Source organism: Simiduia aestuariiviva (assembly GCF_014192475.1).
Lineage (GTDB): Bacteria > Pseudomonadota > Gammaproteobacteria > Pseudomonadales > Cellvibrionaceae > Simiduia > Simiduia aestuariiviva.
This window is the reverse complement of record NZ_JACHXZ010000001.1, coordinates 1,194,369-1,252,039: the sequence shown is the minus strand read 5'-3', so window position 1 is coordinate 1,252,039 and position 57,671 is coordinate 1,194,369. Positions and strand designations below refer to the sequence as shown.

At 55.3% G+C, this 57,671-nt stretch carries 46 protein-coding genes and 1 tRNA gene (2 of these 47 cut by a window edge); 16 read left to right on the top strand and 31 right to left on the bottom strand.

Features of this window, described 5'->3' with window-relative positions:
* The 5 genes from FHS30_RS05535 to queA form a co-directional block, all read right to left on the bottom strand.
* A protein-coding gene (locus tag FHS30_RS05535; RefSeq protein ID WP_183909113.1) for a PAS domain-containing protein crosses the window boundary here: on the bottom strand, nucleotides 1-773 show its 5' end (the start). Its footprint begins 1,261 nt before the window's first position; the window shows 773 of its 2,034 coding nt (coding positions 1-773); it begins with the start codon at nucleotides 771-773; its stop codon lies beyond the left edge, outside the window.
* Between the two features lie 84 nt (nucleotides 774-857).
* Nucleotides 858-1,781, bottom strand: coding sequence for a protein translocase subunit SecF (gene secF / locus FHS30_RS05530; protein ID WP_183909111.1), 924 nt, complete (start codon nucleotides 1,779-1,781; stop codon nucleotides 858-860).
* A gap of 10 nt (nucleotides 1,782-1,791) precedes the next feature.
* Nucleotides 1,792-3,666, bottom strand: coding sequence for a protein translocase subunit SecD (secD, locus tag FHS30_RS05525; RefSeq protein WP_183909109.1), 1,875 nt, complete (start codon nucleotides 3,664-3,666; stop codon nucleotides 1,792-1,794).
* 147 nt (nucleotides 3,667-3,813) lie between these two features.
* On the bottom strand, nucleotides 3,814-4,953 hold the full coding sequence (gene tgt / locus FHS30_RS05520) for a tRNA guanosine(34) transglycosylase Tgt (protein WP_183909282.1): 1,140 nt from the start codon (nucleotides 4,951-4,953) through the stop codon (nucleotides 3,814-3,816).
* 11 nt (nucleotides 4,954-4,964) lie between these two features.
* The gene (queA, locus tag FHS30_RS05515) at nucleotides 4,965-6,026 is read right to left on the bottom strand and encodes a tRNA preQ1(34) S-adenosylmethionine ribosyltransferase-isomerase QueA (RefSeq protein ID WP_183909107.1); all 1,062 of its coding nucleotides are present in this window, start codon (nucleotides 6,024-6,026) and stop codon (nucleotides 4,965-4,967) included.
* Nucleotides 6,027-6,211: 185 nt separating this feature from the next.
* Here queA and FHS30_RS05510 point away from each other — a divergent pair.
* Both FHS30_RS05510 and FHS30_RS05505 read left to right on the top strand, forming a co-directional pair.
* Nucleotides 6,212-6,298: transfer RNA gene (locus FHS30_RS05510), tRNA-Leu, on the top strand.
* 229 nt (nucleotides 6,299-6,527) lie between these two features.
* Nucleotides 6,528-7,940 carry a diguanylate cyclase domain-containing protein gene (locus FHS30_RS05505; RefSeq protein ID WP_183909105.1) on the top strand — a complete coding sequence of 471 codons (1,413 nt, stop codon included), beginning with the start codon at nucleotides 6,528-6,530 and terminating at the stop codon, nucleotides 7,938-7,940.
* 25 nt (nucleotides 7,941-7,965) lie between these two features.
* Here FHS30_RS05505 and tpx read toward each other — a convergent pair whose 3' ends face one another.
* A complete protein-coding gene (gene tpx / locus FHS30_RS05500; RefSeq protein WP_183909096.1) occupies nucleotides 7,966-8,463 on the bottom strand; it encodes a thiol peroxidase in 498 nt (165 codons plus the stop codon).
* 217 nt (nucleotides 8,464-8,680) lie between these two features.
* Between tpx and FHS30_RS05495 the strand changes: the two genes are divergently transcribed.
* Nucleotides 8,681-9,574, top strand: coding sequence for an adenylate/guanylate cyclase domain-containing protein (locus tag FHS30_RS05495; protein ID WP_183909094.1), 894 nt, complete (start codon nucleotides 8,681-8,683; stop codon nucleotides 9,572-9,574).
* Nucleotides 9,571-10,014, top strand: a complete 444-nt coding sequence (locus FHS30_RS05490) for an RDD family protein (RefSeq protein ID WP_183909092.1) — start codon at nucleotides 9,571-9,573, stop codon at nucleotides 10,012-10,014. The genes FHS30_RS05495 and FHS30_RS05490 overlap by 4 nt, the downstream gene beginning before the upstream one ends.
* Before the next feature lie 105 nt (nucleotides 10,015-10,119).
* Here the strand turns inward: FHS30_RS05490 and FHS30_RS17435 are convergent, their stop codons facing one another.
* Together FHS30_RS17435 and FHS30_RS05485 are read right to left on the bottom strand one after the other, a co-directional pair.
* Nucleotides 10,120-10,305 carry a hypothetical protein gene (locus FHS30_RS17435; RefSeq protein WP_246341136.1) on the bottom strand — a complete coding sequence of 62 codons (186 nt, stop codon included), beginning with the start codon at nucleotides 10,303-10,305 and terminating at the stop codon, nucleotides 10,120-10,122.
* Nucleotides 10,306-10,340: 35 nt separating this feature from the next.
* The gene (locus FHS30_RS05485; protein ID WP_183909091.1) at nucleotides 10,341-11,399 is read right to left on the bottom strand and encodes a M15 family metallopeptidase; all 1,059 of its coding nucleotides are present in this window, start codon (nucleotides 11,397-11,399) and stop codon (nucleotides 10,341-10,343) included.
* A 423-nt stretch (nucleotides 11,400-11,822) separates the two neighbouring features.
* Here FHS30_RS05485 and ydiJ point away from each other — a divergent pair, with 423 nt between their 5' ends.
* Nucleotides 11,823-14,855, top strand: coding sequence for a D-2-hydroxyglutarate dehydrogenase YdiJ (gene ydiJ, locus FHS30_RS05480; protein WP_183909089.1), 3,033 nt, complete (start codon nucleotides 11,823-11,825; stop codon nucleotides 14,853-14,855).
* Nucleotides 14,856-14,926: 71 nt separating this feature from the next.
* On the opposite strand, the gene FHS30_RS05475 is transcribed toward ydiJ, so the two are convergent.
* Entirely contained in the window at nucleotides 14,927-16,948 is a 2,022-nt protein-coding gene (locus FHS30_RS05475) for an NADPH-dependent 2,4-dienoyl-CoA reductase (RefSeq protein WP_183909087.1), read from the bottom strand.
* A 17-nt stretch (nucleotides 16,949-16,965) separates the two neighbouring features.
* Nucleotides 16,966-17,832, bottom strand: a complete 867-nt coding sequence (locus FHS30_RS05470; protein ID WP_183909085.1) for a crotonase/enoyl-CoA hydratase family protein — start codon at nucleotides 17,830-17,832, stop codon at nucleotides 16,966-16,968.
* A gap of 135 nt (nucleotides 17,833-17,967) precedes the next feature.
* Here FHS30_RS05470 and FHS30_RS05465 point away from each other — a divergent pair, with 135 nt between their 5' ends.
* Both FHS30_RS05465 and FHS30_RS05460 read left to right on the top strand, forming a co-directional pair.
* Nucleotides 17,968-18,585, top strand: coding sequence for a TetR/AcrR family transcriptional regulator (locus FHS30_RS05465; RefSeq protein ID WP_183909083.1), 618 nt, complete (start codon nucleotides 17,968-17,970; stop codon nucleotides 18,583-18,585).
* Nucleotides 18,586-18,646: 61 nt separating this feature from the next.
* Nucleotides 18,647-20,617: a VacB/RNase II family 3'-5' exoribonuclease gene (locus tag FHS30_RS05460; protein ID WP_183909081.1), complete on the top strand. Its 1,971-nt coding sequence runs from the start codon at nucleotides 18,647-18,649 to the stop codon at nucleotides 20,615-20,617.
* Nucleotides 20,618-20,734: 117 nt separating this feature from the next.
* On the opposite strand, the gene rpoS is transcribed toward FHS30_RS05460, so the two are convergent.
* The 13 genes from rpoS to FHS30_RS05395 form a co-directional block, all read right to left on the bottom strand.
* Nucleotides 20,735-21,727: an RNA polymerase sigma factor RpoS gene (rpoS, locus tag FHS30_RS05455; RefSeq protein ID WP_183909079.1), complete on the bottom strand. Its 993-nt coding sequence runs from the start codon at nucleotides 21,725-21,727 to the stop codon at nucleotides 20,735-20,737.
* Nucleotides 21,728-21,883: 156 nt separating this feature from the next.
* A complete protein-coding gene (locus tag FHS30_RS05450; RefSeq protein WP_246341135.1) occupies nucleotides 21,884-22,675 on the bottom strand; it encodes a peptidoglycan DD-metalloendopeptidase family protein in 792 nt (263 codons plus the stop codon).
* A gap of 125 nt (nucleotides 22,676-22,800) precedes the next feature.
* Nucleotides 22,801-23,760 carry a DUF368 domain-containing protein gene (locus tag FHS30_RS05445; protein ID WP_183909077.1) on the bottom strand — a complete coding sequence of 320 codons (960 nt, stop codon included), beginning with the start codon at nucleotides 23,758-23,760 and terminating at the stop codon, nucleotides 22,801-22,803.
* An 18-nt stretch (nucleotides 23,761-23,778) separates the two neighbouring features.
* Nucleotides 23,779-24,420 (bottom strand): protein-L-isoaspartate(D-aspartate) O-methyltransferase, encoded by a 642-nt coding sequence (locus FHS30_RS05440; protein ID WP_183909075.1) that lies wholly within the window; start codon nucleotides 24,418-24,420, stop codon nucleotides 23,779-23,781.
* A gap of 135 nt (nucleotides 24,421-24,555) precedes the next feature.
* The gene (truD, locus tag FHS30_RS05435; RefSeq protein WP_183909073.1) at nucleotides 24,556-25,566 is read right to left on the bottom strand and encodes a tRNA pseudouridine(13) synthase TruD; all 1,011 of its coding nucleotides are present in this window, start codon (nucleotides 25,564-25,566) and stop codon (nucleotides 24,556-24,558) included.
* A complete protein-coding gene (gene ispF, locus FHS30_RS05430; RefSeq protein ID WP_183909071.1) occupies nucleotides 25,563-26,039 on the bottom strand; it encodes a 2-C-methyl-D-erythritol 2,4-cyclodiphosphate synthase in 477 nt (158 codons plus the stop codon). The genes truD and ispF overlap by 4 nt, the downstream gene beginning before the upstream one ends.
* Before the next feature lie 4 nt (nucleotides 26,040-26,043).
* Nucleotides 26,044-26,742, bottom strand: a complete 699-nt coding sequence (gene ispD / locus FHS30_RS05425; protein ID WP_183909069.1) for a 2-C-methyl-D-erythritol 4-phosphate cytidylyltransferase — start codon at nucleotides 26,740-26,742, stop codon at nucleotides 26,044-26,046.
* Nucleotides 26,742-27,029 (bottom strand): cell division protein FtsB, encoded by a 288-nt coding sequence (gene ftsB / locus FHS30_RS05420; protein WP_183909067.1) that lies wholly within the window; start codon nucleotides 27,027-27,029, stop codon nucleotides 26,742-26,744. The genes ispD and ftsB overlap by 1 nt, the downstream gene beginning before the upstream one ends.
* A 101-nt stretch (nucleotides 27,030-27,130) precedes the next feature.
* Nucleotides 27,131-28,420 (bottom strand): phosphopyruvate hydratase, encoded by a 1,290-nt coding sequence (eno, locus tag FHS30_RS05415; protein ID WP_183909065.1) that lies wholly within the window; start codon nucleotides 28,418-28,420, stop codon nucleotides 27,131-27,133.
* 55 nt (nucleotides 28,421-28,475) lie between these two features.
* Nucleotides 28,476-29,324 (bottom strand): 3-deoxy-8-phosphooctulonate synthase, encoded by an 849-nt coding sequence (kdsA, locus tag FHS30_RS05410; protein ID WP_183909063.1) that lies wholly within the window; start codon nucleotides 29,322-29,324, stop codon nucleotides 28,476-28,478.
* An 11-nt stretch (nucleotides 29,325-29,335) separates the two neighbouring features.
* Nucleotides 29,336-30,964, bottom strand: a complete 1,629-nt coding sequence (gene pyrG / locus FHS30_RS05405; protein ID WP_183909061.1) for a CTP synthase — start codon at nucleotides 30,962-30,964, stop codon at nucleotides 29,336-29,338.
* A gap of 247 nt (nucleotides 30,965-31,211) precedes the next feature.
* On the bottom strand, nucleotides 31,212-32,558 hold the full coding sequence (tilS, locus tag FHS30_RS05400; protein ID WP_183909059.1) for a tRNA lysidine(34) synthetase TilS: 1,347 nt from the start codon (nucleotides 32,556-32,558) through the stop codon (nucleotides 31,212-31,214).
* Between the two features lie 87 nt (nucleotides 32,559-32,645).
* Nucleotides 32,646-34,046, bottom strand: a complete 1,401-nt coding sequence (locus tag FHS30_RS05395) for a phospholipid carrier-dependent glycosyltransferase (RefSeq protein ID WP_183909057.1) — start codon at nucleotides 34,044-34,046, stop codon at nucleotides 32,646-32,648.
* A gap of 173 nt (nucleotides 34,047-34,219) precedes the next feature.
* Between FHS30_RS05395 and FHS30_RS05390 the strand changes: the two genes are divergently transcribed.
* Nucleotides 34,220-36,187, top strand: coding sequence for a dipeptidyl-peptidase 5 (locus tag FHS30_RS05390; RefSeq protein WP_183909049.1), 1,968 nt, complete (start codon nucleotides 34,220-34,222; stop codon nucleotides 36,185-36,187).
* A 92-nt stretch (nucleotides 36,188-36,279) separates the two neighbouring features.
* On the opposite strand, the gene FHS30_RS05385 is transcribed toward FHS30_RS05390, so the two are convergent.
* Nucleotides 36,280-37,065 (bottom strand): hypothetical protein, encoded by a 786-nt coding sequence (locus tag FHS30_RS05385; protein ID WP_246341134.1) that lies wholly within the window; start codon nucleotides 37,063-37,065, stop codon nucleotides 36,280-36,282.
* 24 nt (nucleotides 37,066-37,089) lie between these two features.
* The gene (locus tag FHS30_RS05380) at nucleotides 37,090-39,867 is read right to left on the bottom strand and encodes a protein kinase domain-containing protein (RefSeq protein ID WP_183909047.1); all 2,778 of its coding nucleotides are present in this window, start codon (nucleotides 39,865-39,867) and stop codon (nucleotides 37,090-37,092) included.
* 262 nt (nucleotides 39,868-40,129) lie between these two features.
* Here FHS30_RS05380 and FHS30_RS05375 point away from each other — a divergent pair, with 262 nt between their 5' ends.
* The 4 genes from FHS30_RS05375 (at nucleotide 40,130) to FHS30_RS05360 (ending at nucleotide 44,421) form a co-directional block, all read left to right on the top strand.
* On the top strand, nucleotides 40,130-41,599 hold the full coding sequence (locus tag FHS30_RS05375; RefSeq protein WP_183909045.1) for an aminoacyl-histidine dipeptidase: 1,470 nt from the start codon (nucleotides 40,130-40,132) through the stop codon (nucleotides 41,597-41,599).
* Between the two features lie 74 nt (nucleotides 41,600-41,673).
* Complete coding sequence (locus tag FHS30_RS05370) at nucleotides 41,674-42,039, top strand: glycine zipper family protein (RefSeq protein ID WP_183909043.1); 366 nt, start codon at nucleotides 41,674-41,676, stop codon at nucleotides 42,037-42,039.
* Nucleotides 42,040-42,080: 41 nt separating this feature from the next.
* Nucleotides 42,081-43,205 carry a M14 family metallopeptidase gene (locus FHS30_RS05365; RefSeq protein ID WP_183909041.1) on the top strand — a complete coding sequence of 375 codons (1,125 nt, stop codon included), beginning with the start codon at nucleotides 42,081-42,083 and terminating at the stop codon, nucleotides 43,203-43,205.
* A gap of 76 nt (nucleotides 43,206-43,281) precedes the next feature.
* Nucleotides 43,282-44,421, top strand: a complete 1,140-nt coding sequence (locus FHS30_RS05360) for a substrate-binding periplasmic protein (protein WP_183909039.1) — start codon at nucleotides 43,282-43,284, stop codon at nucleotides 44,419-44,421.
* A gap of 7 nt (nucleotides 44,422-44,428) precedes the next feature.
* On the opposite strand, the gene FHS30_RS05355 is transcribed toward FHS30_RS05360, so the two are convergent.
* The 5 genes from FHS30_RS05355 to grxD all read right to left on the bottom strand — a co-directional run bounded on the left by FHS30_RS05355 (nucleotide 44,429) and on the right by grxD (nucleotide 49,578).
* A complete protein-coding gene (locus FHS30_RS05355) occupies nucleotides 44,429-45,169 on the bottom strand; it encodes a hypothetical protein (RefSeq protein ID WP_183909037.1) in 741 nt (246 codons plus the stop codon).
* A complete protein-coding gene (locus FHS30_RS05350) occupies nucleotides 45,106-45,714 on the bottom strand; it encodes an FMN-binding protein (RefSeq protein ID WP_221197135.1) in 609 nt (202 codons plus the stop codon). The genes FHS30_RS05355 and FHS30_RS05350 overlap by 64 nt, the downstream gene beginning before the upstream one ends.
* Nucleotides 45,715-45,825: 111 nt before the next feature.
* Nucleotides 45,826-47,064 (bottom strand): porin, encoded by a 1,239-nt coding sequence (locus FHS30_RS05345; RefSeq protein ID WP_183909035.1) that lies wholly within the window; start codon nucleotides 47,062-47,064, stop codon nucleotides 45,826-45,828.
* 227 nt (nucleotides 47,065-47,291) lie between these two features.
* Nucleotides 47,292-49,094 carry an SLC13 family permease gene (locus FHS30_RS05340; protein ID WP_183909033.1) on the bottom strand — a complete coding sequence of 601 codons (1,803 nt, stop codon included), beginning with the start codon at nucleotides 49,092-49,094 and terminating at the stop codon, nucleotides 47,292-47,294.
* Between the two features lie 169 nt (nucleotides 49,095-49,263).
* Entirely contained in the window at nucleotides 49,264-49,578 is a 315-nt protein-coding gene (grxD, locus tag FHS30_RS05335) for a Grx4 family monothiol glutaredoxin (protein ID WP_183909031.1), read from the bottom strand.
* Nucleotides 49,579-49,769: 191 nt separating this feature from the next.
* Here grxD and FHS30_RS05330 point away from each other — a divergent pair, with 191 nt between their 5' ends.
* The 3 genes from FHS30_RS05330 (at nucleotide 49,770) to argF (ending at nucleotide 53,398) form a co-directional block, all read left to right on the top strand.
* Nucleotides 49,770-51,053, top strand: coding sequence for a flavohemoglobin expression-modulating QEGLA motif protein (locus FHS30_RS05330; RefSeq protein ID WP_183909029.1), 1,284 nt, complete (start codon nucleotides 49,770-49,772; stop codon nucleotides 51,051-51,053).
* A gap of 156 nt (nucleotides 51,054-51,209) precedes the next feature.
* On the top strand, nucleotides 51,210-52,388 hold the full coding sequence (locus tag FHS30_RS05325; protein ID WP_183909027.1) for an acetylornithine transaminase: 1,179 nt from the start codon (nucleotides 51,210-51,212) through the stop codon (nucleotides 52,386-52,388).
* Nucleotides 52,389-52,486: 98 nt separating this feature from the next.
* Nucleotides 52,487-53,398, top strand: coding sequence for an ornithine carbamoyltransferase (gene argF / locus FHS30_RS05320; protein WP_183909025.1), 912 nt, complete (start codon nucleotides 52,487-52,489; stop codon nucleotides 53,396-53,398).
* Between the two features lie 128 nt (nucleotides 53,399-53,526).
* On the opposite strand, the gene FHS30_RS05315 is transcribed toward argF, so the two are convergent.
* The gene (locus tag FHS30_RS05315; protein ID WP_183909023.1) at nucleotides 53,527-53,910 is read right to left on the bottom strand and encodes a diacylglycerol kinase; all 384 of its coding nucleotides are present in this window, start codon (nucleotides 53,908-53,910) and stop codon (nucleotides 53,527-53,529) included.
* 898 nt (nucleotides 53,911-54,808) lie between these two features.
* On the opposite strand from FHS30_RS05315, the gene FHS30_RS05310 reads away from it, so the two are divergent.
* A protein-coding gene (locus tag FHS30_RS05310; RefSeq protein ID WP_183909020.1) for a ribonucleoside-diphosphate reductase subunit alpha crosses the window boundary here: on the top strand, nucleotides 54,809-57,671 show its 5' portion. 26 nt of this gene lie beyond the right edge of the window; only the first 2,863 of its 2,889 coding nucleotides appear in the window; the start codon lies at nucleotides 54,809-54,811; the stop codon falls past the right edge of the window.

The window sequence follows — 57,671 nt, the reverse complement described above, 5'->3', positions numbered from 1 at the left end:
TAGCGACCATCCACCGCTCGCATCCGGTATTCAATATCAAAAGGACGATTTTTAGTGATGTGGTCCGCCAACATAGCCTTGAAGCGTGGCACATCTTCGGGGTGCATCAAGTCATACCAGACTTGCAAGCGATTACGGCCCTGGGTCATGACAGCATCATGCTCTTCATAGCCGAGCATCTGCCAACAACGATTAGAAAAATCCAGAGATTTATCTTCGCGATTCCACTCCCAGATGCCGTCGTTAGACGCTGCGATAATTCGCTCGTGGCGAGCCTCACTTTCACGCAACTTTTCTTCCACGGCCTTTAGCTCGGAGATATCAAAATTCACACCCGAGAGAAAGGCGACTTTTTCATCTGCAGCTTTAAAAGACAAACCGCGCGCCTGTGTCCAACAATAGCTGCCATCGGAGCGCCGTATTCGATAAATAACGTTGTAAGGCTCGTTATTTACGAGGTGATTTTCGATGGTTTTTTGAATGGTATCGACGTCCTCAGGGTGCACAAAGGCAAACAGGTCCTGCCCTGTATCGACCACGGCCCGAGCCTCGCGGTCATAACCGAGCTGCTCCCAGAACTCACCCTCCCAATACAGCTTATTGGACTTGAGGTTCCACTCCCAGAACCCGCATTGACTACCTTTAAAGATACGCTGATAACGCACAACGCGCTCGCGCAGCTCCTCTGGGCTGGCGCTGTCGATTTGCTCCGGCGTCAAGGATAAGTATCGGCGTTTAACTCGCTCATTTGCTGATTGGGTGGAATCGCTCATGGTTAACGTCGCTAAGAGTGGAGTGGCAAATATAGCGCAATGAATACAAAAATGGCGACCGAAGTCGCCATTTCTTAATGCAGGTTAAGGCATTTCGTCCACTTCACCGTCTTCTTTCGCCGGCGGCATTAAATCTTCTTTAGTGATCTTCAGTCCCAACAACAAATTGGATGCCACATAGATGGACGAGTAGGTACCAATCACGATACCCACGAGCAACGCCGATGAAAAGCCACTCAACAGCTCACCGCCATAGAAAAACAACACCAACAATACGATCAAGGTAGTACCGGACGTCATCAAGGTACGATCGAGCGTTTGCGTCAGCGATACGTTAACCACCTCGAGTGAATCCGTCTTACGCAAAATGGGGAAATTTTCACGAATGCGGTCAAACACCACGATGGTGTCGTTCAGCGAATAACCAACGACGGCAAGCACCGCTGCGAGCACCGACAAATCAAAACCAATTTTAAACACCGAGAACACACCCAGCGTAATAATGACATCGTGTACCAATGCCGCCACCGCCGCTAAGGCAAATTTCCACTGAAAGCGCATAGCGACGTAAGCCATTACCACCGCCAACGCGAATAGCATGCCGATGCCACCACTATCGCGCAATTCTGCACCCACTTGCGGGCCCACAAACTCCACGCGACGCAGCTCAATTTGGCCAGCTTCTTCCGCTTTCAGCAGCGACACAACCTCATCGCCCAAACTTTCTTCGAATGCTTGCTGCATGCGAATGAGCACGTCCTCATCGGATCCGAAATTTACCACCACCACATTGCTGTAGCCGGACTCGGTCAATGACCCGCGAATTTTTTCTAAATCCGCTTTATGCTCATAGCGCACTTCAATTTGCACACCGCCGGTAAAATCTAGGCCAAAGGCCAAGCCGTTAACTGCGAGCGAACCGATAGAGCCTAAAATCAGCAACCCAGAAATCACCGTGGCGATCATGCGGGCGCCCATGAAATTAATTACTTTATTTGCAATAGTCATGGTCAATTCCTCAAATCCACAGCTTCTTCACGTTGCGACCGCCGTAAATAGTGTTGATCACCATTCGCGAAACCATAATGGCCGTAAACATGGAGGTTAAAATACCGAGGCTCAACGTGACCGCAAAACCTTTTACAGGGCCCGTACCAATGGAGTAGAGAATCACGGCCACAATCAGAGTGGTGACATTGGCATCCAAAATGGTGGTAAAGGCACGCTCGTAACCCGCATTAATCGCCGACTGGGTGGGCAAACCATTTGCCACCTCCTCCTTGATGCGCGAGAAAATCAGCACGTTTGCATCCACCGCCATACCTACGGTCAGCACGATACCGGCAATACCTGGCAGCGTTAGGGTGGCTCCCAGCATCGACATACACGCCGCCAACAGCACCACGTTGGCCGCCAATGCAACATTGGCCGCAATGCCAAACACCTTGTAATACAGCAGCATAAAGATCAGCACGATACCAAAGGCAATTTGCACCGAAAGCACACCCACGCGAATATTTTCGGCACCCAGAGATGGACCAATGGTGCGCTCTTCTACGAAATACATCGGTGCAGCCAAGGCGCCAGAACGGAGCAACAACGCCAATTCAGACGCTTCGGCGACATTATCTAAACCGGTGATACGGAACTGCACGCCCAGCGCACTTTGAATGGTGGCCAGTGAAATGATCTTCTTTTCAACCAGCTGACGCGGTGTCACCACCTCTTCGCCCGCCGCGTTGATAGTGCGGTCAAGGCGCGTTTTATATTCAATAAACAGCACACCCATACGACGCCCTACATTGGAACGTGTAGAGCGATGCATTTTAGCGCCACCAGCACTGTCGAGATTGATGTTAACTTGTGGCTGATTCGTTTCAGGATCAAAGCTACTCTGCGCGCCACTGACGTGATCACCGGAAATAATCAATTGGCGCTCTAAAAACGCACCCCCTGTCCGGCGTTGATCCGCTTCACTGCGGAAATCAAATTGTTCTTTATTGGTGACCAACTCGCTGGGCTTAGCTTCTAAGCGAAATTCCAAGTTTGCGGTTTTACCGATAACGCGCTTAGCTTCCGCGGTATCTTGTACGCCGGGCAATTCCACCACAATGCGATTGCGGCCCTGGCGCTGCACGATTGGCTCAGACACGCCCAGTTCATTTACGCGATTGCGCAAGGTGGTTAAGTTTTGACTGACCGCGTAGTTTTCGATTTCGCGAATGGCTGATTCGGTATAGGTGGCGGTAACGACAAAAGTGCCATCATCGCGGTCAGAGGTTTCGCGCGCTAAGTCTGCAAAATCTTTGCGGAAGATAGCGGTGGCTGAGTCGCGATCCTCAGCTGAACGAAATACCGCAGTGATCACGCCTTCCTTACTGAGATCTACCGATACATAGCGAATGCGCTCTTCACGCAGCTTGCCCTTAAATTCAGCAATACTGGATTCCTGCCGCTTGGCAATGGCTGAGGCAGTATCCACTTCCATCAAAAAATGCACCCCACCCGAGAGATCTAAGCCCAACTTCATGGGCCCAGCACCCAAGGAGCGCAGCCAGTCTGGTGTGGTCGGTGCCATATTCAATGCCACCACAAAGCGGTCGCCAAGGGCGCGCTGAATGATGCGCTTAGCGGGCAGTTGATCCTCAACTTTACTAAGTCGAATGAGCGCGGCTTTTTCGGTCACTGTCTCACCAAAGTGGACAATGCCCTCTTCCGTCAATGCCCGAGTAGCCGTGTTAAGTACCGTCTCATCTAATTCCATGGCGCTGGATTCGCCCGAAATTTGAACAGCCGGATCTGGCGCATAGAGGTTGGGCATGGCAAAAACGAAGGCCATGGCAATGACTGCCAAGATCAGCAGGTTCTTCCACAGGGGGTAGCGATTCAACATAGTGGTTTCCGTCGCGGGCGCGGTTGGCGCCCCTGTTATTTAGATTTGTGCACTTTTTGATCAGACCGACGCTGTGCGCCTTGTTATTGTCTTAGACCGTAGATAAGGGCGCTGGCACCCAATTGCAAGGTTCGCGATTATACCCGCTTAGCCCTGCTCAACAACCTGCGTATCGGGGCCCGGTGGTACGGGCTTGCCGAGCCGGCCATAAAATTCGGCAACATATTCCTCTAACCGCCCATTGGCGATGGCGTCGCGCAGCTCTGCCATCACCCGCTGGTAGAAGCGCAAATTGTGGATGGTGTTTAGCTGAGCGCCCAACATTTCCCCACATTTATCCAAGTGGTGCAGATAGGCGCGGCTAAAATTTTGACAGGTATAGCAATCGCATTGTGCATCCAGCGGGCTGGTATCGTGGCGATGCACGGCGTTGCGAATTTTGATAACGCCAGTGGTGGTAAACAGGTGGCCATTGCGCGCATTGCGGGTTGGCATCACACAATCAAACATGTCTACACCGCGGCGCACACCCTCTACCAGATCCTCCGGCTTACCCACACCCATCAGGTAGCGCGGCTTTTCCACAGGCATTTCCGGCACGATATGGTTGAGTATGCGCACCATGTCTGCCTTGGGCTCGCCGACTGATAAACCACCAATGGCATAGCCATCAAAGCCAATATTGGTCAGGCCCTGCAAGGATTCAGAGCGCAAATCTTCATACATGCCGCCCTGCACAATGCCGAAGAGCGCCGAAGGGCTATCGGCATGGGCGTCTTTTGAGCGCTTCGCCCAACGCAAACTCAACTCCATTGAGGTGCGCGCCTGCTGCTCTGACGCGGGATAAGGCGTGCACTCGTCAAATATCATCACAATATCTGAACCCAGATCACGCTGTACTTGCATGGCAATTTCAGGGTTGAGCTCTACCGGGCTGCCGTTAATCGGCGATTTAAAGGTCACGCCCTGCTCGGTAATTTTGCGCATTTTGCCCAAGCTAAACACTTGAAAGCCACCCGAATCGGTGAGGATTGGGCCCTGCCATTGGATCATATCGTGCAGGTCGCCGTGCGCTTTCACCACCTCGGTGCCCGGACGCAACATCAAGTGGAAGGTATTGCCCAATATAATCTGGGCGCCAGTGGCTTCGATGTCTCGCGGCAGCATGCCTTTTACCGTGCCATAGGTTCCCACGGGCATAAATGCCGGGGTCTCCACCACGCCACGGGGAAATCGCAAACGACCTCGACGCGCGCGACCATCGGTGGTATCCACTTCAAACTGCATAAAAGACACGATTAGACTCCGGGTTGATCACCCACAGGCTCTTCGTGCGCCAATGGGTTTCGGGTAATGAACATGGCATCGCCATAACTAAAAAAGCGATAGCGTTCCGCTACGGCTTCTCGGTAGGCATCCATCGTAAAGCGGTAGCCCGCAAAGGCCGACACAAGCATCAACAGCGTCGATTCTGGCAAGTGGAAGTTGGTCACCAAGGCATCGACCACCTTGTATCGATAACTGGGGTAAATAAATATTTGCGTCTCCCCTTGATAAGGCGCGATTTCACCGCCTTGAGAGGCGGTCTCTAGGCAGCGCACGGAGGTTGTGCCAACGGCTATGACGCGTTTGCCGGCGGCCTTGGTGGCGCGCACCAACTCACACACCTCGGGCGTAACCTCCATGACTTCACTGTGCATTTTGTGCTCGAGCACATTATCCACGCGCACAGGTTGAAATGTACCGGCGCCCACATGCAGCGTTACAAACGCCAATTGCACGCCCTTTTCAGCCAATTGCTGCATTAGTCGCTCGTCAAAATGCAATCCCGCTGTGGGGGCGGCTACCGCGCCGGCTTTCTTGCCGTACACCGTTTGGTAGCGTTCGCGGTCTGCAGCGGCATCGGCGCGATCGATATAGGGCGGCAACGGCATGTGGCCGATCTGCTCCAGCAGCTCTAAGGCGGGCCCCTCAAAACGCAACAGAAAAAGCGCGTCGTCGCGGCCCTCCACGTGAACGGTGGAGCCATCTTCCAAAATTATCTGGCTGCCAGGCTTGGGCGATTTACTGGCCTTAACGTGGGCTTTCACATTGTGGCGATCAATGACTCGCTCCACCAACACCTCGACTTGCCCGCCCGTCGCCTTTTGGCCGAATACCCGCGCTGGTATAACCCGAGTATCGTTAAACACCATAAGATCACCGGGCTCAACGGCGTTGATGATTTCGGCAAATTGCCCGTGCGAGAGTGCACCCGTGGCACCCTCCAGGCATAAGAGCCGGCTACCGGTGCGCTCGGGCACGGGATTGCGGGCGATGAGATCATCAGGGAGCTGGTAGTAAAAGTCTTGCCTGCGCATGGCGATGGTTAATATCTGATCAGTTAAACAAAAAGGACGGCAAGGGTATAGCAAAAGGCCAGCCGCGCCAATTCCTAGCGCCCACCCTTCCCAAGCAATTTGATGATTAAAATCAGTTGACGGCGACAAAGTCGCCGCTATAATCACGCACTCTCAACGGCCCAGTGCCCTTGAAGCCGAATTAAGCCAGAGTGGTGAAATTGGTAGACACAGTGGATTCAAAATCCACCGCCCTTAAAAGCGTGCCGGTTCGAGTCCGGCCTCTGGTACCAACACAAGAGCCTCGTCACATTGACGGGGCTTTTTTGTGCCTGCCCAAATAGCGCATGACATTGCGCTGCTCAAACCTCGTACATTGCGGTCAGTTCGCGGTGCGGCACCCACTTTTTCCACTTATGGTTATAAAACCAACCACTAGTCATAGCAAATGATTAGGCAAAGCTCGCCACAGGCTAGACTATACTGAGTGGCGCCTTAGTCCTTTTGTGACCCTTCACATTTATGACCATATCTGCGCGTATTGGCGTACTTTTTTTGGCAGCCGGCCTACTTTTAAGCGCACTGATTGCAAGCATTGCACTGGCGCTCGAGGCGACCGTCGAATTAAACAAAGCGCAAACAAAACGATTTGTCTCCTACCAACTCGCCGATGAATTAAGACATAGCTCAGATGATTTGACGCGTATGGTGCGGAGCTACATCGTCACTGGCGACCGCAATTACTACCACCATTTCAATCGCATCCAGGAAATACGCGATGGCAGCACGAGGCTACCGCAAAATTACAGCCGAATTTATTGGAATTTCGTCACCGACAATCAACCCGTAGACCGCAATGGTGCTCCTTCAATTTCGCTAATCGACAAAATGAAGCAAGCGGAATTTCGCCCGTCAGAACTGTCACTGCTCGCACAAGCCAAACGCGAATCCGATGCACTCATTCGCATCGAAGATCAAGCGATGTTGCTGATGGACAAATTTACAACTCAACAAGCACGCGACCCGTCCAGTACAGACTTACGATTGCGCGAAGAAGCGATCAATTTGGTTTTTAATAGCGCCTACCATCAGGCTAAATCACGCATTATGCGCCCAATACAGCTCTTTTATGAATCGGTGGACAAACGAACACTAGAGGCGGTTGAGGCCGCGCAGCAGAAGCAAAAGCACTACTTTTCCCTTTCCGCATTGCTGATCGCGATTATGGCGTGCTTCTCAGTGTTTGCATTTTTTCATCTACGGCGGCAGTTGACATTACCGCTTTCCGAGTTGCTGAAATGGGTAGAGGGACTAGAGAATTCACGTTTCGATTTACGCAAAGCCTCTGAACGGAAAGATGAATTCGGCCGATTAGAAAATGCGTTCATTAAAATGGCGGGGAAAATCAATACGAAAATTGCAGCCCTACAGGATATGGCGGGAAAAGACTCACTTACGGGGGCCGCCAGTTTACGGCGCGGTCGCGATTTTTTTGAACTGTGTGCCAGAGCGGCTGAGCGCAGCGGCGGGCGCATCGCCATCGTTTTTTTGGATTTTAATGATTTCAAACCCATCAACGACCACTACGGTCACGCGGCTGGCGATCATGTGCTTATTACGTCGGTAAAGCGGCTTCAGAATGCGCTACGGATCAACGATCTAGTCTGTCGCATCGGCGGCGACGAATTCATAGTAATAATGCCTGACATCACTGTCGGAACACCACCCGATCAAATGATAGATAAAGTCCAGCAAACACTGACTCAACCGGTAGCAATCGACGGGCAGATCGTGGACGTGTCGGTGAGTTGCGGCATTGCCATCTACCCAGAACAAGCCCGTAAACTCGACCAACTCATTGCCGTGGCAGACAAGGCAATGTACGCCCAAAAGAACCAGCGCTTAAAAGCCCCCGCGGGGGCTTTTAAGCATTAGTTCGAAATCCCTACAAAATTGACATTTAGCCCAGCGCACTTAACGCGGCGGCATAATCCGGTTCATCGCCCGTTTCCGCCACTTGCTGTGTATACACCACCTTGCCTTCGGTATTGATCACAACCACCGCACGCGAAAGCAATTGAGCTAAAGGCCCAGTTTTGAAAGCCACACCGTAATCATCGCCAAAACTTGCGCGAAAACTAGACGCGGTAACCACATTACTAATACCTTCAGCGCCACAAAATCGGCCCAATGCAAAGGGCAGGTCTGCAGACACGCACACCACCACAACGTTATCGAGCGCCGCAGCTTTACTGTTGAATTCGCGCACCGATGTAGCGCAGGTGGCGGTATCAATTGACGGAAAAATATTTAATACAACCCGCTTTCCGGCAAAATCTGACAGTGACACATCTGACAGATCGGCCTTTGCTAGGGTAAAGGCAGGCGCAGATGAGCCGACCTCCGGCAAAGACCCGACAGTTTCAAAGGGATTTCCATGCAATGTAACAGTAGCCATCATTACGCTCCTTAATTTGATTTAATCCAACGGACGCACTGCCGACGGCAAGCCGCGGCGCGATGCTAAACGCTAGAGGTAAGGGCCAGAATAGCAAACTCAGTTGATCATGGCTGCGAATTCCGCCGCGGAAACAAAAATCCCCACTTAGGCGTGAGCGAATTGTAACCAGAGCCACAAGCCTTCATAATCTGCACTTTGATCCAGAGTCCATCTTATGGCCAATAACTCTCGACAGTGCGCGGTTATGTTCGCCGACGTGTGTGGCAGCTCAAGTCTGTACAAAGACTTGGGCAATCACGCTGCCGAGTTTAAAATTCGGCAACTATTGCAGGGGGCCACGGTAGCTATCCACACCCACCATGGGCGGCTCATCAAAACCATCGGCGACGAGGCCATGGCTTGCTTCAACACTGCTAGCGACGGGCTCAACGCCGCCATCGCCATTCAACGACTGACCCTAGAGGGCTCACTGCAACTGCGCATTGGCTTGAGCTTTGGCGAAGTCCTTGAAGCCGACAGCGATCTGTTTGGCGAAACGGTGAATGATGCCGCCTTTGTTGCAAATATTGCCCGGGCAGAAGAAATCATAGTGACCAGTGGCATGTTTGCCGCACTGCCGGAGCGACAACAACCGCAATGCCGCGAATTTGACCGCGTTGCCCTCAAAGGTGGGGCTGAGCGCAGCGTAATCTATCGCGCCCAATGGCAAGCCGAGCGCGAGCTGCACAACGCCACTCAGGTCATGTCGGTACTGCACACCACCCAACAGGTGCAGCGCCAAGTACTGCAACTTGTAGGCCCCGACATAGATGTCAGTGTTTTTCCGGATCAGTCGCCCTTTCATTTGGGCCGTGCCAGCACCAATGCCCAAACGCTCGACACCCCGCTGGCTTCAAGGGAGCACTGCCACTTGCTGTATCGGCGCGGTAAATTTGTGTTGGTCGATCACTCAACCAACGGCACCTATGTGACGCCCGAGGGCCAACGCGAAATATACCTACGCAGAGAAGAGCTGCCTCTTGAAGGGTGCGGCACCATTAGCTTAGGCTCTCCTGCGCATCAGTCCTCCTTAACTTTGACCTATCGAATCATACAGTCCCATCCATGACGACACCTCAATACCCCTCTCTACTGCGCCGCCTGGGTGCTATGTTTTACGATACGATCCTAGTTGCCGCCGTCAGCCTCGCCTACGGCGCTGTGTTCTTGTGGGCCAAAGTCGCGTGGTTTGACTACACCATTCCCGCCGACGAAAAGGCCAACCTTGGCTGGACCGGCTTTATCGGCTGGTTGCTGTTGCTGGCGATGTATTTTAGTTTTTTCTGGGTGCGATCAGGCCAAACGCTGGGCATGAAAACGTGGCGTATCACAGTGGTAGATTTACAGGGCCAGCGTATAAATCTGCGCACGGCCTTGCTGCGGTGGTGCTTAGCGTGGATCTCGCTAGCGCTCGCGGGCATTGGTTATTGGTGGTCGATTATCGATAAGGACAGCCAAACGTTGCACGATCTCATTAGCAAATCGCGCACACAGCTAATTCAGAAGTAGCGTTTGGCAGAATACCTGTAGCTGGAAGGCAAACGAACGCATTTAGCGCAGCGCTTTTCATACACCGCCATTGATGAACTGGCCAGCGCAGATTCCATCGGGTAGTCAATGGGCCTTCACTTTTTGCTCACCGCACCGGCTGCACTTATAGACGGTGACTAAACGCCCTGCTTTGACATCAAATTTATTTGACGTAACTATCGCCCACTTGTGAAAGCCTTCACGGCAGAGTGTTTTGCCTTTGAACTTGTCTTTTAATTTGGGCTTTTTAAAGGGTATGACATCGCCCATCACCTAACCTCGCCAGTAATATTGCGCGGGCCAGTTTACACCACTTTGATGTGCCAAGGCTCAAAGCGCACACCTAAGCGGTTATCTTCGGTGTATCGAATCTGCACATACCCCAAGTCCTGCATGCGTTTAAATTCATCGGTTTGTGCGAATTTATCGCTAAAATTGGCAATCCCCCACCCAACTTTACCTACATCGAAGTCGCCGACACCGTGAAAGGAATGACCCGGTGGCGCCAGAGAACGGGATGCCTTAGATAAATTGAAATTGGATACAGCAGTCTTCGCTAAAAACAAATGCATCTGCTTGACGTTACTGCGAATACCAGAGGTCAAAATAATGCTGTCGCCAATGTCGCGTTTTAATTTTTGATAGTACTGCTCAGATTGACCGCGGTAGATGTACTGGCCGCTGTAGGGAACTTTCAATATCTCCTTATCGGGCACGGCGGCGGTTAAATCCGCGATTACCTTCTCCCCCATAAACCCGTAATGCCTCGCATCGGCGAAAAATATCCGCTCAACGAAGTCCATCTCAACACGGCTAAAGGCGCCCACTTGAGGGAACCGCTTGGCAACTTTAAGCAGGTAGTCAAAGTCGCAGATATTGTAGTTGCCATGGCCAATGAAGGCCTCCGCCCGCTCCATGCGCGCCAGCACCGATAGCATCACGATGCGCTCCTGATCAGACAGATAGATATCGTCGGTAAATTCCTGTTCGAAATTGCGCACCTTTTCCAAGATGCGATCATCTGCCACCTGAGGTACTAATTCGGGTTCCGGTGCTGCTGGCCCCTTCGCCGACACCTCTGGCTCACTGGGTGCAGGGCCAGGAGCGCTGGTGCCTGCAGCCAAACGCGCTTGCGCAGCAGCTTTTTCCGTTGACGGCCCTAGCTTAGGCTGCGCTTGAGGTGGTTTAGTCGTCGGCTCTGCGAGCGCGCGTACCGATTCTGAGTCCGAGATGTTGCCGGTGACGAGGGGGTCACTGGCAGTTGTCGGTGTATAGATATCCTGGGCGTGCTTCCAAAGCCAACCATTACCCAGGGCAAATGTGGAGGCGGCAAAAAGGCCGGTTAACAAGTCTCTTCGCTTCAATTTGTGTCCTGCTCTTCCAGCTTGTGATAGCAGCAACCTTGCTGCTCGCGTCTCGGCAGACGCTTACCCCTGCGCCGCCCTCTATAAAAGATAGAAGATAAGTCACACTTTCGCACAATCTTGGATCATCAAATTTATCTATTAACGCGATCAAAAAATGCGCTAGCCAGTGTGGGCTGCGGCGACTCACGCCTCCAGTGCACTTACCCTTAGGTTATCCACAGGTCTATCCAGCCATTTTGTGGATGAATGTCTTACAAAGGCGCCCATGGCAAAACCAAGGAAATGTGGCTGTTTACCCTCAGATTAATCGGCGTATTTAGCAGTCCCTAGCAAAGCATCGCTTCGGTATTAGCCAGCGCGCCACGAAATCGCTAAAATGCGCCCCCACACCGAGATTGATTGCCCGCAGGCCGAACATTGATGATTCCAGCAATACGCGCAACATCGCCCATCCAGAAACACTATCTAGATTTTCTGGAAGCACTCACATCCGAGGGCTTTGCGGGGGAACTCAACCCTGACTATGCCAACCGTACAGTGCTAGCCACGGACAACTCCATCTACCAAGTGTTGCCTCAAGGCGTCATCTATCCCCGCCACACAGAAGACCTGCTGTTGATCACTGCGCTGGCCGCTAAACCACGCTTTAGAAACATTGTCTTAAGCCCGCGCGGCGGCGGGACCGGCACCAACGGTCAATCGTTGACCGACGGATTGGTGGTGGACACGTCGCGCCACATGAACCAAATCCTGGAATTAAACGTGCAAGAGCGCTGGGTTAGGGTTCAATGCGGCGTAGTGAAGGATCAACTCAATGCGGCCTTAAAGCCCCATGGCCTATTTTTTGCCCCGGAACTGTCTACCAGTAATCGCGCGACAATTGGCGGCATGATTAATACTGACGCCTCCGGCCAAGGGTCTTGTCGATACGGTAAAACCCGGGACCATGTACTTGAACTGCACAGCGTGTTTTTGGATGGTTCGCACTGGGGCTCTCACCCAGTAGGTGAACCCGAGTTAGCGGCCATCTGTGAACGCCAAGACCGCGTAGGTGAAGCCCATCGCATATTGCGCGACATCGCCAACGTTCACGGTGCGGCCATCGAGGCAAGATTTCCAAAGCTCAACCGCTGCCTGACCGGCTATGACTTGGCACATATTTACACAGAGGACGGCAAGCTCGATCTCAATAGCATTCTGTGTGGCGCCGAAGGCACGCTGGCTTTCATTACTGAAGCCAAGCTCAATCTTTTGCCCTCGCCCAAATTCACCGCACTGGTGAACGTCCTTTATCAGGATTTTGATGCAGCCCTGCGCGACGCCACTGAATTGATGCGCGCACACCCAACCTCCATAGAGACTATTGACTCACGTGTTTTTACGCTGGCAAAAAACGACATCGTATGGCATTCCGTGAGCGACTTTTTCCCGCCCGTCGACGAGCAAGTGGCAGGTATTAATCTGGTTGAATTTACCGCTGATACGGAATCCGAACTGGAAGAAAAGCTAGCAGACATCAGTGCCTCCCTGACTGCTGTAAAAAACACACCTACAAAGAACTGCGATTTTTCAGTGGTGCGCGGACACGCCAGCGTAAATAAAATTTGGGGCATGCGCAAAAAAGCCGTCGGCCTCTTAGGCAACGTACATGGCGAAGCGAGGCCGATCCCCTTTGTCGAAGATACCTGCGTGCCGCCCGAACACTTGGCCGACTTTATTGCTGAATTTCGCAATTTGCTAGACAGCCACCACTTAGAGTATGGAATGTTCGGGCACGTGGATGCCGGCGTATTGCACGTGCGACCGATTATCGACATGAAAGATCCCGAACAAATTAAGCGTGTTCGCACGATTACAGATGCGGTGGTGGAGCTGGTTCAAAAATACAATGGTTTGCTTTGGGGCGAGCACGGCAAGGGTTTGCGCAGTGAATATGCGCCAGCGTTTTTCGGCGACTTGTACCCTCAACTACAGCGGATCAAAGGTGTTTTTGATCCATACAATCAACTCAATCCCGGCAAAATTGCAACACCCAACAGCAACCACCAACTTACAAAACTAGACGCCGCACCCACGCGCGGGGAGCACGACAGACGCATACCGGTGCAAGTGTGGGAGGGCTATAGCGAAGGCATGTTTTGCAATGGCAACGGCGCCTGCTACAACTGGAACCCAAATGACGCCATGTGCCCTAGCTGGAAAGTGACGCGCGAACGGGTGCACTCCCCTAAGGGACGCGCTTCACTGATTCGCGAATGGCTCAAACAACTCGCCGACCGCGCCGCCGATCCAACCCTCCTCGCGCAAGCGGCGCGCAAGCGATCATTTCTAGCAAGCCTGCCAACGCGCCTTAAAAACAGCTTGTCCAAGGACTACGATTTTTCACACGAAGTTATGGATGCGATGAGCGGCTGCCTTGCCTGCAAATCTTGTGTGGGCCAATGCCCAGTGAAGGTAGATGTTCCAGATTTTCGCGCGAAATTTTTAGAGCTTTATCACGCACGTTATTTGCGCCCACTGAAAGACTATTTCATTGGGGGGCTGGAATTCATGGTGCCCACATTGGCGAAACTGCCTTGGTTGTACAACGGGCTGATGTCGTTTAAGCCCATGGCCTATCTGCTCGATAAAGTGGCCGGCATGGTCGACAGCCCACTGCTTACGGGCCTATCCATCGAAAAGGCGATCAACGGGATGGGTGTATTGTGGGCGACACCCGAGAACATTGAGCAGCTAACAAATGACGAGCGCGAACGCGCAGTCATTATCGTTCAAGATGCCTTTGTCAGCTATTTTGAAACGCCACTGCTGCTCGACACCTTGTCACTACTGCAGGCCTTAGGTTTACACCCCTTGCTCGCGCCGTTCAAACCCAATGGCAAACCATTGCATGTGCACGGGTTTCTTGGACCCTTTGCCAAAGCGGCGGTGAATAACGCCACCATGCTGAATACGCTGTCAGAAAGTGGCATCCCACTGGTGGGCATCGAGCCATCCATGACCCTTGCTTATCGCGCTGAATATGTAAAAACACTCGGCGCGCAACGCGCGCCCAAGGTGCATCTGCTTCAGGAATGGTTGACGCAGCAGCCTTGGCCCGCAAATAAGCGCGCGCAAAACACCAACGTCGAATACCAACTCATGGCACATTGCACGGAAAAGACCAATGCCGCCGCTAGCATTAAAAATTGGCAACAAGTGTTTGAGTCAGCAGGCCTTGGTTTACACATTGTGGAGACGGGGTGCTGCGGCATGGCTGGCACCTATGGTCATGAAAGCCGCAATAAAAACAACTCTGAGAAATTATTTAATATGAGCTGGCGCCCAGCACTCGAAACTCACAGCGTCGATCTGCTACTCGCCACAGGCTATTCCTGCCGCAGCCAAACTAAGCGCTTTGCTAAACAGCAATTGCAACATCCCGTTCAGGCGTTACTTAAACACCTGCAATAGCCGACGATCGTGCGGCACCAAATAACAAAGGCGGCCTAAGCCGCCTAGTACAACAGCGCCATGCCACTGCCTTACAAGGTTGCCGCCAAGCGCGTGCCTTGGTTAATGGCACGCTTAGCGTCGAGCTCAGCAGCCACATCTGCTCCACCAATTAAGTGCACGGGTTTCTTGAGGTCAGATTGCAGTTCACGACGCGGCTCTTGGCCGGCGCAAATAATAATATTGTCCACGGGCAACAACTGTTCTTGCCCGTCAACGCGCAAGTGCAGACCGTCATCATCGATGGCAACATATTCGCAACCGGCCATCATGTGCACACCCTTGTGCTTTAGTCCGGTGCGATGAATCCAGCCGGTGGTCTTACCCAGCCCCGCGCCCACTTTAGTTGTTTTGCGCTGCAGTAGCCACACTTCCCTATCAGCAGTCTGTAGCTGCTTGGGCATACCAGCCACACCACCACGGGCCTGCATGGTCATATCAACACCCCATTCGGCCATAAAGGCGGCGACATCCAGTGAGGTCGACGTGCCGGTGTGGGTGATAAATTCAGCCACGTCAAAGCCAATGCCACCCGCGCCGATCACGGCGACTTTTTTACCGAGCGTTTTGCCGGCGAAGACATCCAAATAGCTCAATACCTTGGGATGATCCACTCCCGGAATCGCTGGCGTACGCGGGGATATTCCAGACGCTAAAATGACGGCATCATAATCACCATCGTTTAGCTGAGCGGCATCGACACGGGTATTTAGGCGAATGTCTACGCCGGTAATTTCTAACTTGCGATTAAAGTAGCGCAAGGTTTCGTAAAACTCTTCCTTGCCGGGCACGCGCTTAGCAATATTGAATTGCCCCCCAATCTCCGCAGCCGAATCAAACAACGTCACTTTGTGACCCCGCTCCGCGGCTGTAGTCGCGAATGCGAGGCCCGCCGGGCCGGCGCCGACCACGGCAAAATGCTGAGGCTGCTCGGTGGGAGTAATGACCAGTTCAGTTTCGTGGCAGGCCCTTGGATTAACTAAACAGCTGCTCATTTTTAGACTGAACACATGGTCCAAGCACGCTTGATTGCAGCCGATACAGGTGTTGATTTCGTCGGCGCGATTTTCCGAAGCTTTCTTAACAAAATCTGCGTCCGCCAAAAATGGCCGAGCCATAGACACCATATCGGCATCACCCCGTGCCAGAACCGCCTCGGCCACCTCGGGCGTATTGATTCGGTTTGAGGTGATCACGGGCACGCTGAGCGCTTTACGTACCTTGGCCGTCACCCAGGTAAATGCCGCCCGGGGGACCTTCGTAGCAATGGTAGGTATGCGCGCTTCGTGCCAGCCAATACCGGTATTTATAATCGTTGCGCCAGCTTTTTCCACGGCCTGCCCCAGTGTTACAACCTCATCGTAGCTACTGCCTTGCTCGATCAAATCTAACATCGACAACCGATAGATGATGATAAATTTATCACCCACCCGCTCGCGCACAGCGCGCACGACCTCAACCGCAAAGCGCATACGGTTGGCGTAGTCACCGCCCCAGTCATCGCCCCGCTTATTGGTGTGCGTGACAATAAATTGATTGATGAAGTAGCCTTCGCTGCCCATGATTTCAACGCCGTCATAGCCCGCCTTTTGAGCGAGCTCTGCACAGCGTGCAAAGTCCTCAATTTGCTGTTCTATGTCCGCTTGAGTCACTTCGCGTGGAGTAAAGAAATTAATGGGTGCCTGAATAGCCGATGGAGCGATAAGTTTCTCGGAAAAGGCATAGCGCCCCGTATGCAAAATCTGCATACAAATTTTTCCACCTTCGCGATGTACAGCCTCGGTGATACATTTGTGATTTTCAGCGTCGCGTTCAGTTTCCATGCCACCAGCGTGATCACTGGTTGCGCCTTCACGATTGGGGGCGAAACCACCGGTGACAATCAACCCAACGTCACCCCGGGCGCGCTCTGCAAAATAAACGGCCATGCGCTCGAAACCATTTTCCGCCTCCTCAAGCCCGGTATGCATTGAACCCATGATCACGCGGTTTTTTAATTGAGTGAATCCCAAATCTAAGGGACTCAATAAGTGGGGGTAAACTGAATGGGACATGAAAAGATTCTCTCGTGCTATCGGGTTAATTTTGGCGTGTTCGGCTGCAGGTCGTCGAAATTTGGTGCGCGTTTTTCCATGCTCGCGGTCATGGCTTCCATGACTTCGTGAGCGTGAAACATTCCGCTCTGCCACGTGGCCGCGTATCGCAAACTGTCCTGCACACTGTGATCGCGACTGTAATTGAGCATTTCTTTGGTGCCGTGCACGGCCAATGGCGATTTTTCGGCAATGGTTTTTGCCAGCGCCATCACCGCCTCGTTCATTTCAACCGGGCTTGAGTAAACCGCATTGATAAAGCCACAGGCTTTGGCTTCTTGCGCAGTAAATTTTCGCCCTGTGAAAGCCAGCTCGCGCACCAAGCCCTGCGGCATCAGATGGGGCAGACGCTGCAAAGTGCCCACATCGGCGGTAATCGCTAGGTCTATTTCTTTGATTGAAAAATAGGCATCTGCACTCGCGTATCGACAATCCACTGCGGCCAGTAAATCAACACCGCCTCCGATACAGCCGCCTTGAACAGCCGCCAGAACTGGCACACGCAGCTGTTCTAACTGGGTAAAGCACGCTTGTAATTCCAGAACCCAGCGCCGCAGCATTTCTGCTCTTCTAGACGCTTCAATCTGAAATTCGGGGCCATTGAGGCTGGCAAACACTGCCAGATCCATGCCCGCCGTAAAATGTTTCCCCGTCGAACTAATCACCACTACCCGCACATCGGCACAGGCTGACAATGCCTGCAAACAGGCGGGAAATTCACGCCAAAAATCCACATTCATCGTGTTGAGGGCATCGGGGCGAATAAACTGAAGCTGCGCGACGGCGTTCGATATGCGCAGTGAAACGGCCTTATTGGACGCAAATTGTTGTTCGAGCGGATGCATAACGCCTCCTGGCTGGCCCATGGGGCTGGCTATTAAATGCGACGGCACGCTCGGTGCAGGCCGCGACAAAACTAAACAGCGTCAAGATTACGGCTGCATTTTGACACTGTCAAGATTCACTGCTAGATTCGCCCCATGAAAAAGCCCAACAACACCTACCACCACGGCGATCTGCGGGCCAGCCTGCTGCGGGAAGCCGCCGCACTGTTGCGCGACAGCGGCATCGACGGGCTGAGCCTACGCCGCTTATCGGAGCGCGTGGGCGTCTCGCGAACGGCCTTGTATCACCACTTTAGCGACAAACATGCCCTGCTTTGCGCCCTGGCAGCGGATGGATTTGCGCAATTGGATGCGTTGATGCAACCGCTATCGCCCGCAAGTAACGCGCCACCTGCCGAGCGCTATACCGCCTTTGCCAAACAGTACCTTGATTACGCGACTAAGAATCCGTCCCTCTATGGCTTGATGTTTGGGCACACCCTGTGGCGGGATAAACTCGCCGACGACTCGCTCAAGCAGATCGCCTATGAGTCCTTTCGGCACCACCTAGCTGCCGTAAAGCGCTGGCAAGAGGCAGGCATTTTGCCCAAAGAGCAAGATAGTCTACGACTCACTCAGGTGACTTGGGGCACGCTACACGGGCTTGCACAGCTGGTTATTGATGGAGTTTACGCAGACTCCACCCACCTCGAAGACATCTGCCAGTGTGTGGGCCAACTTTTTTGCGGCATGCGCACGGCTAAACCCCAATAGAGCCCCCCAACCCCCTCCCTTTTGGTATGATGTGCGCCCGCTCACCTCAAGAGAATCCTCCATGTTTGATCCCTCAGCCCTGCAGCAACTTAAGCAGCTGAAGCAAGACATTCGCGCCAGTAGAGACATTATCCAAGGGACCGTCCGTGGCACCCAATCGCGATTTGGCTTTGTCAATTTAGACGATGGCCGCGATGCCTTCCTAGCACCGGAGCAAATGGATCGCGTCCTACCGGGCGATCGAGTGGAAGTTGAGGTGTTTGAGGTTACGGAAGGCAAGCAAGCCGGCAAGTTTGAAGCAAAAATTGAAAAGCTTTTAGCCTCCGATCTTGGCCGCTTTGTTGGTCGCTACACCGTGCGCGGCCAGGGCCATTTTGTGGCTCCCGATTTACCGCAGTTAAGCCGATGGATCTTCCTGCCACCCAAGGCGCGCAAGGGCGCAAAGCCCGGTGATTTTCTACTGTGTAGCATTGCCCAGCACCCATTCCACCACCAAGGCAAAGCGCAGGCTAAAGTGGAGCGGATCGTCGGCGGCGACACCTTAGCCGGTATTGAAACCGAATACATGCTCGCTAAATTTGACCTACCGGTACTGAGCTCTGAAGCTCAAAAACAGGCTGACCAACAGGCCGCAACGCTTTCCGAACAACTGACCAGCGCCATCGAAAGCTCTGCGCGCGACGATCTCACTGAGCTTCCGTTTGTCACTATCGACGGTGCCAACACCGCAGACATGGACGATGCCCTGCATATTGAAGCGCTGCCCAACGGCGGCTACCAACTGCGGGTGGCCATCGCGCAGCCCAGCTGCCTGATCACACCAGAGAGCCCACTGTTTCTACAGGCACACGCTAAGGCAAATACCCTGTATTTTCCTGGCAATCAAAAGCTCATGCTGCCCAAACAACTGTCGCACGAAAGTTTTTCATTAGTCGCTAATGCACTGCGCCCTGCGCTAGTGGCAGAGTTGACTATTGATGCCAAGGGCGCCGTTGCTGAGTGTCGTTTTGCACTCGCAAAAATACGATCGCACGGAAAACTCAGCTACGACCAAATTAGCGCCTTCCTCGCAGGTCAAACTGACGCGATTGATGCCGCACTGCAACCGCTGGTCACCCAGCTTTCCACGTTTAGTGAGTTGCGCCACCAGTGGCGTGCAGCCCACTGCCTCATAATGGATGACAAGCCAGATTACCAATACACGCTGGATAGCCAATTAAAAATCACGCAAGTTGACGTGCTTACGCGCACCAAAGCCCATCAAATTGTCGAAGAGGCCATGCTTGCAACCAATGTCGCTGCAGGCGAGTTTTTTGCGCGCGAGCAATTGCCAGCCATTTACTCAACCCACGCGGGCCCAAGAGAAGAGCGACTCGACACCATTAAACAAATGTTTGCGCAGGAGCCTGCGCTCCAAGAGTTCGAGGTCCAGACACTGGAAGGCTATGTCAATTTAATCAAGACTTTAGAGCGCGGCGACCGTCAACACCTGCTCTCAAACTTTCGACGTCAACTACAGCCCGGCCAGCTAAGTACAGAGCCCAAACCCCACCTGGGGCTTGGCTTTAAACATTACGCAACGGTCACCTCCCCCATTCGCCGATTTAATGATTTATACAATCAGCTGTTAATCGTGAATTGGCTCAACCAACAGCCCATCAACGCGATGGACTCAGCCGCCGTAGAGCGACTTCAAGATTGCGTAAGTCGTGGGCGTCAGGCTGTGCGACAGACTGAGAGCTGGCTCCTGTGTCAGTTCCTCGAAAAACAACTGGGGCAAACCTTCACCGGTCGCATTAGCATGGTCAACAGCGCCGGCATTGGCATTCGACTGGATCAAAATGGTGCTGAGGGCTTCGCGGTCATCCGAACCAAAACCTGTAAACCCGATTTCGACCCCATCGCCTTGACGTTAACCCTGAAAGATGAAGAGGGTAATGAGGCTCAGGTACTGCATTTAGATGCCCCTGTAACGGTTACGCTCGACAGCATTGAACCCGATACACGAAAACTGAACTTCAGCCTGCAGTGAAACCTGCAATCAAAAAATAGGCATAAAAAAACCCAGCGTGCTGGGTTTTTTTATGGGAGCAAGGGGGCTAATGGCGTAACAATATTAGACTGCAATTAGACTGCAATTAGACTGCAATTACATTGCACTAAATAATGCCTGACCGTCTAAACCTTGCTTTTCCAGGATATCTCTCAATCGCTTAAGCGCCTCAACTTGGATTTGACGCACTCGTTCACGCGTCAAACCAATTTCACGCCCCACTTCTTCTAGCGTGCTCGTTTCATAGCCCCGCAAACCAAACCGGCGGGCGATAACTTCGCGCTGTTTTTCAGTCAACTCGCACAGCCAACCATCGAGGCTCTCATGCAAATCAGAATCCTGCAGCAACATTACCGGGTCAGATTCTTGCTGATCGGGAATAGAATCTACCAGCGCCTTATCGGATGAAGGTCCCATGGGAACATCCATGGAGGTGACGCGCTCATTGAGCTTTAACATCCGCTCTACGTCTGCGACCGGCTTTTCAAGCAAGTTAGCAATCTCGTCGGGCGTCGGCTCATGATCTAGCTTTTGCGTCAATTCACGGGCAGCCCGTAAATAGACATTTAATTCTTTAACTACGTGAATCGGCAAACGAATGGTGCGGGTTTGATTCATGATCGCCCGCTCAATGGTCTGTCGAATCCACCAAGTGGCGTAAGTCGAAAAGCGAAAGCCACGCTCTGGATCAAACTTCTCGACCGCGCGAATCAATCCAAGGTTGCCCTCTTCAATCAAATCGAGCAAAGCCAGACCGCGATTCACATAGCGGCGAGCTATCTTGACGACCAAACGCAAGTTACTTTCAATCATGCGTTTGCGGGCACTCTCATCGCCTTTTAAGGCTTTGCGTGAGAAATACACCTCTTCCTCAGCCGATAATAACGGCGAGAATCCAATTTCATTTAAATAAAGCTGGGTGGCATCAAGCGTTTTTTGATAGGTGCCAGCATCTTCAAAAGCGCTGGTTAATCGTGTGGAATCACTTTTTTTAGAAGTGGTTGCAGTCTTGAAGATTTCTTCTGCATTGTGTACTGCGACGTCATCAATTCCGTAGGAGTCTGAGTCCCTGTTATTTTGTACTGCCATAGTTCTAGCCCTTTCTTCTCGGTTAGCAAAATCTAAGAAAGCCCAAAATGGCACTTCCCAAACCCTACACCCTTGACGGACTATTTAGCCTGCAGTTTAAGACTGCTTATCATTAATGGCTAAAAGTCGGCATTCACTTACATTGCGCCCGGTTTTTTAGTTTCGCTTAGGTAAATATTTAAGCGGATCTACCGGTTTTCCTTTGCGTCGTATTTCGAAGTGAAGCTTCGTGGTATCAGTACCACTTGACCCTATTTCGGCAATTTTCTGATTGCCTTTAACTTTTTCCCCCTCTTTAACGAGTAGTTTGTCGTTGTGGGCATATGCGCTGAGGTAAATTTCATCGTGCTTGATGATCAACAGCTTGCCGTAGCCCCTTAAACCGTCACCGGAGTAAACCACTGTTCCGGCGCCAGCAGAGTGCACAGACTCTCCCAAACGCCCCTCAATATCAATCCCCTTATTCAAGCCGTTATTGGGAGAGTAGGTGCGAATGATTCTCCCTTTCGCCGGCCAGATCCATTCAGTAACACCTGTCACACTTGTAGATTTGTCAGTTATGACAGGTTTAGTTGTGGGCATTTTGGCCACAGGACTCCGCGTTGTGGTCGGAGCTTTTTTGCGGGATGAATGTGACCTAGTGGTCACAATTTTTCGATCGACATCGAGGTGGATTATTTGACCAGGGTAGATTGTGTAGTCATTTCCAATGCCATTGCGACGTGAAAGCGCTTTGTAATCAACACCATAGCGCCAAGCAATAGAATAAAGTGTGTCGCCCTTCTGCACGGTATGACGATCCACACCCTGAATGGGTGACGGCCGGGTGCGATCTTGAACTGGCGCCCCGCCCCCACCTGATGCACACCCAAATAGCCCAAAAAGCAAAATACAAAACATTGCTATTTGGCCACCTTGGCCAAATAGTACGCTTGTAGGGTTTTGCATCAGCCTCTGAATATACACGACTTACGCGAGCACCTTATATTCAGAATCAGAATTAACAGCTTTTTCATATTAGAAAATTATCTAAAATATATCTGTTAGTTTGTGAGCGAATTACACTCATTCGATTAAATCTTGGCAATTGCTGTGGACTTACGTGCCATGACGCCTGCAATCCACTCGATCCCCCAGACCAGTGCACAGCCCAACACCATCATCAGTAGACAAGCCGCCCATTGCGACTCCTGCCCCACTAATACTTCAAACTGTCCGGGCAATACATTTTCTTGAATGAAGGGTACAACCTCTCCCTTACTATTTAACCGGGTTTGCACCACGTGCTTCCAAGGCCAGATTACGCTTAATGAGCCAAATAGAAATCCAGTCAATAGCGCTAATGTCCGTGCGCGAAAGCGCGCCAATAGAAAGCCAAGGACATGTGAAAATAATAGTAGACCGGTCACGCAACCCACCATGAAATAGGCGAGCATGGCAAAGTCAGGCGTTTTCAGCGCATGTAGGAACAAAGGATAGGCACCGATCAACAACAATATAAAACTGCCGGAGATACCCGGTAAAATCATTGCACAAATTGCTAAAGCGCCGGCGAAGAACAGCATCCAGTCATAGGGCGGAAAATCCGTTGGGCGTACCAAGCTGACACCCCATGCCACAGACAAGCCAATCACTAGCATTAGCCATTCGCGCCAACCGCAGCGTTCCAATTGTCGATACATGTAAATCGAAGATGCGAAAATCAACCCAAAAAATAACGACCATACCAATAGAGGATAAGTCGTCAGGCAATAACTAATGACACCCGCAAAGGTAAAAAGACTGGTGGCAATGCCCGCCACGACAGCCAGCAGAAAATTTCCGTTGATGGCCCGCCACGCGCTTGCCGGCCCTTCCTTTAACAGCAACATAAAGGTAGACGGCCGAATACTGCGCAAGGCACCGATGAAGTCATCATAAATACCAGTGACAAATGCCACAGTGCCACCCGACACCCCGGGCACAACATCCGCAGCCCCCATGGCCATACCTTTGAGAAACACGGGAAAATAACGCCGCAGAACTGCTTTCATAGCGGGATGAATCCTTGTTTAGCGAGTGGTGCCCGACAGCAGCGGGACAAATTTTACGGGTTCGATGGATCGAGTTACAAAGGTGTCGGTGTCGCCATCGCGCATGATCAGCTGCAACTCCTGTTGCTCCCCGCCGACGGGAATCACCAAAACGCCGTCGGGCGCCAGCTGTTGTTTCAAACCTTCGGGCACGACCCTCGGCGCCGCCGCGCTTAAAATTGCATCAAAAGGCCCCTGTTCTGGCCAGCCGAAACCGCCGTCTGCATGGCGCAGTAAGACGTTGCGCAAGCCAAGAGTACGGATGCGTTCGCGCGCTTTATCTTGCAGCGGTTTAATGCGCTCCACGCTATAAAGTTGCTTCACTAACTGGGCGAGCACAACGGTTTGATAGCCAGAGCCGGTGCCAATTTCTAACACCTTGTCCATTTTGGCCGCTGCGCCCACTAAAAGTTCAGTCATCCGAGCGACAATATAAGGCTGGGACAAGGTTTGCCCAAAACCGATGGGCAATGAGGAATCTTCGTAAGCGCGATGCGACAGGGCTTCGTCTAGAAAGATGTGTCGCGGTGTATTGCGGATAATATCCAACACCTGCTCGTTGGAAACGCCCTGATCCATCAAACGTTGAATCAAGCGTTCACGGGTGCGCTGGGAGGTCATTCCGACTCCCTGAAATAGTAGATTGGTCACGCAACTGCCCCCACAAGGTCCTGCTTATTCTTCTTGGCCGCTAGCGGCTTTTTGTGCCGTGAACTATATCACAGCACTATTACTGATCCGCCCATTGGGATCGATTTAATCAGCGCTGATCGCAGGTATTTCCAACCGGCACAGCTCCCGCAACACCGCTGTTGCAAACTGACCCGGGGCCAGGGTAAATGACAAGGTCAGATCTGGCCCATCAAAATCCCACGTAAAGTGCATGGGTCGCAGCACCAGTGGCCGACGCTCTTGCGCTAAACCCGCATGCTCCAGACCGTGACACCAATCCGACCAAGGCGCGAGCGCCTCGGTTTCTAGGGCGAGCAGCTCGCCGGCACTCCCATTGCGACCGCGCCCCCACAGTGGGCCCGTTGATAATTCAGTGGTTTCACCGGCCATGGGTTCGCGCCACAGGTCGCGCTCGACACGGGCTGCCAACACCTGATTGAACAGCCAAGAGCGCGCCGCAGACAGCACCATGCCGCTCGGGCCGGGCCTGCGCTCGCCCTTGCGGCGTCCGCCTTTTTTACGCGCGCTGTTGTCGCGCGCTAGAGAGGTTGCAAAAAGTGTCGCGGCCTCATGCAAATTGGACGCCTCGCGGCCAAAACGCTGCTCGCCAAAATAGTTCGGTACGCCCGATTGAGACACGGCATTTAAACGGGTTTCCAGCAATTCAAGGTCACCCTGACAGTCTCGCAATCGAATAATAAATTCATTGGCTTGATGCTCGCCTCGGCGTAACTTTTTATGGTGGCGGTGCACTGCCAACAATTGCGCGGTGTCCGAATTAAGTTGTTGCCAGTCAATTTCAGATTGTTGTGGGAGGTAGACACTAAACCATTGCCGCGTCACCGCGCGGCGATCTTTGAGTCCACAATAACCCACATCCATCGGTTGAACACCGGCTATGCGGGCAATTTGTTTGGCTATCCACGGCGTGTTGTCATCGCGCTTTAACACTTCCAACAGCAGGTGTTCGCCCTCGCCACTGGGGCTAAAGCCCAAGACTTCATTGACGACAAAATCCTCGCAGTGTTGGCGAAACTGCGCACTCACCGACGGCGCGCCCAACGCAAAGGGAAACGCTAGATCAAAATCGCTCACGGGCGCGGCTCCAGCAAGACCGAGGCATAACAGGCAATGCCCTCTTTTCGACCGGTAAAACCCAGCTGTTCAGTGGTGGTGGCTTTGACGTTTACTTGATCAACGCGCGCCTCCAAATCCTCGGCGATGTTGTGCACCATGCGCACAATATGGGGCGCCATTTTTGGCGCTTGCGCCACGATGGTCATGTCGGTATTGGCAAGCTGTAATCCCTGCGCTTTGACCTTGGCATACACCATTCTCAATAGCGCGCGGCTATCGGCATTTTTATACTGCGCATCGGTGTCGGGAAAGTGCTTGCCAATGTCGCCAAGTGCGCAGGCGCCAAGCAGCGCGTCCGCCAGCGCATGCAACAGCACATCGCCATCGGAGTGCGCCACCAATCCTCTATCGTAGGGAATCACAACCCCACCGATTACAATTTTATCGCCTTCGCCGAAAGCATGTACGTCGTAGCCATTGCCGATGCGCATGGAGCTATATTCCTCGTTGCGCCCTCAGGATCAATTCCGCCAGTGGCAGATCCTCAGGGCGAGTAATTTTTAAATTGTCACTGGGACCGGGCACCACTTTTAACGCATGGCCCGCGGCCTCGATCGCGCTGGCTTCGTCGGTGATCTGCCGACCCACCGCCAGCGCCTGCTGCAACGCGGGCAACAACTGCGCGAGCGTAAACATCTGCGGGGTTTGCGCCGCCCATAAACCGGTGCGATCTTGAGTGGCTAAGATTTCATGCTGCGCACCCACGCGTTTGAGCGTATCGGCCACGGGGGCAGCCAAAATTCCGCCTTGGCTACCGGCGAACAGGGAATCGATAAACTGATTGAGCAGGGTCAATTGCAAGCAGGGGCGCGCGGCGTCGTGCACCAATACCCAATCATCTGCTGCGGCTTGCTCTTGTATTACAAGCAGGGCGTTGAGCACTGAATCTGCGCGCTCGGCGCCACCGACAACAATTTGAATGCGCGGGTCTTGCGCCACATCGAGATTTTGAAAGTGCTGATCGTCTGGGTGTAGTGCGACCACAACAGATTTGAGATGGTGGGCTTGAAGCAGGACCCACATGGTCTGTTCGAGCACCGTTTTGCCAGCCAGCGGCAAATATTGCTTTGGCAGCTGTGATTGCATGCGCGCGCCGATGCCGGCGGCTGGCACGATAATCCAAAGGGCTGCCATTACCGGGCTTCCTGCTCTGGCTCAACCAACATGTAGAAAGCTTCACCTTCTTTGATCATGCCCATCTCGAGGCGTGCGCGCTCTTCAATAGCGTCTAAGCCATTCTTTAACTCGCGCACTTCAACCGCCAACACCCGATTGCGCTCGCGCATCTTGTCGTTTTCCGCCCGCTGGCGCTCGATCGCCGCCTCCAATCGCGCCATTTCTGCATAACTGCCATCACCCACCCACAGGCGGTACTGTAACGCCGCAAGCAAGATGAGTAACAAGGACAGAATCCATTTCATGGCTATTGTGTGACCGTTCAGTAAACGCTAAAAACCCAAGCTTAAACGAAAAACGGGTAGCGCGGCGATGCCTGCACTACCCGTCTGCTGACTGCGATCAATTACGCCTTAAATTCGGCGCGACCACGGTAGGGAGCACTGGCACCCAATTCGGCTTCGATGCGAATCAAGCGGTTGTACTTGGCTACGCGATCAGAGCGGCACAGGGAACCGGTCTTGATTTGGCCCGCCGCAGTCGCCACGGCCAGATCGGCAATGGTGGTATCTTCCGTTTCACCGGATCGGTGCGAAATAACTGCGGTATAGCCTGCATCCTGCGCCATTTTGATGGCATCCAACGTTTCGGAGAGCGAACCAATCTGGTTGAACTTAATCAGAATGGAGTTGGCGATGTTCTTTTCGATGCCTTCACGCAAAATTTTGGTGTTGGTGACGAACAAATCATCGCCCACCAGCTGAACTTTGGCGCCGGCTTTTTGGGTCAGGTCGGCCCAGCCGTCCCAGTCGCTTTCGTCCATGCCATCTTCAATGGAAAGAATTGGGTATTTGTTGGCCAGGCCCGTGAGGTAATCGGCAAACTCCGGTGCGCTAAACACTTTGCCTTCACCGGCCAAATCGTACTTGCCGTCTTGGTAAAATTCGGTAGCTGCACAATCCAGAGCCAAGGTGATTTCCTCACCCAATTTGTAGCCAGCTAAGGCCACCGCTTCGGCAATTACCTGCAGCGCGGCTTCGTTAGAAGGTAAATTGGGCGCGAATCCGCCCTCGTCGCCCACGGCCGTGCTCAAACCGCGCTCGCTCAATACTTTCTTAAGCGCGTGGAAAATTTCGGCGCCCTGACGCAACGCTTCGGTAAAGGTGGCGGCCTTGACCGGTTGAATCATGAACTCTTGAATGTCCACGTTGTTGTCGGCGTGCTCACCGCCGTTGATGATATTCATCATCGGTACGGGCATGGAGTACTTACCGGAAGTGCCGTTAATATCGGCAATATGTGCATAGAGTGGAACGCCCTTCGCTTGCGCTGCAGCTTTAGCTGCCGCCAATGAAACGGCCAAAATTGCATTGGCACCCAGCTTTGATTTATTTTCCGTGCCATCGGCGTTAATCATGGCGTCATCAAGTGCGCGCTGATCTTCTACGTCCATGCCAACTAACAATTCTTTAATGGTGCCGTTGATATTGGCAACCGCCGCTAAAACACCCTTGCCCAAATAACGCGCCTTGTCGCCATCGCGCAGCTCGAGCGCTTCGCGCGAACCCGTTGAGGCACCACTTGGCGCACAGGCAGTGCCAATTATTCCGCTATCTAAGATTACGTCCGCATTCACGGTGGGGTTGCCGCGGCTATCCAGTACTTCAAACGCGCGAACGTCAACAATCTTTGTCATCTGTGTAAACTCCAGCTGTCATTCCGTAGGTTATGGTTGAAGCCTCTATGGGCTCTTAATCAATCGTTAAATCGGGAAAATTTTTAACCAGATCATCCACCGCCTTCACTTGGGCTAAAAATGGCTCAAGTTTATCGAGCGGCAAGGCACTGGGGCCGTCGCACTTTGCCTGGTTAGGATTCGGGTGCGCCTCCAAAAACAATCCGGCTAGTCCCAGCGCCATACCACTGCGCGCTAGTTCGGCCACTTGGTGGCGTCGACCACCTGAAGCGGCACCGGATGGATCGCGACACTGGAGCGCGTGGGTCACATCAAAAATTACGGGAGCGCCGCCGCTGACTTCTTTCATGGTGCGAAAGCCCAGCATATCTACCACGAGGTTGTCGTAACCAAAACAGGTACCCCGATCGCACAGAATGACGTTTTCATTGCCACACTCGCGGAATTTTTCCACGATGTTCTTCATCTGCGATGGGCTTAAAAATTGCGGCTTTTTAATATTGATCACGGCACCGGTGTTAGCCATGGCTTGCACCAAATCGGTTTGGCGCGCCAGAAATGCCGGCAGTTGAATCACATCGGCAACATCTGCCACCGGCTGACACTGCTCAATTTCGTGCACGTCGGTAATGACCGGCACCTTGAATGTTTCTTTAATTTCCTGAAATATTTTCAAGCCGGCTTCCATGCCAGGGCCACGATAGGAGTGGATGGAAGAGCGATTGGCCTTGTCGAACGAGGCCTTGAAGACGTAGGGAATACCCAGCTTTTGAGTAACTTCAACGTAAGCTTCAGCCACCTGCATGGCCATGTCGCGCGATTCCAGCACATTCATGCCGCCAAACAAAACAAACGGCGCATTGTTGGCAACCGTGAGCGCACCAACCTTAATGGTTTTATCCATGTGTATCTCTCCTATGCCTTAGTGCTGTGCGCAATGGCGGCTTTGATATAACTGGTGAACAGCGGGTGCCCTTCGCGCGGCTTGGATGTAAATTCCGGGTGGAACTGGCACGCCACGAACCACGGGTGGTCTTCAATTTCGACGGTTTCCACCAAGGTATCATCGGCCGACCAGCCACCAATTTTCAAACCGGCCTTTTGCAGGAGGTCTACATAATTGTTATTCACTTCGAAGCGGTGGCGGTGGCGTTCAACAATTACATCGGCATTGTAGATACCGTGAATTTTTGAGCCAGATACCAAGCGACACTCCTGTGCTCCCAAGCGCATGGTGCCACCCAAATCGGAGGATTCATCGCGCGTCTCGCGCTTGCCTTCCTTGTCGATCCACTCGGTAATCAAGCCGACCACGGGGTGCTCTGCTTTTTTATTAAACTCTGTGGAGTTGGCGCCTTCTAAGCCCAACACATTGCGGGCAAATTCGATGACCGCCGATTGCATGCCCAAGCAGATTCCCAAATAGGGCACATTATTTTCACGGGCATAGCGCACCGCCATCAACTTGCCTTCTACGCCGCGCTCACCAAATCCACCGGGGACGAGAATCGCATCCGCAGAGGCCAGCAAATCGGTGCCTTGCTTTTCCACATCTTCGGCGTCGATGTAATTCACATTCACTTTGGTTTTGGTGTGAATGCCGGCGTGGCTTAGGGATTCGTTGAGCGATTTGTAGGCATCCAACAGATCCATGTACTTGCCCACCATGGCCACGGTCACTTCCCGTGCGGGGTTGAGCTTGCCATCGATCACCGCGTCCCACTCGGACAAATCCGCGGGCGGGCAATCTAAACCAAAGCGCTCGGCGACGAAGTTGTCCAAGCCGTGCGCCTGCAACAAACCGGGAATGCGATAAATGGTGTCACAGTCGGGCAACGGCACAACAGCGCGCGCTTCGACATTGGTGAACAGCGAAATTTTACGGCGTGAATCTTCGTCTACTTCCACCTCAGAGCGGCACAACAGCACGTCGGGCTGCAGACCGATGGAGCGCAATTCTTTCACCGAGTGCTGAGTAGGTTTGGTTTTGGTTTCACCGGCGGTGGCGATGTAAGGCACCAGCGTTAAGTGAATTAACAGGGCCCGGCTAGAACCCAGCTCCACCTTCAGTTGGCGCACCGCTTCCAAGAAGGGCTGGGATTCGATGTCACCGACGGTGCCGCCAATCTCTACCAAGGCGATGTCGTAATCGGAACCGCCCTCTAACACGCGACGTTTAATTTCATCGGTAATGTGGGGGATGACCTGCACGGTGCCGCCCAAGTAGTCGCCGCGGCGCTCTTTACGCAACACCGTTTCGTACACGCGCCCGGTGGTAAAGTTGTTGCGGCGGGTCATTTGGGATTTTAAGAAGCGCTCATAGTGCCCCAAGTCCAAATCTGTCTCGGCGCCATCACTCGTGACATACACCTCACCGTGCTGGAATGGGCTCATGGTGCCCGGGTCCACATTGATATAGGGGTCTAACTTCATGATGGTGACCTTCTGGCCACGGGCTTCAAGAATCGCACCCAGAGAAGCAGAGGCAATGCCTTTACCCAATGAGGAGACAACGCCACCGGTAACGAATATATAACGGGTCATGAGAACCTTTTTCCAGAACTAAGTGCAGCCACCAAGGCGCCGCGGTGTTTAAAGACAGCTGGCAGTGTAGACCGTCGAGGACAGACTTCCCGCCGGGGCTGGCTCACACCACACAAATGCACAAAACGCCAGAAAGCCTTACCGTTATCCGGTGCCTTCTGACGATCAATTTTGCGACTGGGGGGAATTGAGAGCCACCACCCTTGAGATGGGACGCCAGACTACCAGAAAAGCCTTGTGTGCTCAATTAGCAATGCGGATTTTCAAGCCACCAATGGACGGCATAAGGGCCAGTGGGCGCGGCCTGTTCACGCCACAAATCACCCACAGCCCAAATGGCCGAGGGGTCGCTTGAGTCACATATCAGTGGCACGCACTGGCGCAACCAGGGCGCGAGCCCTTTTTCCTGCAGACATTTCTTAAGCGTTTGCGATCGGGCTCTACTACTGGGGTGGCACCGTTCACCGCTGGCGCGGGGCCGCAGGTGCCAGTGGCCACACGTGGGCAATGCCAGGCCCCGATCGGTGGCATCGCTGGCCCGCAAACACAGGCGTAAATCGCCAATGGCCACCACTTGGTCTGGATAGAGGTCAACAGGCACCGGCGGTATTAGGTCAACATGGGGCAGCCAGAAACCGCGCCCGGCAAAGCGCACAAGGCGACCGCCCTCAACCACCAATTCGGGCTGTGCATCAGTCGGCAACGCCAACCACTGATGGCGCAAAAGCGCCAAGTGTTCCGTGCTCAACACCACCCGCCACTGGGCCAGCCAATGACGCAACACATTGCGTTGGCGCGCACTCGACAATTGCCGCAACCCCTCGAGCGAAACCGACACCCCCACCAACTCGTCGCGCGCCTGCAAAACCGCTGCATCTTGTTCCGCCAACTCAGTGAGCAGTTGGGTCGCCTCGCGGCAGTGGGTCGCCGCTTGCGCCAATCGACCAGCCTGCTGGGGCCAGCGCTCTTGAAGGAGCGGCATGATTTGCGCCCGTAAAAAATTCCGATCAAATGCCGTGTTGGCGTTGCTTTCATCGTCAATCCAGCGCAATTGATGTGCCTGCGCATAGGCCTGTAATTGAGCCCGACTGGCACCCAGCAGCGGCCGCATCAACACGCCCTGCCCCAGTGGTCGCTCGCTGGACATAGCCCCCAAACCGGCGACCCCCGCACCGCGCACCAAGCGCAGGAGCAGGGTCTCCGCTTGATCATCCACGTGATGGGCGGTGAGCAGTGCGCCACCGGCAGCCAACGCCGCTTCGAACACGGCGTAGCGACTGGCACGGGCCGCGGCTTCTAAACCCTGTCCGCCGGTGTCGATGTGAACGCGATGAGCTTCAAAGGGCACTGCCAAGGCCGCACACTCGCGCGCACAATGCTGTTGCCATTGATCTGCATTCGGCGAGAGCTGGTGATTGATGTGCAACGCCGTGAACGGCACGCCACTGGATGTCAGCAAGTGCAACAACACCGTTGAATCTAGCCCACCCGAAAATGCCAGAAAAATAGGGCCGACTGTGGCCAACTGATTGACCACTTCAACCGACAGGGCAAGGGGCGCACCGGCGCTGGGTAAACCGTGATCTGGCATCATGGCAAATTAATCAACCTGTTAGGCAATGCGAAAAGACGCATAGTAACGCACCGAGGCGGCCCCGTTCACGCTTTCAACACCCCTCACCTAGATCCATGCGCGCAGCCACATGCGGTCGTAAAATGCCTCATGACTCAAAGGCAGACCCAGTGCCAACGGCAAAAAATACACCGCAGCCCAAACGATCGCCAGGAGACACAGCCCTGCGCTAAGCCACGCTGCCTGCGACATGGGTCGCCCATCCCGGTGCAGCATCACGCCGGCGAGCGCTGCGAACGCGAACACACTGGCCGGCTCATAGTGATAGCTAAAAAGGCAACGATCCACCAGACTCCACGGCAGCCAATTGGCCCAAAATGCCAGGGGTATGACGAGCGCCAATAACTCTACCTGCGCCTCGCCAGATTGACGTGCACAACACCACAGTTGGCGACCGCCGCGCAGGGTCAACGCCAACACCGCCAACCAACTCAAGGGATACAAAAAGGGATTGCCCAACAGGTGAATCGCGAGATAACCCTCGCCAGCGGCCAGCGATTCGGGCTGAAAAAAGTAGCTCATCGGCCTCCCTTGATAGGGCCATTGATACCAGGCCGAACAATAGGGGTGCCCCGCCGCGCCCACCTCTTGGGTATGAAAGGCCTGCATGCGCTGATGAATTTCTATAAAACCCCACTGCGCCTCGTGGGCCAAATAGGGTTGCCACAAAAGCCAATAGGTCACCGCAGGCACCAGCCACAAACACACCACTAAGCGCAGCCATTGCGCATGCGTCACCCAAGGTAAACTGGGCGACAGTGCGCGCCCAGCGCCAAACTGATAACACAATGCCCCAACCATTAACGCGGCGGGTACCAGCCAAAAACCCAACCCATTCCACTTGGTGGCCACAGTTGCACCCAGCAAGACGCCACAGACCAACAGCGGCAACCAGCGCCAGCGCTGCTGCAACGCCACCGCAAACGCCCACAGCGCCGCCAGGCCCAGCGTGAGCATCAACATATTGTTGAGCCCCGTACGCGAATCCACAATTAACGCGCCGTCGATGGCCACACAGCCCGCGGCCAACAGTGCCCAGCCAGGGCTGCCGCCCAATCGGCGCACACACATTGCCAGCAGCAGACAACACAGGGTCCCCGCGGCAGCGGTCAACCAACGATAACTCAAGGGGTCGATTGCCGCCCAGGGATCAGTCACCGCCCCTGCCACCCACGGCAGCTGGTAATAGAGCGCCATGGCACCGGCAAATAAATAGTGCGGCAATGGCGGATGTGCAGTCATAAAAGGGGTTTGTGGGAGGTCGTTGAGCAGCGCGTAACCAAACTGTGGAACATTAATTTCATCGAAATATGCCGTGGCAACCGCGTCCAATTGCCAAAATCGCAATGTAGCGGCAAGCAATAGCACACCCACTAATAGCCAGTAAAAGTAGCGCGCTAACCAGGCGTCATAGCGCACGGTATTGGCGTTGTGCATATTGTCTGCCACTTAGCGTTGCCCCTGTTGCTATTTATTTTTTTACGCGTGTCTTGTTATTGTTTTGCGCGCAGTTTGGAATTTTTCTCATGCACTACATGGCAGGTGGCGCTCAACTTGATTACAGTCTGTGGCCACCACAACCTATTACCCGCTGACCCACTACGCTATCAGGATATGCCGTCATGACGTCAATGCAATCCCTACCTTACGGCAGCTGGCCGTCCCCCATTCAAGCAAGCCTGTTGACGCAAGGCGGTGTCCGGCTTGCCCTGCCCTATATCGATCAGGAGGCCAGTTGGTGGCTGGAGTCGCGCCCCGCAGAACAAGGCCGCACGGTGCTTGTGCGTCAACCCTTCGGCGGCAGCGCGCAAGATATTACGCCCCCCGGCGTTAGCGTGCGCAGCAAAGTGAATGAATACGGCGGCGGCGACTACACGGTATCGGGTGCGCAGGTTTTCTTTGTGAACGGCGATGATCAACAAATCTACCAGCAGACGCTCTCACAAACCCACCAAGCGTCCAACCCGCGAACCACAGCAGCAAACGCTACCAACCCGCCGACACAACTGACCTTTGCGGAACACAGCCGCTTCGCCGATGTGTGTTTTGACGCCCAGCGCAACCGGCTCATCGCCGTACAAGAGCGACACAACGGCACCGATGAACCCGAGCACCGCCTCGTGGCCATCGATTTGGTCGACGGCCAAATCCACAGCCTCGCCACAGGGGCAGACTTCTATGCCAGCCCTGCCCTGAGCCCCTGCGGCAACAAGCTCGCGTGGCTGAGCTGGAACCACCCAAACATGCCGTGGGATCAAACGGATCTGAGCTTAGCCACTCTTGATGCCCAGGGCGCCACTGAGTCAACGCGGATTATTTCGCCAACCGGTTGCAGTTGCTTTCAACCGCTCTGGTCACCGGCCGGTGAATTGATTGTGGCCCACGATGCCAGCGGCTGGTGGAATCTGTATCAATTTACCGACCCCGATTGGCGCGCGCTGCTGCCCATGGCCGCCGAATTTGCCACCCCTCAGTGGGTCTTCGGCATGTCGTGCTTTGGCTTTCTCGACGACAGCCGGTTGTTCGCCACCTACAACCAACAGGGGCAATGGCACTGTGGCATCTTGGTGCTCGGGCAGGCCGCCTCCGAATGGAACCCTATCGCAACACCGCTCACCGATATGGCCGACGTCGCCTGCGCCCAAGGCCAAGTCATTTTACTGGGCGCCAGTGCATCGGAAGCCAGCGCCGTATGGCGATTCGATCAGCACCAATGGCACTGTGAACGCGCCTCCGTCAGCAATCCCATCGGCACCGAATTTATCAGTAAACCCCGCGCCGTGTGCTTTCCCACCACCCAGTCAGACAACGCCCACGGCCTCTACTATGCGCCAACGCACCCTCACTGCACGGGCCCCGAAAGTGAACGCCCGCCGCTCATTGTGTTGAGTCACGGCGGCCCCACCGCAGCCACCAGCAGCGCACTCAATTTTAAAATTCAATACTGGACCAGCCGCGGATTTGCCGTGCTGGATGTGAACTACCGGGGCAGCACCGGCTATGGTCGCACCTATCGGGATCGACTGCGTGGCCACTGGGGCATCTACGATGTGGATGACGTCTGCGCCGGCGCGCAATACTTAGTGGACCAAGGGCTGGCCGACCCAGAGCGGCTGATCATAAAGGGCAGCAGCGCCGGCGGTTATACCGTCCTCGCAGCGTTGACCTTTCGCGACCTATTTTGTGCCGGCACCAGTTTGTACGGCATTGGCGATCTCACCGCACTGGCCACGGATACACACAAATTTGAATCCCGCTACCTAGACTCTCTGATCGCCCCCTGGCCCGAGGGCGAGGCCACCTATCGCGCGCGCTCACCCCTTTTCCACGTGCAACGGCTCACCTGCCCGGTGGCGTTCTTTCAAGGGCTTGAAGATAAGGTGGTGCCCCCCAATCAGGCCGAGGCCATGGTGGCTGCACTCGCCGAGAAGGGCGTCAAAACCGCCCACATCACTTTTGCCAGTGAGGGCCACGGTTTTCGCCAAGCGCAATCCATCGTGGATCAACTCGAACTGGAACTGAATTTTTACGGCGCATTATTTGGTTTTGACGTACAGCCTAAGCGCGCCGACTTTTCGTTTGTAGATTAATTGCACTGCGACACTGCTCGCGCGGCAAACAGTTACAGCCCAAACAAAACAGGCGCCTCAATGGGCGCCTGTAAAAAAACCGAGAGTTTGTGTTAAGGCGTTTTTAACAAGCCGTACACGCCCAAGGAGTAGGCGCGCTTTTGCTTGGCGTTATCCAACGAGCGCACCGCCAAGGTTTTACCCAAGGCAAGATCGCCGTCATAGGTGCGCGTGTCACCCGTGCCCGCATCCACTGCTGCATTGACCTGATTGGGAAAATAATACGCCAGCAGATCGCCCCGCTCGACGCCCACACTCACCGGGAAGTTAATGCGCTGCTTACCCGCTTGCGCCACGGGTAGCAATTTGCTCTCCCACACCACCACTAAATTCGCGTCCACGCGCCGCAACACTTTTACCCGAAAACTGCCTGGCATCGTAAAGTAGGCGCCCACGCCAGTGAGCACACCTTCGCTGGGCAATGGGTTTTGCAAATCGACCAGCAGCAACTGTTGATCGGGTTTATCTGCGATGCCATTGCGCGTCACCAACTCGCCGCCCACGTAATCGAGCAGATCCCCTTTAACTAAAAAATCTTTCAACAAATCAATTTGATCCTGCACAAAACTGCGCATCAAGCCCCGCAGTTGTGACGACTCCTGCACGCGCGACGACTTTTCCGTACCCAGCACATTCATGACCCGATTTAATTCGGCCACATCTGCCTCTAAGGCCTGTTCGCGCTGCTGTAATTGCGCAATATTGGCGCGTGCTGTCGCCAATTCCGCAGCCAAATTTTGGTTTTGCTGCTGCAATTGCTGAATATTTTTTGGCGCTTGGCAGGCGGCAGTTAACACGCACAACGCGGTGATGGCGCAGACTCGGAGCATGAGTCGCATATCAGTCTCCTGTTGAAAACAACGTTAGGGGTTATCGATTTGAAAATGCTGGCTGAGCAACAATTGATTGTCCAGCATCAAGTCCAAGTTATAGCCGCCCTTGGCGAATCCCTCCACCGGGCGGTCGATACGGAAAATTTTCTCCCCTTGGGCGCCACTGACGACCACGGGCACTTGCGCAATCTGTATGGCCCGCGCACCGTCCATCAAAATCGCTTGGACCACTGCAGTTTCATCAAAATTATGAAATTTCATGCCGATATACAAGGTGCGTTCGACCCCCTGCACCACCGGCTGTCGATCGCTAAACGCCACCGTCGCTTGGGCGCCAATGCGCACTAGATCTATGCGCGGCATGGCCGCCTCAATGGCCGCAGACAGGGTGCGGCCCAAGGCTTGAATCTGTGGGTGATCGGGCAGTCGCTGGCGGGCCATGTCAAAAGTTTGCTGCGCCTGATCGAAACGCCGCTGCGCAATGAATTCATTGACCTGTGTGCGCGTATTGGCAATGGCATTGTCCACCGCGGCCAGCGCCGATTCATGGCTCGAATCGAGTGCCAAAATCGCTTGATAGTGTGCCAAGGCCCCCTCGGCACCATAGCGATTGCCCGCCTGCTCCGCCGCCGTCGCCAAGCGGTTTAATTCCGCTATGCGCTCTGCCTTCGCCCGATCTGCCGCCTGCATTGCATTGGCTTGACCAATAATCGCGCGCAACCCTTGATGATCCTTTTGCACGGTCAAGCCACGGGTGGCCAATGCCTTGGCATTGCGCCAATCGGCGTTGGTTAACTTTGCTTGAGCCAGCTGTGCGTATCGCTCGGCCACTGCGCGCAATCCGGCCTGCGCCTCCGCTGAATCGGGAAATTCCTCCAGCAAGGTGCGGTAGGTATCCACCGCGTTGCCGGACGCTGGCGACGAGAGCGCATTGGCGGCAAGGTAGGACTGCGCCTGATTCAGCAAGGCTTCGCGGCGCGCCCGTTGAGCCACCCGCGCTTGCACGGCCTGCACCGTATCAGCATCCACCCAAGCGCCAAAATGCGTCTGCCATGAATCCAGCAGTGTTTGCACCAGCTCAGGGTTTTGCGCCGACTCTGCGGTGGCAATGGCCCGCTGGTAAAAATCCACCACCCAATCCTGCCCCGCCGCCAGCAGCGCCTGCTGATCAGGCTGGTCGGCCAGGTCGCGGTAAAACGCGGACAATGGCGCTGCCTGCGTGAGGTCATCGGCCATTGCAGCCTGCAAAGCCGCCGCGCGCGCCGGCGCAGTTTCAGCACTGGCTGCAGGCGCATCGATAGCCGAGGCCGCCGTCTCAGTTTTAGCTAGCGGTGTAGGCTGCGGTTCGGGCGTCATGGTCGCGCGCGCGCGCAACCCCTGTTCCGATAACACGGGGCGGGTATCGGCCAACACCGCATCGAGGCCTTGCGTGCGCGCACTTTGTGCGGACGTTGGCTGCGGCGTTGCCGGCTTGGCAGCAACGGGTGTTTGCCCAGCGGCATCGTCGCTTGACTGAGGCGGTGTTTTATCCGCGATGTCACCGTGAACTACGGCCTGTTCCACCTGTGGCCATTCGGCGCCACCCAACTGATAGAGCCAGCGCCACTGTGGTTCAGACAAGGGCAGCGACTGAGCCTTGGCCCAATCGAGGGCGCTGTGGTGCCACTGGGTTATTGTGGCCGGCCAAGGCGCGGGCAGAGATTGTCGAAAGCTGAACAGCAACACCGACACAATAACCGCTAACAAGATCGTATTGCGCAGCCAGTGGCTGGCGCCAAAGGGGTTTTGCGATCGATTCACACCAATAGACTGCACCGGCGTGCCCTGCCCCGACTGCGGCCAGTGCTGCGCCACGGCGTCGGACTCCACCGCGTCATAATCATCTGCGTCGGCCGCTGCCTGTGCCGCCGAGGTGGCGAGCGTATCGCCCACCTGACTCACCACCGTCGGCGCGTCCAGGTCGGCGTGTTCCAAGCGCTGCGCCGCCAAATCGATTAGCTCATCGACGCGCCGCAAATCATCCGCATCGATTTGATTCAAATCCTCCACCAACTCAGCGCCCGTTTGGTAGCGGTTGTCTGGATTTTTGGCCAGCACGCGATTGACGATGGGCTGGAACACCGCAAAGGGTGCCTGTAAACGGGGGATGGGCTCGGCCACGTGCTTGATGCCCACCGCCACGGCGGAGTCGGCGTCGTAGGGCACGCGCCCGGTAATTAATTGAAATAGCACCACGCCTAAGCTGTAGATATCAGAGCGCGCATCAACCGGCTTGCCCTTTGCCTGCTCGGGGCTCATGTAGTGCGGCGTGCCGATGGCCGTGCCCGTCTGGGTCATGCCGCTGGCCACATCGGTGGGGCGCGCAATGCCAAAATCCATGAGCACGGCGCGCCCATCTTCTTCATGCAGCATGATGTTTTCGGGTTTTACATCGCGGTGCACATAACCTTTGCGGGCGGCGTAGTCGAGGGCGCGGGCGATATCCTTGACCACTTGCAGCCCCTCGGCTCGGGTCAGTTTTGTGCGCAGCTGCTTGAGGTCTTGGCCCGGCACATACTCCATGGACAAGTAGTGGTGGTCGCCCTGCACGCCCACGTCATACACGGTCACAATGTTGGGGTGCACCAAGCGCGAAACGATTTTCGCCTCGCGTAAAAAACGCTCGCCAAAAGCGGGGTCTCGCAGCAACTCCGGCAGCAACACTTTCAGTGCCACCTCGCGCTCGAAGCTCTCTTGAATGGCGAGGTAGACAGTCGCCATGCCGCCCTGCCCCAGCCGATCGATGATTTTATAACCCGGTATGTCCATGAGGCCTTATAGTTCTACTTGTGCCTGTCGGCTTGGCATGTGGAGGCTCAGTCAGTTGCGCGCCGCCGTGGGTCTTTATGCCGTGTTGCATCAGTTTAGTCAAATACCGGGTGGGCCCGCGAATTAATGCTGCTCAGGATTTCAGCAGGCCTGCACAATAAACGATCAGATTCGTGGCGCATTGGGGCTCAAGGCTATTTATTCGTCCCCTCAATCAGCACAATGCCCGCTATTTTTGCTGCGACACTATTACAGGAAGCCCATGACTCAACGTGCAAACCTCTCCGAATTGCTACCTCAAGCCCTGTGGCGCCACTTCCAAATGCTGTGCGATACGCCCCGCCCCTCGGGACACGAAGCGGCCGTTATCGACACCATTGAGGCCTTTGCCAAGCGCCACAGCCTGACGTTATTGCGCGATTCAGTGGGCAACGTCATTGTGCGTAAACCCGCCACCGCGGGCATGGAAAATCGGCGGGGCGCGATCTTGCAAAGCCATTTGGATATGGTGCCGCAAAAAAGTCAGGGCTCGAACCACGATTTTACCCGCGACCCCATTCAAACGGTCATCGACGGTGACTGGGTCACCGCAGTAGACACCACCTTGGGCGCCGATAACGGCATTGGCGTCGCCGCCATACTGGCCATCATGGAAAGTGACACGGTGGCGCACGGTCCGCTCGAAGCGTTGTTTACCATCGACGAGGAAGCCGGCATGACCGGTGCCAAGGGTCTCAGCCCCGACCTGCTCGAAGGCGAGCTGCTGTTTAACCTCGACACGGAAGACGAAGGCGAACTCTACGTGGGCTGCGCCGGCGGCATCGATGTCAGTGCCCACGTCGCCTGCGAGTGGCAGCCGGTCGCAGATCATTACTGCGGCCTCAGCCTCAGCGTCAGCGGTCTGCTGGGCGGTCACTCAGGTCTGGACATCAATCTCGGCCGCGCCAACGCCAATCAATGTGTCGCGCTGTTTATCGCCCGGTTATCCGATGCGCTGCCCGTGCAATTGGTGAGCTTTCAGGGCGGCACCCTGCGCAACGCCATCGCCCGCGACGCCTCGGCCACCTTTGCCGTGCCCGCGAGCTTAGCCGATGCAGTGCAGGCCGCCTTTGGCAAATTTAAAGCCGATCTCATCGCTCAGTATGGTGACCTTGAAACCCACATGCTGCTCAGCTTAGAGAGCGCCGACGACGTGCCACAAGCCCTCTCGGCCAGTCACACGCGCCAGTTTGTCAGCGCCTTGCTCACCTGTCCCCACGGCGCCCTGCGCATGAGCCAGCACCTGCCCGGCGTGGTGGAAACCTCCAACAATTTGGCGTCAGTGAGCATGGAAAACGGTGGCCTAACGGTGCAGTGTTTGGTGCGCAGCCTCATGGATCAGGCGCGCGATGACCTCGCCGCCAATATTGCGCGCCACTTCCAGCTCATCGACGCGGATATCGAGTTAGATGGCGCCTATCCGGGCTGGGCGCCCAACATGGACTCGACCCTGTTGGCGCAAATGCGCGCGGTCTATGCCGAAAAGTACGGCGTCGAACCGGCGGTGAAGGTCATTCACGCGGGGCTGGAGTGTGGTCTACTGGGTGCGATCTACCCCCACTGGGACATGATCTCCTTTGGCCCCACCATTCGCGGCGCCCACTCACCCGACGAGCGCGTGCACATTCCCTCGGTAGCGGCCTTTTGGGACTGTCTGGTGGCGGGTCTGGCCGCGGTGCCAGAGCGAGGATAAACTGCACCGTCAGGTCAACCTCCTGCCGGCGCCAACGTTGTATTAGGGTTACCCACTAGACATTGGAACCCAAAATGAACACACGCTTGAAATTATTGGCAGTTGGACTATCCCTATTGGCGCTGTCGGGCTGCGCCCGCAATAAACCCATTGTGGATACCCAAGGCATCGACATGGTCCAATATCGACAAGACTTGGGCGAGTGTCGCGCTTACGCACAAGAGGTAAACACCGGTGGTAAAGTAGCCGGTGGCGCTGCCGCCGGTGCCGTTGTCGGCGGTGCAATAGGCGCGGTATTAAACGGCACTAAAGGCGCCCAACGCGGGGCCGGTGCAGGCGCCGTCACCGGCGCGGCCAGAGGCGCGGCGAGTGGTCGCCAAGAAAAACAACAGGTGGTGAAAAACTGCCTGCGTGGGCGCGGCTATCGCGTTCTAAATTAGCGCTCAGGCGCTCAATACTCAGTTAACAGGACCTTTTTGTTATGCAGATCAGCAGCCAGTTTGACGCCGGCAATATCGAAGTCATTTCATGCACATCGGCTTCCGATATCCAGCTCGCCATTCGCAAAGACAACCAATCTGATTTTTATCAGTGGTTTTACTTTCGCCTTACCGGTGCCGAGGGCCAAGCCTGCAAATTGAACATCACCAACGCGGGCCAAGCCGCCTATGTTGATGGTTTTAAAGACTATCAAGCGGTGGCGTCCTACGACCGTGAAAACTGGTTTCGCGTTGACACCCAGTTCGACGGCAAATCCTTGACCATTAACCACACGCCGGCCAGCAACAACATCTACTTCGCCTATTTTGCGCCCTACTCCATGGAGCGCCATGCAGACCTGATCAGCTGGGCCAGCACCGACAGCCGCGTCACCTACGAGCATTTGGGCTACACCCTCGACGGCCAAGACATGGACCTGCTGATCATTGGCGACGAAGCACCCAGCAAAAAGCGCTATTGGGTTATCGGCCGCCAACACCCAGGCGAGACCATGGCCGAGTGGTGCATTGAAGGTTTCCTGGAACGGCTGCTCGACTCAGACGACCCGGTGGCCCGCGAAGCCTTGGCAAACGCCACCTTTTACGTGGTACCCAACATGAACCCCGATGGCAGCCGGCGCGGCCATCTGCGCACCAACGCCGTGGGCAGCAATTTAAACCGCGAGTGGCTCAACCCCACGGCCGAAGCCAGCCCTGAGGTATTGTGTGTACTCAACAAAATGAAAGCCGTGGGCGTGGATTTTTGCCTCGACGTGCACGGGGACGAAGCCCTGCCCTACAACTTTATCGCCGGCGCAGAGGGCATCAAGAGCTGGAGCGACGCCAAGCAGGCCGAGCTCGACTTTTACAAGCGCACGCTCATGAACACCAACCCCGACTTCCAAACCGCCAAGGGTTACGAAGTGGATAAGCCCGGCACGGCAAACCTCACCATTTGCACCAACTACATTGCCCACACCTTTGACTGCCTGGCGATGACTCTGGAAATGCCCTTTAAAGACACCGTGGAGTCCCCCGAACCCGCCACGGGTTGGTCGCCGGCACGCAGCAAACATTTAGGTGCATCAAATCTAGACGTCATGCTAGGCTTTCTACGCAAGCGGTAATAACCCCACGGCGCCTAATATCTGACTACTGCTGGTGTGCGTTGGGTCTTTAACAACGCACACCAGGAAATCACCCATGAAGTCAGTGATTGGATTGCTCCTCGCGCTGCCTACGTTGTCGCTGTCAATCGGTGCGACTGCCAAGGAATTGGTTGCCAACACCAGTATCCACCCTCCCTACCAAATGCTCATCGATGGTGAACTGCACGGCAGCACCACGGACACCGTCAAGTGCATTAAGCTCGCGCTCAACGCACGCTGGCAAATCCGCGCCGTGCCCCGGGCGCGCGCAATCAATAATTTCAACACCGGCCGCGCACAGGTGCTGTTTCCGGTGATGGCCGCGCCCGCCGATGGCCTGCTCACCACCCCCATAGTCATTGAGCGCTGGCAGTGGATCAGCAACCGCGCCGCTCAAGGCTCGCGCATTGGCGTAGTGCGCGGCAGCAATGAGCACCGCTGGCTGCTGGACAACGCAATGGAGCCCACGCTGCTGGTAACCGATGAAAGTCAATTGATTAAATTGATGCAACAGGGGCGCATCGACCGATTTATCGCGGATCAAAAGACCGTCGATTACTTGAGTCAGCGAGATAAAATTGACACGCAACATTGGCAGCGCACTTTTTTGCGGTTTGTTCCGCTCTATATCGCGCTGCACAAATCCTACGCCGCTGGCCACAGCCACATCAACCAACTGACCGACCAGTGCGGTCGCAACAACATGCAGCTCACGGATGACGAACAACGCACTGCAACCCAGTACATTGCAAGCCTGCGCAAGACATTGACAGATATGGTTAAACAAAGCCTGCACGAGCACACACCCGTCAGCGACAACGACATAATCCTGCGCGAATCGCACTGGCCCAGCACGCGCCTCGAAGCGGCAGGTTTCATCGTGCAATCACTCGTGCAAAAATTAAAAGTACTGCATAAAGATAACCCCAACATCGCGGAAATTATCGTCATGGGCAAGCGGGGTGAAGTCATCGCGTCAGCAGAAAAAACCACCGACTACTGGCAAGGTGATGAGGCAAAGTATTTAAAGAGTATCGATCTTGACGCAGATGCATATTGGATAGCGCCGATTCACTACGACCAATCCACCCGGCAATTCATTGCTCACGTGGCTTGGCCGGTGCTCGACAATACCACCGCGTTGGGTGTTATTTCGGTGGGCTTGCGCATGGACCGCCTGATGGCGCCCGAGTGACCAACATTTAACGGCGGCGCTTGCGACCCGCCAACCAAATACCCAAGCCACTGAGCGATAGCACCATTATCAAAATGGCAACGCCATCCATTAGCCAGGGGCCTAACCCAAAGCTGCGACCCGCGTGCAAGTCCAACATCAGTCGCTCCCAATTCACGTCGGTGGTCAACCATTGCTTGTTCAATGTGTCGCGCAGCGCTAAGGGCGGCTCCGATGGCACTAAGGTGATTTCTAGGGGGCTTTCGGTACGGTACCAACGCAGTTGATCAAAATCCAGTAAATAGCGCTGTGATCCGCTTTGCATGCACAGCGTTGCATCGCACCGCCCCAGCGTTCCCAGAGGCTGCGGCGTGCCGTAGCTGGCCCCCAAACGCTCGGCAATTTGACCATCAGACAAGAGCAACAGCGCTTGTCCACAAGTCGCCAAAATCAAATGCTCTGCAATGGCCACTGCGCTGAACGCCCCCGGTGCGCAGCGGGTGAGTTTGACGTCATTCCAGTACAACATGTCGCCCGCCAGTGACAGCCATGCCGACGGCCCAACGCCATAGCTAATTACCTGTGGCTGTTCGATACCGTACAGTTTTAACAGCAGTGAGTGACCAAGCGGCTGCTCAGCCAAATCCAAGTCATCGGTGTGATTGAGGAAGATGCCGGTGACCGATAGCCAAAAAAGCAGCAATATTAGCGCGAGGCCGATCCGTTTGTGCCAGCGCCACAGGATGGGTCGCCAAGTTTTTCTGAGCATGTTGATGGCGGTATTTCGGCGTGAGCCGCCTCGGTTTGTTGGTGAAAATAGAGCGCAAGTCTAGCGATCTTTTGCAGCGCGCGCACGGATAATGTGGCGCCCGAAATGCCATCGATGTGTCGATCGAGCCGCTGGCCCTGCGCCAGCAGACGCGCGCCGTCGAATTGCGCCGTAAAACTCCCGTAGCGCACCTCACCACCGCGCACTTCACGGTATTCGAGCACCTCTAAACTGACCACCTGATCCCGCTCTACCACCACACCCACGGTGATGGGCAGCTCCTTGCCAATTTCTTCCAGCACCCACGCCGTGCGAGGGCCGGCGCGAAAATAGCGCGCGCGCAAGCCCGGCGGGCGCTGCAAAATTTCTTCGGCAATCGCTTTTTGCTCCCCAGACAACCAAAAGCTTTCGCTCACCGGCGGCACCTCAAAGTGCTGGGCAAGGAAGTCGTCCACCGTCAAAAACACCCCGCGCTGCGCCTGTGCCAGCGGGGCAACCACCAAGGTGGCAAGGATCAACAGTGTGCGTAACGCATTCGCAATCATGGGGTGCATCATCTCACGAAGTAAGCCAAACCCTGAACGTGCAAACAGCCACTGCCGAAAACTCGACAGCAGCTGCGTGGTTGCGCAATCAATTGCGCCGCTAGGCTCGCCTTAGAAGGAATAGCCAACGCCAAGATTGAAACCCTCGTAGGTCTTGCCACCGGCCACTTCCTGCTGCGTCAAATCAACCTTCAACACGGCAGTGGGTGCAACCCAGTAGTTGGCGCCAATAGACCACTCGACGTTTTCTGAATTGGCCGCATCGGCCGCTTGGTTATCCCATGTGCTGTAGCGCGCGAAGGTGCCCCAGTTTTCGTTGATGCGGTAGCTAGGTTCCACATACCAGCCATTTTGCTCACTGGCACCCGCTTTCGCCGCGTCGATCATGTCGTTCAATTCCCACTGGGCGTAGAGGGCGCGCAAACCAAAATCACCCACTTGGTAGACGGCGTGCGCCTCGAACAATGTGGCGTCAAGGGCGCGCTCACCTAACAGGGTTGAGCCCTGACCCTGCAATAAATCGTCTTGGTATTGCAAGGTGGCGGCCAATTCCAATCCGGGCAGGCCGGTGTATTTTACGCGGCCGGTGTAGGCAAAGGTATCGGCTGGCGCGTTGGCGACTTTTTTGCGGCCGTCGCGAATTTTGTACTTGCCTCCGTCCACATCAATCGCCAAGCCGGAGTGCACAGCAGCGTTATAGCTCCAACCTTCGGCGAGCTCACCTTTGAAATTCAAACCGCCTTCCCACCAAGTTGAAGGGATCACATTTTTCTCGACGTTGTTGCGCTCAACGCCATAAAAGGTGTCGGGTTCGTGGGTTTCATTCAAAATGCCCACAGGCATCAAAAACACACCGGCCTGAACGCTTTGGTTGCCGGCGTAATCCCACTCGATGTAAGCCTGCTCAAGCTCCACCTCACCGGGCTTGCCGTCACCAGCCAAGGCGTGTTCCAACTCAAACTCCGAATAAAAGCGCACGCTCTTGTTGAACTGATGGCCAAAGAACAAAACAAAGCGATGGAAGTCGATTTGATTTTTATCGGATTTTCCATTCACGCCATTCATGCGGTTCAAATGCAACTCGCCGTAACCGCCAATGGATGTCTTGCTGGCCGCACCACCGGCTACCGTCTGCTCAATGGCATCGGCAGTGGCTTCAATTTTCGCGCCCAGATCCTGCTCGGTGATCACCACTTTTTTGTCGGTGGCCTCCAACTTCTTTTGCAGGGCTTCAATCTGTTTCTGCTGCTGCTTGATCAACTCATACAGCTCCGCACTGGTGGGTTCTTGTGCGGCAGCGCTCATGGCAATACTACTTACGGCCAGAGCCAACAGAGAGTGTTTAAACATGGTGACATCCTTAATAATGGGTCTTGGTTCAAGTTGGCGCGAATGTTAATGCACTTGAGAAACATTATCAACAACGATCGCAACAATATTGCGCTTTATCTTCCAGCCCCACCCACGCCGCGCCCTAGCAGCACTAAAAAAAGCCTCAGAAGACCCGAACGACGGGCGATGGACGACGCCATGAAAACGGCAGCAGCGCGGACGGCAGAGTTATAGCTTGTGGGATATCAGAACGACCAGATCAGCGGAATGACCGCAGAGCCCACCAACCACATGGCGATATTGAGCGGTACCCCCAAGCGCAGGAAGTCGCTAAAGCGGTAGCCGCCGGCGGAATAGACGAAGGTATTGGTCTGGTAGCCAATGGGCGTGGCAAAGCTGGCACTGGCGGCAAACATCACGGCCACTACAAAGGGGCGAGGATCGACACCCATCTGCTGCGCGAGGCCAATGGCCACGGGCACCACCAAGACGGCCACCGCGTTGTTGGACAATATCTCCGTCAGTATCGATGTCAGTAAATAAATGAGGCTCAACATTAACCAGGGCCCCAAGAACGGCGCCCACACCAAGAACTGATCGACAATTAATTGCACCAAGCCCACTTTCGACATGGCCAGGCTAAACGCCAGCATGCCGAGGATAATCATCAGGATGCGCCACTCCACCGACTTATAGGCGTCGTCCACATCCAAACAGCCGGTCATAATCACCGCCGCCGCCGCCACCAGGGCCAGCCCTTCGATGGGCATTACGTTAAAGGCCGCCAAACCCATCACCGCCAACACGGCGGTGATAGCCAAGGGCGCCTTGTCCCGCCGATAGGCGCGCTCTTGCACCGCGTTGAGCGAGATCATGTCGCCGTTATCAGAAAACTTTTTAATTTGGACGGCACTGCCCTCCACCAACATGACGTCGCCAAATTGCAGTTGCAGGTCGTCGAGATTGGTCTGAATATTTTCGTCTTGGCGGTGCACCGCCAGCACGTGAATGCCGTAGCGGGCCGTGAGGTTGAGGTCGCGCATGGGGCGATCGCAATAGCGCGAGTTGCGACCCACAATGGCCTCCACCAAAATCACATCGCGGGTGGTGATGGTTTCAAATTTATCGTCGCCATTGGCGGTAAATTCCAGCAGCCCGTTTTCACGCAACTCCACCACATCTTGCATGTTGGTGTGCAGAATCAATCGATCGCCCGACTGCAACACCGTGCTGCGCGCCGGCTCGGTCAACTCTTCATCGCCGCGAAAAATGCGCAACACCTGATTGCCGCTGTTGCCGTTTAAGTCGGCCTCGCCAATGGTTTTACCGATCATGGGTGAATTGTGCGGCACCATCAGGTCGGTCATGAAGGTGCGCTCACCGCTCATACGCAGCTGATTCGACAGGGTTTCCCGGTCCGGCAACAGCCGGTGCGAAAACAGCACGATAAAGGTCACCCCCACCAACGCCATGCCCAGGCCCAGCGCGGTAATTTCAAACATGGAAAACGGCGTCATGCCGTAGTCGCGCGCCACGCCATCGGCCAAAATGTTGGTGGAGGTACCAATCATGGTCATGGTGCCGCCCAAAATGGTGGCGTAGGACAGCGGAATCAACAGTTTCGAGGGCTTGATATTGCGGCTGGCCGCCAGCGCGATGGCCACCGGCGTAAAAATGGCCACCACCGGCGTGTTGTTGATAAACGCCGACATGGCCATGGCCGACAACATCAACACCAACAGCGCCTGCCGGGGGCTAGTGCCAGACGCCGCCATGATGCGATTGGCCAACCAATCCACACAGCCGGTGCGCTCGAGCGCCGCCGACAAAATAAACATACAGGCGATGGTCGCAGGGGCGTTATTGCTGAGTACCCCCAGCACCTCTTTGCTTTCCAGCAGCCCCGTCACCAGCAGCACGGCAACGGCGATGCCCACCACCACATCGGGGCTGAATTGTTCGCGCACAAAGGCGTAGAGCATCCACAGCAAGAGCCCCGTCACTAGCAGCAGCGACAGCGTCTCGGAATACGCAAACAAATTCACCATAGGGCACAAACACACGGGGTTGCAGGGAAAGGCAGCAACATAAAATAGCCCCGTTATAAAGTCTAAGATTATTTGACGCTGTTTATATAACTAAAGTTAATTTCCAACCAAAGTGAAATCGCAGGCGAAAAAAAAGCCCCATTCGGGGCTTTGCTCACTATGACGCGCCTTAGCTAGAGGCTTCGTCCAACAAGGGCTTCAATTCACCCTTGGTATGCATCTCGGTGATGATGTCGCAACCGCCGATCAACTCGCCCTTCACCCACAACTGCGGGAAAGTTGGCCAGTTGGCGTATTTTGGCAGCTCACTGCGAATCTCTGGGTTGGACAAAATGTCCACATAGGCAAAGCGCTGGCCACACGCCATGATGGCCTGCGATGCGCGTTGCGAGAAACCACACTGGGGCGCATTGGGCGAACCCTTCATGTATAAGATGATGGTGTTTTCGCTAATTTGTTGCTTGATCGTTTCGATAGTGTCCACAGATAACCCCCACTTCTAAGCCTGTGATGCCAATTGAACGCGCCGCAATTCCGAGTGACGCGCTCAGGTATTGGCGCGCATTCTACCCCAAGCACACCCGCTTTCGCTACGGCCCGCTATTTTCGAAGCACAAGCTGCTATACAGTTACTGCACAACGGCCTTTTTTTGCACTCGCCACCAAGGACTATTCATGGCTGCTACACCCGAGTACCTCGCGACGGTAAAAGACCTGTCCAACCGCATTGTCGAAGCCCAAAAACCCATTCGCATTCTGGACGCTATCAAGTGGGATGCCGACATCAAACGCCAGTTCTTCGCCAGCCGCGGGCAACAGCTGCCGCAGATTGCCCACAATTACTACGACAAAACGCCGCTCGGCTTCGACCCGCACGACAAGCGCAAAGAGTTTCACAACATAGAGCGCGACATCAATCGCCAGCTCGGCCAACTGAGCCCCGTCACGGGCATGATGCGACGCGCCTGCCGCGAATACCAAATGGTGGTGCGCATGCTAGAGGCGCGCGGCACCGATGAATTCGGCGATTTGTCCCAAGAGCTCTACGGTTCTGCGTCCGACGTGTTCCACGCCGGCGATCCCACCGTGGCCCAACTGGGCACCAACATGGAGGCCACCCTGGTCAGTCTCCTGAAACACACGTCTATGCAAGAAGACCCCAAAAACATCGACGCCGAGGCGGCCGTGGCCGAACTCAACGCGCGCATGGGGCAGGTCTTTCCCAACGACGGCATCCGCGTGATGATCAGCGACGGCATCACTGCCGACGCCGCCGCCGGCACCGACTACATCAAAATCCGCAAGGGCGCGCTGCTCAACAACAACGACATCGACGTGCTCGAAGCCCACGAGGGATGGGTGCATCTGGGCACCACGCTGAACGGCATGGCGCAGCCCTATTGCACCTTCTTAGGCAAGGGCCAGCCCTCCTCCACCGTGACCCAAGAAGGGCTCGCGGTATTAACGGAAATCATTACCCTGCGCTCGACGCCCACGCGCCTGTACAAACTCATCAACCGCGTGCGGGCGGTGACCTTGGCCGAAGATGGCGCCGATTTTATCGAGGTCTACAACTACCTGCGCGAAAAGGAATTGTCGGAAGACGACAGCTATCAGATCGCCAGCCGCGTGTTCCGCGGCAGCACGCCCACCGGCAAACCCTTCACCAAAGACATCGCCTACATGAAAGGCTTTGTGCAAACCTTTAACTTCATGCGGCTGGCCGTGGCCCAGGGCAAGCTCGACAAACTGCCCCTGTTGTTTGTGGGCAAAATCCAGTTGGAAGACATGCCCACCGTGGTGCAACTGATGCAAGAGGGCATCATCGTGCCGCCCAAGTTCGTGCCGCCGCACTTTGCCGACCTGAAAGGATTGGCCGCGTGGCTCAGCTTCAGCCGCTTCATTGCCGGGCTAAACTTTCAACAATTGGAATCCGATTACGCGTCCCTGCTATCGTAATTGGCGCGCGCACGGCGCGGTGCACAGAAATAACGGGCAGCAACCCTTGCCAAGTGCACCGGCTATAAATAGAATATTCTGCACTTTAGCTATACACAAACCGCAGATTCTGCGGTTTTTTATTTAAAGCCCTTACATATCAAAGGATTAGCGGCGATGACCACAGCGGCATTGATGAACAACTACGGCGACCGAACCTTAACCTTGGTGAAGGGCCGCGGCGCACGCGTGTGGGACGACGCGGGCAACGCCTACTTGGATGGCATTTCAGGCATTGCCGTGTGCGGGCTGGGTCACTGTCACCCCGCCATCACCGAAGCCATCGCCACCCAAGCCGACACCTTGGTGCACACCTCCAATCTGTACAACATTCCCGCGCAAGAAAAACTCGCTGAAAAACTGGTGCAGCTTGCGGGCATGGACAACGCATTTTTCTGTAACTCCGGCACCGAGGCCAACGAAGCGGCGATCAAACTGGCGCGCAAGTGGGGCAATGAACAGGGCAAAACCTGCCCCACCATCGTCGTGATGGAACACAGCTTCCACGGCCGCACCATGGGCGCCCTGTCGGCCACCGGCAACAGCAAAGTGCAAGCGGGCTTTGCGCCCTTAGTAGAAGGTTTTGTGCGCGTGCCCTACGACGATCCCGCAGCGGTGGCCGCGCTCGCCCACAACGATCAAATTGTGGCGGTATTGGTGGAACCCATTCAGGGTGAAGGCGGCGTGCACGTGCCCGCGCCGGATTATTTAAATCAATTGCGCCAGTTGTGTGACGCCCGGGGTTGGCTGCTCATGCTCGACGAAATACAAACGGGCAACGGCCGCACCGGAAAATTTTTCGCCTACCAACACAACGGAATCCTGCCCGATGTGGTCACCACCGCCAAGGGTTTGGGCAACGGCTTTCCCATTGGCGCCTGCCTCGCGCGCGGCGCCGCCGCCAAGGTGCTGCAGGCGGGCAATCACGGCACCACCTTTGGCGGCAATCCGCTGGCCTGCACAGTGGCACTGGCGGTGCTCGACACACTCGAGCGCGAGGGCTGCATCACCTTGGCCGCCAATCGCGGGGCAGAGCTGCTGCAACGCCTGAGCACGGCGGTGGCCGACCTGCCGCAGGTTGTGGATATTCGCGGCAAGGGCCTGATGGTGGGCGTCGAGCTCAACGCACCCTGTGGCGAGTTGGTGGGCCTGGCGCGCGCGCGTGGCCTGCTGCTCAACGTCACCGCCGGCAATACCTTGCGGCTGCTGCCCACGCTCAATATTAACGACGAGGATTTTACCGAGTTGTGCGAGGGCGTGATCGAACTGGTGAAAAACTTTAGCCCCGCCGCCTGAATTCGCGGGCCAAGGCACACAGAGGTCGGCCCACAACACGCTCTGGCGCAGGATTGCCTGCGCCCGGAGAGTCACACACAAAACTAGAAACTAAGACCATGAGTTGCAGACATTTTTTATCACTGGACGACCTCAGCACCGAGGAACTTAACCACGTTATTGCGCACGCCTCAGAGCTGCGCACCTTGCACCGCGAAGGTAAGGGACCGCGCCCACTGACAGGCAAAGTGCTGGGCATGATTTTCGAAAAATCCTCCACCCGCACCCGCGTGTCATTTGAAGCGGGCATGGCGCAATTGGGCGGCAGCGCCATTTTTCTATCGCCACGGGACACCCAGCTGGGGCGCGGCGAACCCATCGAAGACACCGCGCGCGTGCTCTCGCGCATGGTGGACATCGTTATGATTCGCACCTTTGCCCACGAGGGCTTGGAGCGCTTTGCGCAGTATTCGTCGGTGCCGGTTATCAACGCTCTCACCGACAAACTGCACCCCTGTCAGCTGCTCGCCGACGTGCAAACCTTCACCGAACACCGCGGCCCCATTGCCGGCAAAACCGTGGCCTGGGTGGGCGATGGCAACAACATGTGCCAGTCCTACATCAATGCCGCGCTAAAGTTTGGCTTCACCTTGCACATCGCCTGCCCACCGGGCTATGAACCCAACGCCGAATTTCTCGCCAACGCGGGCAATCAGGTGCAAATTTTTAACGACCCCACCGCGGCCGTGGCCGGTGCGCACATGGTCACCACCGATGTGTGGGCCTCAATGGGCCAAGAGGAAGAACAACAGATTCGCATGCGCGCCTTCAAAGACTTTAAGGTTGACCACGCGCTCATGGCCAAGGCCGCCAGCGACGCCATCTTTTTGCACTGCCTGCCCGCGCACAGAGAAGAGGAAGTGTCTGCGGAATTACTGGAAGACCCGCACATCAGCAAAGTGTGGGACCAAGCCGAAAACCGCATGCACGCGCAAAAGGCATTAATGTTATTTTTATTGGGCAGCCGCTAGCGCCTCGCGCTGGCCACTGGCCACTGGCCACTGGCATTTAACAGGCACTCAAACAGGCAACGAACTGGGCGCGACAGTGACCGTCGCGCTCACGGCCACTCCCACAGTGTGTTCCTTTGCCTTTACCGCTACCAAAAATAGCGCTCGCCGACGATCAACACCCAGGTAAAAATGGCAATGGTCAAGGTGGTGAACACCGCCGCCGATCCCGCGTCTTTGGCCTTGCCCGACAGGGCGTGGTGCTGCAGCCCCACGCGGTCCACCACCGCCTCCAAGGCACTGTTGATCAACTCCACCACCAACACCAACAACACGGCGGCAATCAGCAGCACCCGCTCGACGGTGGTGACATCCAGCCACACCGCCAGAGGCAAGAGCACCGCAGCCAACAGCGCCTCCTCGCGAAATGCCGCCTCGGTTTGCCAGCTCGCCTTAAAGCCCTGCCACGAATAACGCGTCGCTTTGACAATGCGCGCGACACCCTGCTGCGACCCTTTCCGTTCATTTTCCACGCGATATTTCCCTCTTACCCACCAAACTCGCCCCAATGACACCCAAGCCAAAGGGCACCTCGGCAGTGGCCAATTGTCATAGAACAAAAAGGTATAACTATACACGACGGGTGCCCACAGGGGCTGCCAAAACACCAACGCCTGCCTCGCCGGCACTGGCCGATTAGTGGTTACTGACCTCCTCAATTACCCACATTTTATCCACAAGCTACCCCCAGCACAGTGAGCTTGCATTACGCCCTAAACCGCATTATCTTGTACCGCAATTCAGGCAAACCCCAATATATAGGGCTAAGTGATCTGGTGCGGCCTACTAGGCCAAGCGGTTCATGGCAACCCTTGCGCCCCGTGCGCAGCGTTGAGGGCCAGCCAACCAGCTGTTCGTGTGTCGCGCCGAGCCAATGACGGTTTAGCGCCCTTTGTGAGCAAACTGAGTTCGAATAATCTTTGCCGCGCAGAGGGACACGCACCAACAACGAAGGACTGGGGACGTTCATGGCAGATGCGTTTTTGACCCAAGCGAGACATTTTCAGGCGCTAGCCCACCCGCACTGGCCCGTCGGCATGCTTTTGCCCGATGGCAGCTGCCTGCGGTTCGGTCATTCGCGTCGGTAACTGTGCAGAACGGCCCAGAACGCCAGCAACCTGGCCCCAAGGCCCGCCCATCAAGTGCCAGTGGCCATGGTAAACGTGGGAAGCATGGCAAGCCCGTAACGCTCGGGAACAGATGGCCCAGAGCGGATGCACCAAAACAGACGATAAAGCACAGACGATTTAGCACAAATAAATAAGCACCAATTAATTAAGTACACACAGACCTAACGTAATTTTTACAACACAGTAGATAGCCCCGGGCCAGCCCACGGGTTACCCACTCACCAGAAACGCGGAGACGTTCATGCACACCGAGACCGACACCAGCGCCAGCCAACCTGCTGCTGCACCAACCACCACCAGCCAGTCTACCGTCAGCGCCACGGCGCCCGGCAAGATTCGCGTCATTAAGCGCAACGGCACCGTGGTGCCCTTCGATACCTCCAAAATCGAAGTGGCGGTCACCAAGGCCTTTTTGGCCGTTGAAGGCGGCACTGCCGCGGCCTCTTCGCGCATCCGCGAATCGGTAAAGAGCCTCACCCAAATGGTGGCGGCTGTTTTTACCCGTCGCATGCCCTCGGGCGGCACCATCCACATTGAAGAGATTCAAGATCAGGTCGAGCTGGCGCTGATGCGCTCCGGGGATCACAAGGTGGCGCGCGACTATGTTCTATACCGCGAAGAACACGCCCGCGCCCGCGCCGCTAAAAAGCCCGCCGGTGATGCCGCGGCCGACACGCAGTTGCCAAGCATCAATGTCACCCTGCCCGACGGCACCAAAGCACCGCTGGATATGATCCGCATTCGCACCGTGGTGAGCGAAGCCTGTGCTGGCCTAAAAGACGTGAGCGATCAGGAAATTCTGGACGAGGCCCTGCGCAACCTCTACGACGGCGTGACCCTCGAAGACGTCAACACCTCACTGGTGATCACCGCCCGCACGCTGGTGGAAAAAGAGCCCAACTACACCTACGCCACCGCCCGCCTGCTGTGCGACAAGCTGCGCGCCGAGGCCCTGACCTTCTTAGGTGTGGCCACCTCCGCCACCCAGCACGACATGGAGCACCTCTACGCCGCCGCCCTGCCCGCCTACATCAAGCGCGGCATCGAGCTGGAGCTGATCAACCCGGAACTGGCCACCTTTGATATCGACGCACTGGGTAAAGCCATCATCGCCGAGCGCGATTTGCAGTTCACCTACCTGGGCCTGCAAACCCTGTACGACCGCTACTTCATTCACTCCAACGGCACCCGCTTCGAATTGCCGCAGCTGTTTTTCATGCGCGTCGCCATGGGCTTGGCCATTGAAGAAGAAAACAAAAACGAGCGCGCCATCGAGTTCTACCGCTTGCTGTCCTCCTTCGACTACATGAGCTCAACGCCCACGCTGTTTAACGCCGGCACCCTGCGCCCACAGTTGTCGTCTTGCTACCTGACCACCATTCCCGACGACCTGCACGGCATCTACGGCGCCATTCAAGACAACGCCATGCTGTCAAAATTCGCCGGCGGTCTGGGCAACGACTGGACCCCCGTGCGTTCACTGGGCGCCTACATCAAAGGCACCAACGGCAAGTCCCAAGGTGTAGTGCCCTTCTTGAAAGTGGCCAACGACACCGCCGTGGCCGTGAACCAGGGCGGCAAGCGCAAGGGCGCCGTGTGTGCCTACCTCGAAACCTGGCACATGGATATCGAAGAATTCCTTGAGCTGCGCAAAAACACCGGTGACGATCGCCGCCGCACCCACGACATGAACACCGCCAACTGGGTGCCCGACTTGTTCATGAAGCGCGTGTTTGAAGACAAGCAGTGGACCCTGTTCTCGCCCAACGACGTGCCCGATTTGCACGACCTGTTTGGCCAGGCCTTCCAAGACCGCTACGAGCACTACGAGCAACTGGCAGCCGAAGGCAAGATGCGCCTGTACAAAACCGTGAAAGCGGCCGACCTGTGGCGCAAAATGCTGGGCATGCTGTTTGAAACCGGCCACCCCTGGATCACCTTTAAAGACGCCTGTAACTTGCGCAGCCCGCAACAGCACGTAGGCGTGGTGCACTCCTCTAACCTGTGTACAGAAATTACCTTGAACACCAAGGCCGACGAAGAAATCGCCGTGTGTAACTTGGGTTCCGTGAACCTCAAGCAACACATCGTGAACGGCAAGTTGGATCTAGAAAAACTGCGCGCCACCGTGCGCACCGCCGTGCGCATGCTGGATAACGTTATCGACATCAACTACTACAGCGTCGATACCGCCAAGCAATCCAACGCCCGCCACCGCCCCGTGGGTCTCGGCCTGATGGGCTTCCAAGACGCCCTGTACGAGCAGCGCATTCCCTACGGCAGCGACGCCGCGGTGGAATTCGCCGACACCTCCATGGAGGCCATCAGCTACTACGCCATCGAGGCCTCCAGCGAGCTGGCCGTCGAGCGCGGCGCCTACTCGTCGTTCAAAGGTTCACTGTGGGATCAAGGCATTCTGCCCATCGACTCCATCGAACTGCTGGTGAAAAACCGTGGCGAACAGTTCATTGAAGTGGATCGCAGCCAGCGTTTAGATTGGAACAGCCTGCGCGCCAAAGTGCAGCAAGACGGCATGCGCAACTCCAACGTCATGGCCATCGCACCCACTGCCACCATCGCCAACATCACCGGCGTGTCGCAGTCCATCGAGCCCACGTATCAGAACTTGTACGTGAAATCGAACCTGTCGGGCGAGTTCACCGTGGTCAACCCACATCTGGTGCACGATCTAAAAGATCGCGGCCTGTGGGACTCGGTGATGGTTAACGACCTGAAATACTACGAGGGCTCCGTGCAGCAAATCGATCGCATCCCCGACGATTTAAAGCAGCTCTACTCCAACGCCTTCGAAGTGGAACCCCGCTGGATCGTAGACGCCGCCAGCCGCCGCCAAAAGTGGTTGGATCAAGCCCAAAGCTTGAACCTCTACATCGCCGGCGCCTCGGGCAAGAAGCTGGATCTGACCTACCGCATGGCGTGGTTCCGTGGCTTAAAAACCACCTACTACCTGCGCGCCTTGGCGGCCACGTCTACCGAAAAGTCTACTGTGACTCAGGGCACCCTGAATAAGGTGGCTTCCGGTGGTGATGCGCCCATGCAGGCGAGTGGGCCAGCGGCAGTGCCGAAGGCGTGCTCGATTGATG

What these genes read in the sequence shown, in the direction of transcription:
- FHS30_RS05440 (WP_183909075.1), bottom strand. Translation starts at nt 24,420, where the DNA reads ATGACCTCCCAGCGCACCCGTGAACGCTTGATTCAACGTTTGATGGAT.
- FHS30_RS17435 (WP_246341136.1), bottom strand. Translation starts at nt 10,305, where the DNA reads ATGGGCGATGTCATACCCTTTAAAAAGCCCAAATTAAAAGACAAGTTC.
- FHS30_RS05505 (WP_183909105.1), top strand. Translation starts at nt 6,528, where the DNA reads ATGACCATATCTGCGCGTATTGGCGTACTTTTTTTGGCAGCCGGCCTA.
- FHS30_RS05385 (WP_246341134.1), bottom strand. Translation starts at nt 37,065, where the DNA reads ATGCGACTCATGCTCCGAGTCTGCGCCATCACCGCGTTGTGCGTGTTA.
- FHS30_RS05370 (WP_183909043.1), top strand. Translation starts at nt 41,674, where the DNA reads ATGAACACACGCTTGAAATTATTGGCAGTTGGACTATCCCTATTGGCG.
- FHS30_RS05330 (WP_183909029.1), top strand. Translation starts at nt 49,770, where the DNA reads ATGGCTGCTACACCCGAGTACCTCGCGACGGTAAAAGACCTGTCCAAC.
- ispD (WP_183909069.1), bottom strand. Translation starts at nt 26,742, where the DNA reads ATGGCAGCCCTTTGGATTATCGTGCCAGCCGCCGGCATCGGCGCGCGC.
- FHS30_RS05325 (WP_183909027.1), top strand. Translation starts at nt 51,210, where the DNA reads ATGACCACAGCGGCATTGATGAACAACTACGGCGACCGAACCTTAACC.
- FHS30_RS05375 (WP_183909045.1), top strand. Translation starts at nt 40,130, where the DNA reads ATGACTCAACGTGCAAACCTCTCCGAATTGCTACCTCAAGCCCTGTGG.
- tilS (WP_183909059.1), bottom strand. Translation starts at nt 32,558, where the DNA reads ATGATGCCAGATCACGGTTTACCCAGCGCCGGTGCGCCCCTTGCCCTG.
- kdsA (WP_183909063.1), bottom strand. Translation starts at nt 29,324, where the DNA reads ATGGATAAAACCATTAAGGTTGGTGCGCTCACGGTTGCCAACAATGCG.
- ydiJ (WP_183909089.1), top strand. Translation starts at nt 11,823, where the DNA reads ATGATTCCAGCAATACGCGCAACATCGCCCATCCAGAAACACTATCTA.
- secD (WP_183909109.1), bottom strand. Translation starts at nt 3,666, where the DNA reads ATGTTGAATCGCTACCCCCTGTGGAAGAACCTGCTGATCTTGGCAGTC.
- ftsB (WP_183909067.1), bottom strand. Translation starts at nt 27,029, where the DNA reads ATGAAATGGATTCTGTCCTTGTTACTCATCTTGCTTGCGGCGTTACAG.
- FHS30_RS05470 (WP_183909085.1), bottom strand. Translation starts at nt 17,832, where the DNA reads ATGCATCCGCTCGAACAACAATTTGCGTCCAATAAGGCCGTTTCACTG.
- FHS30_RS05495 (WP_183909094.1), top strand. Translation starts at nt 8,681, where the DNA reads ATGGCCAATAACTCTCGACAGTGCGCGGTTATGTTCGCCGACGTGTGT.
- FHS30_RS05380 (WP_183909047.1), bottom strand. Translation starts at nt 39,867, where the DNA reads ATGGACATACCGGGTTATAAAATCATCGATCGGCTGGGGCAGGGCGGC.
- tgt (WP_183909282.1), bottom strand. Translation starts at nt 4,953, where the DNA reads ATGCAGTTTGAAGTGGATACCACCGATGGTCGCGCGCGTCGAGGTCGT.
- FHS30_RS05465 (WP_183909083.1), top strand. Translation starts at nt 17,968, where the DNA reads ATGAAAAAGCCCAACAACACCTACCACCACGGCGATCTGCGGGCCAGC.
- FHS30_RS05475 (WP_183909087.1), bottom strand. Translation starts at nt 16,948, where the DNA reads ATGTCCCATTCAGTTTACCCCCACTTATTGAGTCCCTTAGATTTGGGA.
- rpoS (WP_183909079.1), bottom strand. Translation starts at nt 21,727, where the DNA reads ATGGCAGTACAAAATAACAGGGACTCAGACTCCTACGGAATTGATGAC.
- FHS30_RS05345 (WP_183909035.1), bottom strand. Translation starts at nt 47,064, where the DNA reads ATGTTTAAACACTCTCTGTTGGCTCTGGCCGTAAGTAGTATTGCCATG.
- eno (WP_183909065.1), bottom strand. Translation starts at nt 28,420, where the DNA reads ATGACAAAGATTGTTGACGTTCGCGCGTTTGAAGTACTGGATAGCCGC.
- FHS30_RS05340 (WP_183909033.1), bottom strand. Translation starts at nt 49,094, where the DNA reads ATGGTGAATTTGTTTGCGTATTCCGAGACGCTGTCGCTGCTGCTAGTG.
- FHS30_RS05350 (WP_221197135.1), bottom strand. Translation starts at nt 45,714, where the DNA reads ATGATTGCGAATGCGTTACGCACACTGTTGATCCTTGCCACCTTGGTG.
- FHS30_RS05445 (WP_183909077.1), bottom strand. Translation starts at nt 23,760, where the DNA reads ATGAAAGCAGTTCTGCGGCGTTATTTTCCCGTGTTTCTCAAAGGTATG.
- secF (WP_183909111.1), bottom strand. Translation starts at nt 1,781, where the DNA reads ATGACTATTGCAAATAAAGTAATTAATTTCATGGGCGCCCGCATGATC.
- argF (WP_183909025.1), top strand. Translation starts at nt 52,487, where the DNA reads ATGAGTTGCAGACATTTTTTATCACTGGACGACCTCAGCACCGAGGAA.
- FHS30_RS05365 (WP_183909041.1), top strand. Translation starts at nt 42,081, where the DNA reads ATGCAGATCAGCAGCCAGTTTGACGCCGGCAATATCGAAGTCATTTCA.
- ispF (WP_183909071.1), bottom strand. Translation starts at nt 26,039, where the DNA reads ATGCGCATCGGCAATGGCTACGACGTACATGCTTTCGGCGAAGGCGAT.
- FHS30_RS05490 (WP_183909092.1), top strand. Translation starts at nt 9,571, where the DNA reads ATGACGACACCTCAATACCCCTCTCTACTGCGCCGCCTGGGTGCTATG.
- FHS30_RS05355 (WP_183909037.1), bottom strand. Translation starts at nt 45,169, where the DNA reads ATGCTCAGAAAAACTTGGCGACCCATCCTGTGGCGCTGGCACAAACGG.
- FHS30_RS05360 (WP_183909039.1), top strand. Translation starts at nt 43,282, where the DNA reads ATGAAGTCAGTGATTGGATTGCTCCTCGCGCTGCCTACGTTGTCGCTG.
- FHS30_RS05460 (WP_183909081.1), top strand. Translation starts at nt 18,647, where the DNA reads ATGTTTGATCCCTCAGCCCTGCAGCAACTTAAGCAGCTGAAGCAAGAC.
- tpx (WP_183909096.1), bottom strand. Translation starts at nt 8,463, where the DNA reads ATGGCTACTGTTACATTGCATGGAAATCCCTTTGAAACTGTCGGGTCT.
- FHS30_RS05450 (WP_246341135.1), bottom strand. Translation starts at nt 22,675, where the DNA reads ATGCAAAACCCTACAAGCGTACTATTTGGCCAAGGTGGCCAAATAGCA.
- pyrG (WP_183909061.1), bottom strand. Translation starts at nt 30,964, where the DNA reads ATGACCCGTTATATATTCGTTACCGGTGGCGTTGTCTCCTCATTGGGT.
- FHS30_RS05390 (WP_183909049.1), top strand. Translation starts at nt 34,220, where the DNA reads ATGACGTCAATGCAATCCCTACCTTACGGCAGCTGGCCGTCCCCCATT.
- queA (WP_183909107.1), bottom strand. Translation starts at nt 6,026, where the DNA reads ATGCGCAGGCAAGACTTTTACTACCAGCTCCCTGATGATCTCATCGCC.